Annotated in this window: 59 protein-coding genes and 3 tRNA genes (2 of these 62 only partly in view); 34 read left to right on the top strand and 28 right to left on the bottom strand. The window is 45.1% G+C overall.

All coding sequences use genetic code 11. The features are described from left to right. Window positions 1-557: the 3' portion of a DUF3834 domain-containing protein gene (locus tag IC007_RS06520; protein WP_149528520.1), read on the top strand. 139 nt of this gene lie to the left of the window's left edge; 557 of the gene's 696 nt are visible here — the last part of the coding sequence; the start codon falls outside the window, past its left edge; it ends in the stop codon at window positions 555-557. A 208-nt stretch (window positions 558-765) separates the two neighbouring features. Here IC007_RS06520 and tatC read toward each other — a convergent pair whose 3' ends face one another. The 4 genes from tatC to IC007_RS06540 all read right to left on the bottom strand — a co-directional run bounded on the left by tatC (window position 766) and on the right by IC007_RS06540 (window position 3008). Next, window positions 766-1638: a twin-arginine translocase subunit TatC gene (gene tatC / locus IC007_RS06525; protein ID WP_054845142.1), complete on the bottom strand. Its 873-nt coding sequence runs from the start codon at window positions 1636-1638 to the stop codon at window positions 766-768. Beyond that, window positions 1619-1894, bottom strand: coding sequence for a twin-arginine translocase TatA/TatE family subunit (locus IC007_RS06530; RefSeq protein ID WP_054845141.1), 276 nt, complete (start codon window positions 1892-1894; stop codon window positions 1619-1621). The genes tatC and IC007_RS06530 overlap by 20 nt, the downstream gene beginning before the upstream one ends. An 81-nt stretch (window positions 1895-1975) precedes the next feature. Further along, window positions 1976-2263, bottom strand: coding sequence for a twin-arginine translocase TatA/TatE family subunit (locus IC007_RS06535; protein ID WP_054845140.1), 288 nt, complete (start codon window positions 2261-2263; stop codon window positions 1976-1978). Window positions 2264-2375: 112 nt separating this feature from the next. Then, window positions 2376-3008, bottom strand: a complete 633-nt coding sequence (locus IC007_RS06540) for an HAD family hydrolase (RefSeq protein ID WP_162302121.1) — start codon at window positions 3006-3008, stop codon at window positions 2376-2378. A gap of 266 nt (window positions 3009-3274) precedes the next feature. Here IC007_RS06540 and IC007_RS06545 point away from each other — a divergent pair, with 266 nt between their 5' ends. The 10 genes from IC007_RS06545 to IC007_RS06590 all read left to right on the top strand — a co-directional run bounded on the left by IC007_RS06545 (window position 3275) and on the right by IC007_RS06590 (window position 14802). Further along, on the top strand, window positions 3275-4666 hold the full coding sequence (locus IC007_RS06545; protein WP_054845139.1) for an MFS transporter: 1392 nt from the start codon (window positions 3275-3277) through the stop codon (window positions 4664-4666). Beyond that, window positions 4666-6192, top strand: a complete 1527-nt coding sequence (locus tag IC007_RS06550) for a M61 family metallopeptidase (RefSeq protein WP_054845138.1) — start codon at window positions 4666-4668, stop codon at window positions 6190-6192. Before IC007_RS06545 ends, IC007_RS06550 begins: the two co-directional genes overlap by 1 nt. After that, window positions 6192-7625, top strand: coding sequence for a tRNA uridine(34) 5-carboxymethylaminomethyl modification radical SAM/GNAT enzyme Elp3 (locus tag IC007_RS06555; RefSeq protein ID WP_054845137.1), 1434 nt, complete (start codon window positions 6192-6194; stop codon window positions 7623-7625). The genes IC007_RS06550 and IC007_RS06555 overlap by 1 nt, the downstream gene beginning before the upstream one ends. Window positions 7626-7750: 125 nt before the next feature. Beyond that, window positions 7751-8062, top strand: coding sequence for a 4Fe-4S dicluster domain-containing protein (locus IC007_RS06560; protein ID WP_149528522.1), 312 nt, complete (start codon window positions 7751-7753; stop codon window positions 8060-8062). Then, window positions 8046-8615, top strand: coding sequence for a class I SAM-dependent methyltransferase (locus tag IC007_RS06565; protein WP_149528523.1), 570 nt, complete (start codon window positions 8046-8048; stop codon window positions 8613-8615). Before IC007_RS06560 ends, IC007_RS06565 begins: the two co-directional genes overlap by 17 nt. Window positions 8616-8691: 76 nt before the next feature. Beyond that, complete coding sequence (locus IC007_RS06570) at window positions 8692-9273, top strand: alpha/beta hydrolase family protein (protein WP_054845136.1); 582 nt, start codon at window positions 8692-8694, stop codon at window positions 9271-9273. Window positions 9274-9297: 24 nt separating this feature from the next. Continuing rightward, a complete protein-coding gene (locus IC007_RS06575; RefSeq protein ID WP_054845135.1) occupies window positions 9298-10635 on the top strand; it encodes a DEAD/DEAH box helicase in 1338 nt (445 codons plus the stop codon). Continuing rightward, window positions 10622-12064 (top strand): endonuclease Bax1, encoded by a 1443-nt coding sequence (gene bax1 / locus IC007_RS06580; RefSeq protein ID WP_054845134.1) that lies wholly within the window; start codon window positions 10622-10624, stop codon window positions 12062-12064. The genes IC007_RS06575 and bax1 overlap by 14 nt, the downstream gene beginning before the upstream one ends. Window positions 12065-12109: 45 nt before the next feature. Beyond that, on the top strand, window positions 12110-13201 hold the full coding sequence (locus IC007_RS06585) for a zinc-binding dehydrogenase (RefSeq protein ID WP_054845133.1): 1092 nt from the start codon (window positions 12110-12112) through the stop codon (window positions 13199-13201). Window positions 13202-13383: 182 nt separating this feature from the next. Beyond that, complete coding sequence (locus tag IC007_RS06590; RefSeq protein WP_149528524.1) at window positions 13384-14802, top strand: acyl-CoA synthetase family protein; 1419 nt, start codon at window positions 13384-13386, stop codon at window positions 14800-14802. A gap of 210 nt (window positions 14803-15012) precedes the next feature. Here IC007_RS06590 and mvk read toward each other — a convergent pair whose 3' ends face one another. From mvk to IC007_RS06605, 3 genes are read right to left on the bottom strand one after another with little or no spacing between them, the layout of a single operon-like run. Beyond that, entirely contained in the window at window positions 15013-15954 is a 942-nt protein-coding gene (gene mvk, locus IC007_RS06595) for a mevalonate kinase (protein WP_054845132.1), read from the bottom strand. Continuing rightward, window positions 15951-17129, bottom strand: a complete 1179-nt coding sequence (locus IC007_RS06600; RefSeq protein WP_149528525.1) for a threonyl-tRNA synthetase editing domain-containing protein — start codon at window positions 17127-17129, stop codon at window positions 15951-15953. Before IC007_RS06600 ends, mvk begins: the two co-directional genes overlap by 4 nt. Beyond that, window positions 17126-18394: an MBL fold metallo-hydrolase gene (locus IC007_RS06605; RefSeq protein WP_054845131.1), complete on the bottom strand. Its 1269-nt coding sequence runs from the start codon at window positions 18392-18394 to the stop codon at window positions 17126-17128. The genes IC007_RS06600 and IC007_RS06605 overlap by 4 nt, the downstream gene beginning before the upstream one ends. Before the next feature lie 57 nt (window positions 18395-18451). On the opposite strand from IC007_RS06605, the gene IC007_RS06610 reads away from it, so the two are divergent. Beyond that, window positions 18452-18811, top strand: a complete 360-nt coding sequence (locus IC007_RS06610; protein ID WP_173569895.1) for a nascent polypeptide-associated complex protein — start codon at window positions 18452-18454, stop codon at window positions 18809-18811. On the opposite strand, the gene IC007_RS06615 is transcribed toward IC007_RS06610, so the two are convergent. Further along, on the bottom strand, window positions 18774-19502 hold the full coding sequence (locus IC007_RS06615; protein WP_149528526.1) for a helix-turn-helix domain-containing protein: 729 nt from the start codon (window positions 19500-19502) through the stop codon (window positions 18774-18776). The genes IC007_RS06610 and IC007_RS06615 overlap by 38 nt on opposite strands. A gap of 45 nt (window positions 19503-19547) precedes the next feature. Here IC007_RS06615 and IC007_RS06620 point away from each other — a divergent pair. Beyond that, window positions 19548-19622 (top strand) — tRNA-Pro (locus tag IC007_RS06620). A gap of 158 nt (window positions 19623-19780) precedes the next feature. Here IC007_RS06620 and IC007_RS06625 read toward each other — a convergent pair. The 9 genes from IC007_RS06625 to IC007_RS06665 all read right to left on the bottom strand — a co-directional run bounded on the left by IC007_RS06625 (window position 19781) and on the right by IC007_RS06665 (window position 27960). After that, on the bottom strand, window positions 19781-20845 hold the full coding sequence (locus IC007_RS06625; protein ID WP_149528527.1) for a nucleotidyltransferase family protein: 1065 nt from the start codon (window positions 20843-20845) through the stop codon (window positions 19781-19783). Continuing rightward, a complete protein-coding gene (glmS, locus tag IC007_RS06630) occupies window positions 20842-22599 on the bottom strand; it encodes a glutamine--fructose-6-phosphate transaminase (isomerizing) (RefSeq protein ID WP_149528528.1) in 1758 nt (585 codons plus the stop codon). Before glmS ends, IC007_RS06625 begins: the two co-directional genes overlap by 4 nt. A 311-nt stretch (window positions 22600-22910) precedes the next feature. Further along, window positions 22911-22986: transfer RNA gene (locus IC007_RS06635), tRNA-Gly, on the bottom strand. A gap of 194 nt (window positions 22987-23180) precedes the next feature. After that, a tRNA-Ser gene (locus IC007_RS06640) sits at window positions 23181-23264 on the bottom strand. A gap of 17 nt (window positions 23265-23281) precedes the next feature. Next, window positions 23282-23839: a class I SAM-dependent methyltransferase gene (locus IC007_RS06645; protein ID WP_054845129.1), complete on the bottom strand. Its 558-nt coding sequence runs from the start codon at window positions 23837-23839 to the stop codon at window positions 23282-23284. Further along, entirely contained in the window at window positions 23814-24539 is a 726-nt protein-coding gene (locus IC007_RS06650) for an RNA-guided pseudouridylation complex pseudouridine synthase subunit Cbf5 (protein ID WP_054845128.1), read from the bottom strand. Before IC007_RS06650 ends, IC007_RS06645 begins: the two co-directional genes overlap by 26 nt. A 61-nt stretch (window positions 24540-24600) precedes the next feature. Continuing rightward, on the bottom strand, window positions 24601-24855 hold the full coding sequence (locus IC007_RS06655) for a tRNA pseudouridine synthase A (RefSeq protein ID WP_149528529.1): 255 nt from the start codon (window positions 24853-24855) through the stop codon (window positions 24601-24603). Window position 24856: 1 nt separating this feature from the next. Further along, window positions 24857-25147, bottom strand: a complete 291-nt coding sequence (locus tag IC007_RS06660) for a 50S ribosomal protein L14e (protein WP_054845209.1) — start codon at window positions 25145-25147, stop codon at window positions 24857-24859. 44 nt (window positions 25148-25191) lie between these two features. Continuing rightward, window positions 25192-27960: a DEAD/DEAH box helicase gene (locus tag IC007_RS06665; RefSeq protein ID WP_149528530.1), complete on the bottom strand. Its 2769-nt coding sequence runs from the start codon at window positions 27958-27960 to the stop codon at window positions 25192-25194. Between the two features lie 107 nt (window positions 27961-28067). Between IC007_RS06665 and IC007_RS06670 the strand changes: the two genes are divergently transcribed. The 3 genes from IC007_RS06670 to IC007_RS06680 are packed head-to-tail and all read left to right on the top strand — an operon-like array spanning window position 28068 to window position 30861. Further along, window positions 28068-29729, top strand: a complete 1662-nt coding sequence (locus IC007_RS06670) for an ATP-binding protein (protein WP_162302122.1) — start codon at window positions 28068-28070, stop codon at window positions 29727-29729. 11 nt (window positions 29730-29740) lie between these two features. Beyond that, the gene (locus tag IC007_RS06675; RefSeq protein WP_084739592.1) at window positions 29741-30112 is read left to right on the top strand and encodes an RNA polymerase subunit Rpo13; all 372 of its coding nucleotides are present in this window, start codon (window positions 29741-29743) and stop codon (window positions 30110-30112) included. Further along, window positions 30109-30861, top strand: coding sequence for a beta clamp domain-containing protein (locus IC007_RS06680; RefSeq protein WP_054845124.1), 753 nt, complete (start codon window positions 30109-30111; stop codon window positions 30859-30861). The genes IC007_RS06675 and IC007_RS06680 overlap by 4 nt, the downstream gene beginning before the upstream one ends. Here IC007_RS06680 and IC007_RS06685 read toward each other — a convergent pair. The 6 genes from IC007_RS06685 to IC007_RS06710 are packed head-to-tail and all read right to left on the bottom strand — an operon-like array spanning window position 30833 to window position 34755. Next, on the bottom strand, window positions 30833-31942 hold the full coding sequence (locus tag IC007_RS06685) for an amidohydrolase family protein (RefSeq protein ID WP_149528532.1): 1110 nt from the start codon (window positions 31940-31942) through the stop codon (window positions 30833-30835). The genes IC007_RS06680 and IC007_RS06685 overlap by 29 nt on opposite strands. Next, complete coding sequence (locus IC007_RS06690) at window positions 31912-32616, bottom strand: GTP cyclohydrolase IIa (protein ID WP_054845122.1); 705 nt, start codon at window positions 32614-32616, stop codon at window positions 31912-31914. The genes IC007_RS06685 and IC007_RS06690 overlap by 31 nt, the downstream gene beginning before the upstream one ends. Beyond that, window positions 32613-33077, bottom strand: a complete 465-nt coding sequence (gene ribH / locus IC007_RS06695) for a 6,7-dimethyl-8-ribityllumazine synthase (RefSeq protein WP_054845208.1) — start codon at window positions 33075-33077, stop codon at window positions 32613-32615. The genes IC007_RS06690 and ribH overlap by 4 nt, the downstream gene beginning before the upstream one ends. Beyond that, window positions 33058-33477, bottom strand: coding sequence for a riboflavin synthase (gene ribC / locus IC007_RS06700; RefSeq protein WP_054845207.1), 420 nt, complete (start codon window positions 33475-33477; stop codon window positions 33058-33060). Before ribC ends, ribH begins: the two co-directional genes overlap by 20 nt. 37 nt (window positions 33478-33514) lie before the next feature. Then, window positions 33515-34177, bottom strand: coding sequence for a 3,4-dihydroxy-2-butanone-4-phosphate synthase (locus IC007_RS06705; protein ID WP_054845121.1), 663 nt, complete (start codon window positions 34175-34177; stop codon window positions 33515-33517). 35 nt (window positions 34178-34212) lie between these two features. Continuing rightward, complete coding sequence (locus IC007_RS06710) at window positions 34213-34755, bottom strand: hypothetical protein (RefSeq protein ID WP_149528533.1); 543 nt, start codon at window positions 34753-34755, stop codon at window positions 34213-34215. Between the two features lie 38 nt (window positions 34756-34793). Between IC007_RS06710 and IC007_RS06715 the strand changes: the two genes are divergently transcribed. After that, window positions 34794-35567: a DUF2208 family protein gene (locus IC007_RS06715; protein WP_054845119.1), complete on the top strand. Its 774-nt coding sequence runs from the start codon at window positions 34794-34796 to the stop codon at window positions 35565-35567. On the opposite strand, the gene IC007_RS06720 is transcribed toward IC007_RS06715, so the two are convergent. Continuing rightward, on the bottom strand, window positions 35536-36831 hold the full coding sequence (locus IC007_RS06720; RefSeq protein ID WP_054845118.1) for a cobyrinic acid a,c-diamide synthase CobB: 1296 nt from the start codon (window positions 36829-36831) through the stop codon (window positions 35536-35538). The two genes, IC007_RS06715 and IC007_RS06720, sit on opposite strands and share 32 nt — an antisense overlap. Window positions 36832-36879: 48 nt before the next feature. Between IC007_RS06720 and pcn the strand changes: the two genes are divergently transcribed. The 4 genes from pcn to IC007_RS06740 are packed head-to-tail and all read left to right on the top strand — an operon-like array spanning window position 36880 to window position 40100. Continuing rightward, window positions 36880-37623, top strand: coding sequence for a proliferating cell nuclear antigen (pcna) (pcn, locus tag IC007_RS06725; RefSeq protein WP_054845117.1), 744 nt, complete (start codon window positions 36880-36882; stop codon window positions 37621-37623). Continuing rightward, window positions 37623-38591, top strand: coding sequence for a uroporphyrinogen decarboxylase/cobalamine-independent methonine synthase family protein (locus IC007_RS06730; RefSeq protein WP_149528534.1), 969 nt, complete (start codon window positions 37623-37625; stop codon window positions 38589-38591). Before pcn ends, IC007_RS06730 begins: the two co-directional genes overlap by 1 nt. After that, window positions 38587-39630: a methionine synthase gene (locus tag IC007_RS06735; RefSeq protein ID WP_149528920.1), complete on the top strand. Its 1044-nt coding sequence runs from the start codon at window positions 38587-38589 to the stop codon at window positions 39628-39630. The genes IC007_RS06730 and IC007_RS06735 overlap by 5 nt, the downstream gene beginning before the upstream one ends. A 5-nt stretch (window positions 39631-39635) precedes the next feature. Continuing rightward, complete coding sequence (locus IC007_RS06740; RefSeq protein ID WP_054845206.1) at window positions 39636-40100, top strand: 30S ribosomal protein S15; 465 nt, start codon at window positions 39636-39638, stop codon at window positions 40098-40100. Window positions 40101-40355: 255 nt separating this feature from the next. Here the strand turns inward: IC007_RS06740 and IC007_RS06745 are convergent, their stop codons facing one another. After that, a complete protein-coding gene (locus IC007_RS06745; protein ID WP_054845205.1) occupies window positions 40356-40736 on the bottom strand; it encodes a CbiX/SirB N-terminal domain-containing protein in 381 nt (126 codons plus the stop codon). A 71-nt stretch (window positions 40737-40807) separates the two neighbouring features. On the opposite strand from IC007_RS06745, the gene IC007_RS06750 reads away from it, so the two are divergent. Genes IC007_RS06750 through IC007_RS06775 form a run of 6 tightly spaced genes read left to right on the top strand, consistent with a single transcriptional unit; the run spans window position 40808 to window position 44415 of the window. Beyond that, window positions 40808-41446, top strand: a complete 639-nt coding sequence (locus IC007_RS06750) for a 30S ribosomal protein S6e (RefSeq protein WP_054845116.1) — start codon at window positions 40808-40810, stop codon at window positions 41444-41446. A gap of 4 nt (window positions 41447-41450) precedes the next feature. After that, the gene (locus IC007_RS06755; RefSeq protein WP_054845115.1) at window positions 41451-42698 is read left to right on the top strand and encodes a translation initiation factor IF-2 subunit gamma; all 1248 of its coding nucleotides are present in this window, start codon (window positions 41451-41453) and stop codon (window positions 42696-42698) included. Next, window positions 42695-43138, top strand: coding sequence for a type II toxin-antitoxin system VapC family toxin (locus IC007_RS06760; protein ID WP_054845114.1), 444 nt, complete (start codon window positions 42695-42697; stop codon window positions 43136-43138). Before IC007_RS06755 ends, IC007_RS06760 begins: the two co-directional genes overlap by 4 nt. Before the next feature lie 3 nt (window positions 43139-43141). After that, complete coding sequence (locus IC007_RS06765) at window positions 43142-43672, top strand: DNA-directed RNA polymerase (RefSeq protein ID WP_149528535.1); 531 nt, start codon at window positions 43142-43144, stop codon at window positions 43670-43672. Window positions 43673-43702: 30 nt separating this feature from the next. After that, window positions 43703-43900, top strand: coding sequence for a transcription elongation factor subunit Spt4 (gene spt4, locus IC007_RS06770; protein WP_149528536.1), 198 nt, complete (start codon window positions 43703-43705; stop codon window positions 43898-43900). Next, window positions 43873-44415 carry a GTP-dependent dephospho-CoA kinase family protein gene (locus IC007_RS06775; protein WP_054845113.1) on the top strand — a complete coding sequence of 181 codons (543 nt, stop codon included), beginning with the start codon at window positions 43873-43875 and terminating at the stop codon, window positions 44413-44415. The genes spt4 and IC007_RS06775 overlap by 28 nt, the downstream gene beginning before the upstream one ends. Window positions 44416-44485: 70 nt before the next feature. On the opposite strand, the gene IC007_RS06780 is transcribed toward IC007_RS06775, so the two are convergent. Then, complete coding sequence (locus IC007_RS06780; RefSeq protein WP_054845112.1) at window positions 44486-45730, bottom strand: 2,3-bisphosphoglycerate-independent phosphoglycerate mutase; 1245 nt, start codon at window positions 45728-45730, stop codon at window positions 44486-44488. Next, window positions 45731-47986 (bottom strand): CDC48 family AAA ATPase, encoded by a 2256-nt coding sequence (locus IC007_RS06785; RefSeq protein ID WP_054845111.1) that lies wholly within the window; start codon window positions 47984-47986, stop codon window positions 45731-45733. A gap of 452 nt (window positions 47987-48438) precedes the next feature. Between IC007_RS06785 and rgy the strand changes: the two genes are divergently transcribed. Together rgy and IC007_RS06795 are read left to right on the top strand one after the other, a co-directional pair. Next, the gene (gene rgy, locus IC007_RS06790) at window positions 48439-52161 is read left to right on the top strand and encodes a reverse gyrase (RefSeq protein WP_054845110.1); all 3723 of its coding nucleotides are present in this window, start codon (window positions 48439-48441) and stop codon (window positions 52159-52161) included. A gap of 1 nt (window position 52162) precedes the next feature. After that, on the top strand, window positions 52163-53032 hold the full coding sequence (locus tag IC007_RS06795) for a carbon-nitrogen hydrolase family protein (RefSeq protein ID WP_054845109.1): 870 nt from the start codon (window positions 52163-52165) through the stop codon (window positions 53030-53032). 49 nt (window positions 53033-53081) lie between these two features. Here the strand turns inward: IC007_RS06795 and IC007_RS06800 are convergent, their stop codons facing one another. After that, complete coding sequence (locus tag IC007_RS06800) at window positions 53082-53408, bottom strand: 30S ribosomal protein S25e (RefSeq protein WP_054845108.1); 327 nt, start codon at window positions 53406-53408, stop codon at window positions 53082-53084. Window positions 53409-53455: 47 nt separating this feature from the next. Here IC007_RS06800 and IC007_RS06805 point away from each other — a divergent pair, with 47 nt between their 5' ends. The 5 genes from IC007_RS06805 to IC007_RS06825 form a co-directional block, all read left to right on the top strand. Beyond that, window positions 53456-54178: a TrmB family transcriptional regulator gene (locus tag IC007_RS06805; RefSeq protein WP_149528537.1), complete on the top strand. Its 723-nt coding sequence runs from the start codon at window positions 53456-53458 to the stop codon at window positions 54176-54178. A 214-nt stretch (window positions 54179-54392) separates the two neighbouring features. Then, entirely contained in the window at window positions 54393-54539 is a 147-nt protein-coding gene (locus IC007_RS06810; RefSeq protein WP_054838111.1) for a ribbon-helix-helix domain-containing protein, read from the top strand. A gap of 97 nt (window positions 54540-54636) precedes the next feature. Further along, the gene (locus IC007_RS06815) at window positions 54637-55404 is read left to right on the top strand and encodes a tRNA (adenine-N1)-methyltransferase (RefSeq protein ID WP_054845204.1); all 768 of its coding nucleotides are present in this window, start codon (window positions 54637-54639) and stop codon (window positions 55402-55404) included. A 14-nt stretch (window positions 55405-55418) separates the two neighbouring features. Further along, window positions 55419-55751: a hypothetical protein gene (locus IC007_RS06820; RefSeq protein WP_054845107.1), complete on the top strand. Its 333-nt coding sequence runs from the start codon at window positions 55419-55421 to the stop codon at window positions 55749-55751. After that, window positions 55748-56347, top strand: partial view of a V-type ATPase subunit gene (locus tag IC007_RS06825; protein ID WP_149528538.1) — the 5' portion only. 369 nt of this gene lie beyond the right edge of the window; the window shows 600 of its 969 coding nt (coding positions 1-600); the start codon lies at window positions 55748-55750; the stop codon falls past the right edge of the window. Before IC007_RS06820 ends, IC007_RS06825 begins: the two co-directional genes overlap by 4 nt.

The following is a 56347-nucleotide window of genomic DNA, read 5'->3' on the forward strand; positions in this document are numbered from 1 at the left end:
CCAACATCTGGAGGATCGAAGACGAATACGAAGTGAGGTCAGGCGTATTCATAAAGATGTACTCGATGATAGGAAGGAAGGAGTCCAACGTGGTTTATACTGTGAGGAAGGGTACGTTAGCTGACTACAACGCTAGGCTTTACGCCTTACAACACGGGAAGGAAGTAGTGAACTTAACGCCTAATGAGGTAGTTAAAAAGGCTGAGGAGGGCTTCATGGGGATAGTAGGAAACGAGGTGAAAGTAGGAGAATCCCTGGAGGAAGAGTTCATGAGAGAAGGAATTTTAGCTCCGTCCTGTTTGATGGCGTTCAAGACAGACGACCCAGACGTGTTGAGGATTTACGATGACGGAATAAGGATAATAAACGAAGAACCTATTCTAGCCTCTTCGATAATATCAAGGGAGTCTGGTTATTATGACGAGGAGACAATGAGGAGGATAATCTCGCTTTATCACCATAGAAGAACCGAGGACAGGAATGAGCTGATGAAAGCTATCTCGATCTACTCCAAAGTTGAGCAGAACGTGAGCAAAATAAAGGTGGGTAACACATAAGATTTCCATAGAAATGCGGTAGAGAAAAGGTAGGAGAGGACAAAAAGAGGTAGAAATCATTTTTGCATAAATTGTGAAAATATATGTAAGAAATTTTTTATCTTGATTGATTTTATTTCACAGGTTGATAACATAAGTGAGGTATGAGTTCCCTGCCAGGAGAGCTTGACAAAAATAACTATATAACTTTTTTCCTTTCAGGGTCTTATCATTCTTCTCTTCTCTGAGTGTTCTCTAACTTTCTCATCTCTTTCTGGATCTTGTTTCTCTGCCTGCTCTCTATGAAGTAGGCTCCAGAGATTCCAACTACATATAGACTTGAAAGTATTATACCTATGATAGTCTCAACTACTCCTCCAGTAGTACCAGGAGATATTATCCACGCGATTATGAAAGAACCCAGTATTCCCCATCTCCAGTTCTTCTTCCACGTAGAAGCCTTGACTGCACCTATATAGGTCAGAACGTCCATTACTAGAGGAAACTCGAATGCTATACCTGTCACGAAAAGCATTGTCATGATTATGTTCACGAATGCTCTAAGTCCTAACGTAGGGGCTACCGCACCTCCGAACTGATTAACGTAAAGGATTATGAACTTCAGCATGAACGGAATTATAACTAAATACGCGAATGAAGCTCCTGCGCCGAAGAGCAGGAATGCAGGCAAGAGGAACCATTTTATCACTTTCTTCTCTCTTTCGTATAGACCAGGGGAAACGAAAGCCCAGATTTCCCTCACTATTATGGGCATTGCAAAGAATGTGGCCAAGAAAAGGGATATGTAAATCGACGAAAATATGGGATCGAAGGGATTTATTACAAGTAACTTTATGCTTTTAGGAAGTTCGTCGTAAATGAAGAGCCTCGTCATCTGTACGGAGAGGCTATCGAAAATGTCAGGATAAAGGACGGGAAACGTGTATCCGTTCCAAGTTACCTCCCTTATCCCGAAGGCGAAAAATATAGAGAAAGCAACAACTAAAGAGACTGCTATTCTCCTTATGCGATACATTAATTCCCTAAGGTGGTCTAAAAGGGGAGTTTCCTTCTGCTTTTCCTCAGGCTTTGTTGTCGCCATTCTTTAACCTCTCGAGCTCGTTCTGAAGCTCTCTTATTTTCTTCTCCAGCTCCTCAACGCTGGAGGGCTGGGGGTCATCTTGCAAGGACTCATCTATTTCCCTCTTTAACTCATCCGAGAATTGCCTCTGCACGTTCTTCATCTCGTTTATGGTCTTCCCGACGTCTTTAGCTACCTTATGGGGGTTCTTTAACCCTCCTAACAGAAGTATCCCTACTATTACCACTACCAACATATCATCTAGGTTTCCTAGCAAACATCTCACCCCAATTTTTATTTCAAGAAAATATAAAATTTGCTTTTAAATCATATTATTTGTATTCATTTTCTGCGATTCTCACTGTTTCTGGTTCTTCTTCAGCTGATCTAACTGGTCTTGTAATTGCTTTATTTGCTTCTCTAAATCTTCCTTAGAAGGATCAGTCTGTACGTTGTAACCGTTTTGCTTTGCTTGCTTAGCTATCTCTTCTGCTTCTATCTCGGATTCCAACTTACCCTTCTTGAATTCCCCTGCAGCTTTACCTAGAGACCTGAAGAACTCGGGGATCTTGGTAGAGCCGAACAGAACAAGAGCTGCCACTACTGCTATTATGAGAAGATTTGTTGGTGCAAATGCATCGAACATAATCACACCTTTAAATAAGGGTACTCGCGAAACTTAATAAGTTTTCACTCATTAGTTATGAAAAACTAGAGTAAATGATGTTAAAATAAAATTATCAACTAATAAAGTTTATTTAAATACCTTTCGAAACATGAAGTAATTGACAAAGTGAGGATATTTCAGTGAACTTGAGCCCTTTTAAGGATGAAGGGTCTACGGGGACTTCTCCTTTTAAGAGGTAGGAAGTGGAAAGCCCTGCAGCGTTGTAAGCTAAAATATCATAGCTAGTGTCGCCTACTCCTATGCTTAGATCAGGGCTCACACCTAGACTCTTCAGGGCCTTGATAACTGGTTCTGGATGAGGCTTCCCTTTCTCCACATCGTCATTAGTGACCAAGAAGTGTGGGGAAATACTTATGATGTCAAGTACTTTCTCTGCCGATACTCTCTTGGAAGAAGTCACCACTGAAACCTTTGTGCCTGAACGCTTAAAGCCCTCCACGACTTCTCTTGCGCACTCCGTCGGTTTAGCTTCTTCCTTAACCAAGGTGTTATATACATCTGTCTTAATGGAAGCGAGGGTCTCCGCTTTATCTTCTCCTACTAGTATCTTAGCTATATCAAGAGTTTTCCTTCCCAGTAAAACAGTTATGTCAAAAGAAGGTTTTTCACCCATTTCCTTCAATGCGATCTCCCATGCTTTCTTGTGAAGCATCGCTGTGTTGGCTAATGTTCCATCTAAGTCGAAGATCACTGCTTCGATCATTCTAGGTGATATAAAACTCCTATATTTAAAAATGCGTAGGTCCAGCAGGACGTAATAGAAACGTATTGCGTAAAATTGCATCTCGATTTCCCCATGAAGTTTTCCACGAAGATCCACTCATAGATTAGACGACCAAGGCGAAGTATTTTGTAATTCACTCGAAAATCAAGGAAACTAAGTCTCTCTGCTTATCTTGATATCATCCCGCCTGATGAAATAGTAAGTTAAAACTCAATTTTATAAAATGTAAGTATATACTAAACACCATGTTCGATGACTTCGACAGCAGGGGAATTGGAAGGTTTCAAGTGAAGAGCGTCTTAGTTAGCGGAGCTGGAGTTCTAGCTGACGGATATAACCTCTATTCAGTGTCGATAACCGCTTTCCTTATTCAGAGGTACCTCGACCTTTCCTCTGTGGAGCTGGGCGCGGTCATAGCGGGGACCTACTATGGTGCAGTAGTGGGAGCTTTACTACTAGGCTTCCTCTCCGACAAAATAGGGAGGAAAGCATTGTATGGAATAGACGTCACCATAATGACCGTGGGTGAAATCCTGCAGTTCTTCGTAGGCAACTTTCAAGAGCTATTCCTGACCAGACTTCTCATAGGGCTCGGTGTGGGAGCGGACTACGTGTTATCTCCGATAATAGTGTCGGAGAACTCCAACTCCAAGGACAGGGGGAAGCTGATGGTAATTACCTTCGCCTTCATGTGGGGAATAGGAGCTGTCCTATCAGCTTTCTCTTATCAAGTACTTTCAGACGTGGGGTTGACTAGTTCCCTTGTGTGGAGATTAGTTCTGTCCTTAGGAGCGATACCCACAGCTGCGGTCATCCTCTCTAGGAGGAAAATTACGGAGACGCTCAGGTTTGCATCTAGAGTGAAGCCTGACGAGAAAGAGTTAAACAAGATCATGAAGGAAACGAAGGTGAAGGTTGAGCCCATCCCGGACGAGAGGAGCTCTTCGTTCTGGTTCAAGAAGAGCTTCCTACTGATATTCCTTTCCTCCATGCTTTGGCTCCTCTACGATATGTATTCCTCAACTTTCAGCTTATACGGGCCGATAACTATAGCGTCCAACCTCGGCTTGTCTCCAATAGATTTCGTCTATGCTGCGCAGTTCCTTGCAGGCATACCGGGACAGATCCTTTGCATATTTTTAATAGATAAGATAGGCAGGACTAGAATGATAACTATAGGATACGCCGGAGTAGCATTGTGGCTGGGAATGTATTCTTTGCTGTTGTCCCGTCCCTCAATTTTCGGGTTAGGCGCCGTGGGGAAGAGCTTAACGGGAGAAGCTGCACTCCTGGGCTTCTCGTTCTACCTTTTGAACTATCTGTTCTCAGCTATGGGACCTGCATCAATAATAGGATCTGCGATGCTGACTCCGGAACTCGTCCCCACGAAAATAAGAGGGAGGGCCCAATCTATCTCGGTCTCTGTGGACAGACTAGCGTCTGCCCTGAGCATAACCAGCTTTCCCTTGTTGCTCTCAAGCTTCGGGTTGGGAGCGCTTGTTGGGGTATACTCTCTTATAGCCTTAGGGTCTTCCCTTGTGGCACTGAAGTTGATACCCGAAGCTAAGGGAAGGTCGTTAGAGGAGGTCAGTGGAGAGGACGAAACTATTAAGAGCAGAGAGAAGCATCTCTCATAATGTATTTCAAAGTAACCCCTGCTCACAGATACGTCAAGGTCGAAGCTAACGGAAGGGAGGGAGAGGTCACTTTTCCCACTTGGCTACCCGGTTCTTACGTAATCAGGGAAATGGAGAGAAACATTGTCTTCATAGATGGTATAAGAATTTCAAAAAATAAGTTTTGGGTTAGAGAAAATTTCAGTTATAAAGTTTACACCATGAGCTGGGACCAAAGGGAAGCAATCTCGACTGGAAATTACATGTTCTTGAATGGACCTGCTGTGTTTCCTTTCCAGAGCTTTGACGAGAGATATTGTATTGAACTTAACTTGCCCGAGGGATGGAAGGCCAACACTACCTTGAGGAAAGAAGGGGAGAGGACTCTCTGTGCTCGGGATTATCATGAGTTGGCCGACTCCAGCATCCAAGCTTCTCCTGACTTGAAGGAATACAAGATAGACGAATTACATAAGATATCTACGGTTGACGTCTTAGACGAGGAGTTCCTGAACAAGTTGAGGCTGGTTGTGAGCAAGGAAGACGAAGTATTCAGTGCCGTGGACCCATTACTCTCTTCAAGGGAATATATATTCTACTTTAGGTTCTCCAGCAACCCTAGAGGTGGAATAGAGCATTCAAATTCATCCGCGATAACCTCTTCATGGAACAGCGAGCTAACGTCTTTGGTGGAGGTCTTCGCACACGAGTACTTCCACAGGTTGAACGTGAAGTACTTGAAGCCCAAGGATTTGAAGCTCAACTATGAGATGGAGACTTATACCGAACTTCTCTGGTTCGCTGAGGGAGTGACGGACTACATGGCTTATAAGTTGTCTTGGAAGTCGGGAGGGATAAAGTTACAGGACTTCCTCAAGAGGATCGCTGAGTCCCTCCAGAAGCTTACTTTCCGTGGAGGAATGATGAGTCTGGCCGAGTCCTCAATGACAGCATGGATAAAGTACTACAGGAGGGACGAAAACTACCTCAACTCCGCCGTGTCTTATTACGACGGAGGGCTGATCCTCGGCTTGATATTGGACCTCTCCTTGTTCAGGAAAGGGTTAAGAATAGAGGACCAATTCAGAAAGATACCTAGAGAGTACACACTATACGACCTGCAAGAGGCCTTCTCTGAGGCTGAAGTAGACTTGGAAGTCAGCAGACTCCCCTCCAGAGAGATGCTGAAGTTAGTGAGGAATTTCATTGATGTGGATACCCCTGACAGGGACAGACCTTATCTTGGGATCTCATTGGACGGAGACGTAGTGTCCTTCGTGGAGGACGACTCTCCAGCAGACCAAGCCGGGGTCTGCCCCAGGGACAAAGTGTTGAGTGTTAACGGCAGACCTGCCGAAGCTATCTTGAAGGAGATAGAGAAAGGAAAGCAAGTTCACCTTCTCTTATCAAGGGACGGCAGGCTACAGGAAATTGGGGTTGTGGTTGGCAAAAGCCCAGGACACGGGATAAGGATTTCGGGCAAGGACGTGTCCACAAAGTGGGCGGGAGAAGAGTTCAAGTTCGAGGTTCCCTCAAGGGTGATCTAATGAAAGTTTCTGACAACCATAGAATAAGGAAGCTATCCAGATTGATGTCAGGAGTCACTATAGTCTCCATAATGACACAACCACACAGATGCCCCCACGGTAAATGCGTTTTCTGTCCGGGAGGAGTTGACGTGGGATCGCCCCAGAGCTATTACGGGAGAGAACCGACGCTTATGAGGGCAATTGAGAACGATTATCACCCCTTCCTTCAGGTCAGCTCTAGACTATCGCAGTACGTTTATTTAGGTCACGTCCCGAGCAAGATAGAGCTAGTGATCATGGGAGGGACTTTCCTCTCCACCGACATAGACTACCAGGAGTGGTTCGTGTCTCAGGCACTCGAAGCCATGAACAGATTTCCCTCCAAGGATAAGCCGGGGTTCGTTTACTTGGAGGAAGCCCAGGAGAGAAACGAGACGTCCCAGGTCAGATGCGTGGGGATCACGGTGGAGACCAAGCCTGACTGGGGGAAAGAACCTCAGGCTGACATGGCACTCCGTTTGGGAGCTACAAAGGTAGAGCTAGGAGTTCAAACTATTTACGACGATTTACTGAAGAGAAGCAACAGGGGGCACACAGTCAAGGACTCAATAGAGTCCACCAAAATACTCAAGGACTCTGGGTTTAAGGTGGTGTATCACGTGATGTTGGGTCTTCCAGGATCTGACCCTGACAGGGACCTAGAGTCTTTCAAGACCATGATGGAAGATGAGGACTTCATGCCTGACATGCTGAAGATATACCCTACCCTAGTTGTGGAGAGTGCGCCTCTAGTTGAAACGTGGAAAAAGGGAAATTACAAGCCTTATGACACAGAAACCCTCATCGACTTGATCTCGGAAATGTATAGATATATACCTCCTTGGGTCAGAGTAATGAGAGTACAGAGGGACATACCAGCTAACATAATACTGGACGGCAACAGGAAGGGAAACCTGAGGGAGCTGGTGGAGAGTGAAGCTGAGAGAAAAGGCATAAAGATATCTGAAATAAGATATAGGGAAGCCGGAATCTCCTGGATACACGGAAGAGGATATCCGGAAGAGCCTAAGCTCGTTACTAGAAGGTATCAAGCTAGCGGAGGAACTGATGTATTCATTTCAATGGAAGACCAGAGGGGAATTCTGATAGGATACCTCAGGTTGAGGATACCTCACTCTTCGCACAGGAGGGAGATAGACGATCACACGTCAATAGTCAGGGAATTACACGTTTACGGAGCTGAGGTTCCAATCAACGGAGGACCCCTCGTGGGGGAAGTCTCCTTTCAACATAAGGGATTCGGGTCCCTCCTCCTGAAAGAGGCTGAGAAAACCTCCCTCGAGTACGACAGGACAAAGGTAGCTGTCCTTTCCGGTATAGGCGCTAGGGAGTACTACAGGAAACAAGGATATTCCCGTGAAGGACCTTACATGGTGAGGAGAATATCCTGATCACGAGAACTAGTGGTCTCAATGACGAAAACGAAATTCCTTTATATAAAATTCAGAATCTCAGAAGAGTTATTTCACATTAATCTTAAATATAGAACTCACAAAAGAGATTTGGGTTATCCTAAATGGGAATAGATCCGAACTACAGGACTCTTCCTGTGGCTAAGGAGGAGCAGGGTGTCAAGATCTATGGGACCTATGAGCCTCCGACTAAACTCGGCATATGGGGAACAATAGTAGGCGTTGACTTCGATCTTTGCATTGCAGACGGCTCATGTATAAATGCCTGCCCAGTTAACGTGTTCCAGTGGTTAGACACACCCGGCCATCCAGCATCAGAGAAGAAGGCGTTCCCTGTAAACGAACAAGCCTGCATATTCTGTATGGCATGTGTAAACGTATGTCCAGTGGCGGCAATTGATGTTAAGCCCCCATGATAGCTGGGAGATCAAGAGAAAGCTAATGCTGGCCTACGACAAGATAAAATATAGAAGAAAACCTTTTTATAGGATTCTAGATTTTTCGCCTTCTCCCCCGCTTCTAGACGTGGGCTGTGGAGGGGGACAGAACTGCTCAATTCTCACTGGTTACAAGGTATGCCTCGACATTTCATTGAACCAACTTAAGGAGGCCAAGAACAAGGGCTGTGAGGAGTTAGTAAACGCGGACATGGAGTTCCTACCTTTCAGAGACAGTTATTTCATGACGTTACTTTTCATAGCTTCATTACATCATCTGGAGGATCCGTCCCTGGCTTTAGCTGAGGCTAAAAGGGTCCTATGTAAGGAAGGAAAAGTGATAGCTACAGTGTGGGGGTCGACCTTGAATACTAACTTCGTAAAGTCGTCCTCTGCAGGGGACAGATACTTCAGGCTTTATGGCCGTGGGGAATTGAGAAAAGAGATGGAGAATGCAGGCTTCCTCACGGTTCATGATGAGGACTTCTTCAGGCTCTCAGACATGAACGAACTCTATGTGGGAAAAGCATAGAGGAGACTTTTGAAAGATAAGCTATCAGAACTATAAGCCGTTTTTAATTTAAGAAGGAGAGACTCTAAGTTACTTAATGAGATGTTTAGTTCTTCACGGTAAAAATTCTTCTCCCGAGAAGATCAAATGGCTCACTGACCCAATATCTAAGTTTGCTGAGGTAGAATCCCCTTTCGTGGACATGGAGGTAAGCGAAATAGTTGAAAAGTTCAGGCATGAAAATTACGAATGTTTTGCGGGACATTCAAGAGGCGGAACTGCAGCTCTCATTTTAGGGTCTATAAGGCCATCCGTGGTCATAGCTGTCTCTTCGCCTACTGACAGGAAACTGCAGTTAGATCACTTATCTAAGTTCCCAGACGATACACCTCAGTCTTCCCTATACAAGGACCTTTCTAAGGTTAGAGACCTAGACTCTTCCTCTCCCATCAATTACGTTGAAGGGCTAAAGAACAGCAGTATCCTCCTCATATACGGGGACTCAGATCAAATAGTCCCCAGGAGACACGGAGAAGTCTTGTGCGAGAAGCTAGCTAACTGCAGGTTAGAGATAGTGAAGGGGATGAAACACTCCCCCATGGGACAACAGATAGGCCAAATAAACAGAATCATATCGGAGTTCCTTAAGTATTACGTAAATTCCCGCAGAATCACTTAATTTGGGCAAAACAGATTAAATCCAGTGGCTAATTTAAGGTATTCTAAAGGTTTGCTGATATCGGATACTTATGCACCCAACCTGAAGTGGAATGAGAGGGGAAAGATCTACATAGGTTACGGAAAGGACTACTTCGACGTGATGAGGTACTTCAACGACTCCGAAATAGAAGTAAAGGACACGGTCCTAGACCTGCTTCCTTTCCCTCAGGTGAAAGAAATAGATAACTTGAGGGATTATCAGAGGGATGCGGTGGAGAAGTGGTACGCATCTAAAAGGGGCGTAGTAGTTCTCCCCACTGGTGCAGGGAAAACTTTGATAGGCCTCAAGGCAATAGAGAAGTGTAGGGTCGCTTCCATAGTTGTTGTACCTACAGTGGACTTGCTTTATCAGTGGGCTAAGAGCGTAGAGGAGAAAATGGGTGTTAAGCCCGGGATAGTGGGAAACGGAGAGAATCAAGTGAGGGGAATAACTGTAATAACTTATGATTCCTTGTACACGAAAGCCGAGGAGTTAGGAAATAAATTCGGACTCATGGTCTTCGACGAGGTCCATCACTTACCCTCAGAGGGATATTCCCAAGCAGCTATGCTCTTTGCCTCACCTTACCGTTTGGGACTTACAGCGACGCCTGAGAGGGAGGATGGAAGGCATAGACTCCTCCCATCCCTGGTAGGTCCTGTGGTGTTCAGGCTCACAGTGGACAAGCTAAAGGGAAAGTACGTCTCCGACTTCGAAGTGAAGAGGATCTACGTTGAGCTAAAGGAAGACGAGGAGGAGAGATATGCGGAACTCAGGGGGAAGATGAGCTTGTACCTCAAGAGAAAGAAGTTGAGGTTGTCAAGCCTCAAGGAATTCAAGAGACTCGTCTTCCTGGCTTCCAGAGAGAAGGAAGGAAGGGAAGCTCTCCTAGCGTGGCAGGAAGCCCTGAGAATAGCGGTGAACTCTAGGAGCAAGATTGATAAATTGAGGGAAATATTGGGGCAGACTGAAGACGGGGACAAGGTCATAGTCTTCACTAGAGACACTTTCATGGCTTACGACATCTCCAAGGAGTTCCTGATACCAGCAGTGACATATAAGACTCCTAAGGAAGAAAGGGAGGAGATATTGAGGAAGTTCAAGGACGGAGAGTACAAGGTAATAGTGACCAGCAGCGTCCTGGACGAGGGTGTAGACGTACCAGACGCAAACGTAGCCGTCCTGATGGCAGGTTACGGGACGAGGAGACAGTTCCTTCAAAGGCTGGGCAGGGTATTGAGAAAGAAGGAAGGAAAGAACGCAGTCCTTATAGAGCTAGTAACGAAGAACACGTCAGATCACGGTCTCAGTTCAAGGAGGAGGAAGAATGTTCCAGTCTGAACTGGCAAGGTTCAAGGTGAAGGGAAACCAAGTAATTCCCTCTTTCGCACAGCCTGAAGACGACGTAGTACCTTTAGTAATTGACCTTTTCAAGGAAGGGAGGAAGTTATCCGAGATAAACGAGGACGTTAAGACTCTCTCCAAGGTATACGATTACAAATTAGTCAAGGGATTGTCCACGGTCATGAGTAGGCTGTGTGAATTCACCGGAGGGAACGGATACCCACTGGAGCTGAGGAGGTTCCTCTTCTCGAAGGGGCCGGTTCTGGATCGCGATAGAAAGGAGGAGATTCTCAGGGAAGCTTCACGGAAGTTCAAGGTTGAAGACCCACTAGAGTATCTTTACTCCGACATGAAGGACGAGATGAAAGTTTCGCATGCCCCTAGAGTCTCGCCAGAAGAGATCGTCAGTATGTATAACCTGAGCCTGCTCCAGACTATTCTCTTCAAAGCCTTCAGGATGAAGGTGTACATGTCCTCAAGGTGGAAGGAGGTCATAAGGCTTTCCAAGTCCCTGGGGTTAATGTACTACGCCTACGTTGAGCCCCCCAGCGTGGAGTTCATAGGTCCTATGACACTCCTGAAGCTGACCGAGAGATATGGAAGGAACCTAGCTCTCCTGATCCCCGAAATAGTGAAGGCAGGAGACTGGAAAATTGAGGCTGAAGTAGTCCTAGGCAAGAAGAGGAGGATTTTCAACCTGAAGGTGGAGAGCTCCCCCTTGATAAAGTATGTGAAGGAGGGCGTGAGAGATGAAGGGAAAAAAGAGACATTCGACAGCACGGTGGAAGAGTCCTTCTACAGGGAGTTCAGAGCTGTAGCGAAGGACTGGGAGATAGTAAGGGAACCCGGTTTCCTGGTCGTGGACGACGGTAGCGGAAGGGTCATGATACCTGACTTCCTGGCGAAGAAGGGTAACTTCTCGGTATACATAGAGGTAGTAGGGTTCTGGACCAAGGAATACCTAGAGGAGAAGATCTACAAGCTTAGGAACGTGAAGGAGAAGGTCCTAGTCCTCATCGACGAAGACCTCTCAACTGAGAGAATAGACTCGGACGACGTGATTAAGTTCAGGAAGAAGATAGACGTCACAAAAGTGTACCAATGGCTTAACAGGAAGATGCCGAAGCCCAGCCTCACAGAGCTGAAGTTAGACGGCGACTACATAAGGTTAATGGACATGGCGAGGAAATCTGGAGTGCAAATCAAGGACGTCAGGAGCGTAGTCGAGAAGATGGAAGATTACGTAGTGTTGAAGACCTTCGCAGTCAAAAAGAGAATCCTAGAGGGCATGTCAAATGAGGACTTCAGCGGAAAGGACGTAAGTTACGTGAAGGCTAAATACGGGGATTTCGCTGAGGAAGCGCTGGAGTTCCTGGGCTACAAGATCAGGTATAAAGACCTGTTTAATGCTGTGATATCGAGATGACGTCAAAAGTCAGAGATTTAAACTAGTTTAAACTTCTTGTATTGCATGAAGGCAGCTGTTCTCTTCAAATACAAGGAGCCGCTAAAGGTTGTGGATAACGTTGAATTAGATCCTCCAAAAGAGGGTGAAGTGAGGATAAAGGTTGAAGCTACGGGAATGTGCCACTCAGACGTTAACGTTTTCGTCGGTGCGACCCCTGTACCACCACCTGTAATAGCTGGACATGAGATAGCGGGTGTGGTCGAAGAAGTCGGACCTGGAGTAACCAGGGTTAAGCCTGGAGATAGAGTAGTATCGGCTTTCGTACATCCGTGCGGGAAATGCAGGAACTGTATAAGCGGGCACGAGAACGTGTGTGAGGTCTTCTCAGCTACTAGACTGAAAGGGCTCATGATGGACGGTACTTCAAGGCTTCACTTTAAGGACGGGTCTCCTCTGAGGTTCTTTCTGGGTGGAGGTTTCGCGGAGTACGCTGAGGTAAGCGAGAACGCTCTTACTGTTGTTCCTCAGGAAATAGACTTGAAGAAGGCCGCTGTTCTCGGCTGTGCGGGGCTCACAGGTTACGGGGCAGTGAACTCCCTGAAGCTAGAACCAGGGGAAAGCGTGGCGGTGATAGGAGCTGGAGGTGTAGGTCTTTCCGTGATACAGTTGCTGAAGGCTTCTGGCGCGGGAAGGATAATAGCGGTAGGGACGAAGAAGTGGAAGCTTGACAAAGCCATGGAGATGGGTGCTACCGACGTTGTTAACTCCAAAGAGACCGATGCAGTGAGGGCGTTAAAAGAGATGACCAACGGCGGTCCTGACGCTGTAGTTGAAGTGGCCGGAGTTCCAGACACGATAAAGATGGCTATGGACTCCGTGAGGCTGGGAGGTAGGATAGTACTGGTAGGACTGCCTCCGGCAACTGCTGAAATACCTCTCAGGGTAGCAACGATTGTAAGGAACGGAATACAGATCATAGGAAACTACGGAGGAAGGCCTAGAATAGATATGCCTAGGCTCATGGATTTGGTGAAAATGGGGAAATATGACCCTAACAAGTTAGTGACGGGGACGTACCATCTGGAGGAAATAAATGAGGCAGTTCACTCTCTAGAACAAGGCGAAGCGTTGAGGAGCATTATACTCCCCTCCTGATCTGCTTTAAGTAATATTCCAATTTCTTCAGATATTAAGTCTCCATCGTGCTAAACTCTAAATTAAATGTTTAGCTAAAAGAGAGTTGTACATGTAACATGGTATAAATTTGAAAAATTACTACAACGTCCTCCTGACCCCAATATTTAAATTTTTTAAACATATATCATATCGATCAAGAAATGAGCTCGCCTCTTCAGGAGTACGAGAGAATACACAAGGAACTTCAAGATGAGGGCTTCATAAGACATGATTATCCCATAGATCCGACAACCGTGTTATGGAACCAGAAAGTAATGACAATGAAGAGACAAGACCTTGATAAAATAAAGACGTTTAGGCTAAAGAGAATAGTGAAATGGGCATGGGAGAACTCTGAGTTTTACAGGAACTTCTGGAAGACAAAGGGTTTCGATCCAGAGCAGGTCAAGGATTGGAAGGATATAGTCAAAATACCCATATTGAGAAAAGATGACCTCAGAAACGACCTATCCAAGAACCCTCCCTTCGGGTCCATCATGGTCCCAGAGTTAGCTAGAAGGATAAGGTTTGTCGGTGCTACGTCTGGATCAACTGGAATGCCTACGTTTCAGGGATGGGGAGGACTTGAACTGGATTACTTCGAGGAAGCTCAGGCCAGATATCTTTGGACTTTCGCCAGCGTCAAACCCACGACGGTTTACGCGAATTACCTCAACATGTCCGGGTTCTACAGCTGGGGCCCTCCGTTAGTCGAGACTGCCATGTGGAGGTGCGGAGCCACAGCTATAGCAGGAGGAGGAGAGACTTATTTCAGCTGGAAGTCCAGACACAACCTAATCTTCAAGTTGTGGAAAGTAGACGTAATGGCAACAACTCCTTGGTTACAAAGGCTAATAGGTGAGGAAGCTAGACTGGAAGGCTGGGAAACTCCTTTCAAGGTACTTCTATTGCATGGCGGTGCAGCAGCTGAGAACACCAAGAAGAAGCTATTTCAAGTTCACCCCAACGCTAAACTAGCTGTAAGCGTTTGGGGTACTACAGATGGACATATGGCCGTTGAAGTTCCAGGCTCTGAAGGCCAGTTAGTAGTATGGGAAGACATGGAGATGTTCGATATTGTTGACCCCAAGACTGATGAACCTGCCGCTGAAGGGGAAAGAGGGGAATTAATATCAACGCTCCTCAATCACTTCACCATGCCGCTTATAAGGTACAGTCTAGGAGATTACGTTAAGAACGAGTTCATTACAGACCCAGACCCTAAGTTCGGCATAACGCACATGAGGTTCGTAGAGCCCATCCCGGGCAGAGTAGAGTGGATGTTCAAAGTACAAGGGAAGTTACTCCTTCCAATATATGTGGAAGACGCTGTAAACGAAATACCAGACACGACGGGTATGTTCAACATATTCATTTATGATAACAACATGGACAAGTTGAAGATAAGGATAGAGAGCAGGAAAACTGTGACGGACGACTACGATAGGGAAGCTAGGAAGGTACTAGGGGAAAGGATAGGGATAGACCCGGAGAACGTGGAGATAGAGTGGGTCAAGCCGGGCGAGACTATCTGGACAGGGTACAAACTACAAGTGTTTGTAGACAAGAGAAAGAAGTAGTCATAACCTTACTAGGACAAGATAAGAAGAGCGTCTAAATTGACTTAAGGAAAGCGAAGAAGATTATTTTTACGTCTTCTTTATCTGTCACATTTTCATTTTTTATAACTAGATATTTGACACGCTCAGTGTATTTCTTGCTTTCCCTTCCCTTTCTTTTTTGTAAAAAAGTCCTCTATCTCTTTTTCCCCGTCCTTTTCTCTACTCGTTTCATTCAGTCCTCTTGGAAACTGTAACTCCTCCTTCATGAAACCTCGAGTTGATGAGGTACGCTCCAAAAGACCTAAGGAGCATTCCTGACGCCGGATCCGAAGTCATAATCACTGAACCGCCTGCACCTCCCCCGCTTATTTTCGCACCTTTTATACCAAGATATCTGGCCCTAGAAACTGCTTCGTCTATTTCCGGTACTGTGACTCCGAGCGAAAACAAGAGCCCGTGGTTGACGTACATGAGTCTACCAACCTCAGTTTCCTTGTTCTCTTCCATGTACTCCTTGGCCTCCATCACAATGGAACCTATGGAATCTATTATCTTCGAGAAGACTTCGACGCTTTGGTCTTTGAACTCCTTCACTTTCTTCAACATCTCTGCGGTAGTCATAGACCTCCTAAAGTAACCTGAAACGAAAGAGATATCACTGTGAATCCTTTCTTCCTTGTTCCCGTTGAAGAGAATTATTCCTCCCAAACTTTCAACGTAAGTGTCCATCCTGCTCCCTATCCCCTGGACTCTCAGTTCCACCTCGTGGCTCTTCCTCGCTATCTCCATGGGCGTGAGGTCTTGCCCGAGGAAAGAGGAGTAAGCGGAAATAGTGCCGACTATTACGGCTGCGCTGGTCCCTAGCCCCACCGACGGCTCCACGGGAGATTCTATCTCTATTTTCACGGGAACGTCACCTACAGCACTTAAGGACTCACTTACGTAGTTCAGGAGCCTCGACACCTGCTCGTTCTCGACCCTCATATCGTCCAAGTTGACCTTGACGCCCTTCAGGTTCAAAGAAGGGGAGACCACCACGAACTTCTCCGAGGGCGACACCCTGACCTTGAGGAACTCCGATATTGTAGCTGCTATTGCAGGTTTACCGTATACTACAGCATGTTCTCCAAACAACGTTAGCTTGAGGGGGACTCTGGCTTCAACTATCACAAGTAATCAAGCTTCGGTCTACGTGATAAAAGTATTGGCATATTTCTTTTCAATTTCACAGGGTCTGACGTTAAGACCATGGAAGCTATTTCCTCAACTGTGAGGCTCTTCTGCTCCGTCTCTTCCCTTATTTTCACTGTGAGGGAAAGAGTCTTGGCTTCCCTCTCTCCTAAAACACCTACCAGTGGAATCCACTCCTTTCCTGCCCTCCTTATCTTGTTTCCCAATCCATCGTTTAGGTCATCTATGTCGACCCTGATATCGCGGGACTCCAATTCTTCGGCTATTTTGATCGCATCCTCCAGGAATTCCCTCCCCACCGGCAATATTCTAACTTGTATTGGGCTCATCCACATCGGGAGAGTAGGATATACCTTTCCCTTGAAGCTCTGTGTCAGAAAATAATACGTTAGATAATTCACATTTACTCTTGTCACTCCCCCTCCCCTGGACACTAAGGGAAGGGTGTTTGAAGAGTCCTTGAAAGATTGGGGAATTTCAACGTTGAACTCACCGCCGTAGTTCACCGTGATGGTCGGAGATTCGTTCAGGCACGGGATTAACTTACCTCTTTGCTGGGAGTAAGTGACGGAGAATTCCCCTTGTACGGGGGAGCCGTTTCCTTCAGTTTCTACCGTCATTTCCCTGGCGTTGTTCTTTAACCAACTTATCACTGCGCGACGCATGAAAGTAGCGTGAGGCGAGGTGGGGAAGCCGAACTTCTCGCAGTATTTGACTTCCTCCGATTTCCTGATTTCCTCGAGGTCCTCGCTCCTGATCCTCCTGGAGAGTTCGCTTAAAGGGTGACCATAACACGAGACCGTGAATGATTTGTACCACCCGAAGGGGGCTCTAATTACCTTCATTTCCTTGGTGATCATGTTCTCCATTTCCTTTAACATGGACACGGCTACCCCTGGTTTCGCAAGTCTGTCAGACAAGTGAGCGTAGGGATAGAGAACTATCAAGTCTGGGTGTACTTTCCTTGCGTCTTCAACTATCTGAGTTACGGCTTTTCCAACTACTTTCTCGTCGTCCCCTTCTTCTACTGCTGTGAACACTACAAGGACGTTCTCACCTTTAAAGTCGTGTAGAGGGTTTTCCTCGGCTGACTCTATAGCTTTTTCCCTGGTCGAGAAAGAAAAAAAGGAGGAGTGTATCATCAATATTATCATAGCTTTATCTCCTGTCCGTTCTCCGGCGTGACCACGTCTACGCCTACCTCCTCCTTTACAGTAGCTGCGAATTGTTCCGCGCTGTCACTAGAGGCGTGAACGATGACCAACTTCTGCAGGTGGCTTGCGCTCTTCACCAGCTTCATCAGGTCTCCTTTACCGGAGTGACTTGAAAAGTCGAATAGCTCAAACCTTGCCTTCAACATGGGAGAGAACTCGTCGAACTTACCTATCTCCAAGAGTTTCCTGCCTGGGGTACTTGGGGCTTGATAGCTCACCAGGAACACTGCGTTCTTAGGATCTTCTGCAAGTTTCTTGTAGTAATACACTGCGGGCCCTCCTTTGAGCATTCCAGCGCTTGCAACTATGACCCCCTTGTCCTTCCACACCTTCTTCCTCTCGTTAAATCCATTAACGTAGTGGAAGCTGTCGTAAGCCTTCTTCAATAGATCGGGCTTATGGAGGTATTCCTTGTGGTTTAACATGACCTCGGTGATTTCCCTTGACATACCGTCGTAGTACACGGGATAGGGAAAATTGGACGAAGCGAAAAGCGAGAGTAGCTCCTGGCTCCTGTTCAGACTGAAAGCTGGGACTAGGACAGTTCCCCCTCCCTCTATGACCTCCTTTACTTTGTCCAGAAATTCCTTCTCCACAACTTCCCTGCTAGGATGATTGAACCTACCATACGTAGCCTCCATTATGAGCACGTCTGTGTCCTTGAGGTCCTCAGGATTAGCCGGGTTCATGAGCTTGGTCTCAGCGGTGTTTATGTCGCCAGTATAAGTTATCTTAAACTTTTCGCTCAATATGTGGATTTGAGCGCTCCCCGGTATGTGACCCGCGTTGGTGAATTTCACCTTGTACCCTTCTATCTCCTCTTCCTTGTCGAACTCCACAGTGTTGAAGTTCTCTACTGCCTTCTTTACCTCAACCCACTCGAAAGGTATCTTAGGACCTGATAGCTTAACGAAGTCCCTGAGTATGAGCTCGCTTATGGCCTTCGTCATGGGAGTACCGTATATCCGCTTCTTTAACGTAGAGATTTGATATATCGGTAGAGCTCCCACGTGGTCCAGATGGCCGTGCGAAACCAAAAAACCCTTAACTTTCCCGGGCAGCTCCTGTAACGGAAAGTTGGGGTTATCATTGTTATCGAAGTTAACCCCGTAATCCATCACAAGGCTGCCGTCGTTGTTGCCGATCTCGATGGCAGATCTTCCGACTTCTCTGCCTCCTCCGAGTATCTTTAGATAGTAGTCCATTTGTTTAATACCTCAGCACCGCAAACTATTAAGTTTGCCATAAGTGAATGTAAATTGATGAAGATTAGAAATAACGACCTAAAAAAGCTCGAGAAGATGGGCATAAAACCCAACATGGTGAACGCTACCCGCGTCATAATTGAAACAGCTGAAGGCGAAAGGATAGTGATAGAAGGATGTCAGGTAACCAAGATGGTAGCTCAAGGGAACTCGTTCTACACTATTATAGGAGGAGAGGAAAGGAAAGAGGAAATTAAAGAGGGAGAGAACAAAGGAGAAGTGTCAATAAGTGAAGACGACGTCAAATTCCTCATGGAACAAACCGGTAAAGGCGAGAACGAGGTCAGGGACGCCCTCGTCAAGAGCGGAGGAGATATAGCTAAGGCTCTGGCTTCCTTGACAGGAGAGACCTCATAGAGCTTATGATCTCATCCTCGTTTTTCTTCATCGAAATTATCACGTTTATTCCCTCCTGTTCGCTCAAGTAAAGCGCCAGAGGATCTATCCTAACGGGTCTATGGAAAACAACTACCTTCGGCTTCACAGGGGCTACCTTAAGCGCGATCATAGGAGACCTGCCACCTGCGACCTTGGTGAAGATGAGGACTCTGTTGAGAGATAGCGAAAGGAATTGATAGAAATCGGCACCGCTCAGCATGGATATAGCCTTTATGCTGTTGGCTACCATGTATCCGTAAACGCTTGTCTGGTTCACGAAGGAGTTCATCATCACGCCGTCCACTGCCATTACTATCTCGTCAATTGGTAGGGGAGAAACGAAGTCAGCCATGTCCATGATGTAAGGGTAATTGAGGTTGAACATCTTCACAAGCTCGCTCACTATCTTGAAGCCGTTCTTGGCGTCGTTCCTGATCAGGGCATCTACGTATCTCTTTATGAACCCGCTTCCAGGCTGTCTCCTGCCCCTCTCGTAGTCTGCTATCACGGTCTGTTTCACCCCCAGCTCCTTGGCTAGTTCCTGCTGAGATAACTTGAACGTCTCCCTCCACTTCCTCAACGACACGAAAACGTCGTTGCTCCAGACTATGTCCCCTGCTATTCTCTTTCCTACCATGTCTAGGATGTACTTGTCGTAAATGTTCTCCATCTTCTCCGATGAAGTTTTATAAAACCGGCTAAAAATTAAAGATAGGGGCCCGTGGTCCAGCTTGGCTAGGATGCGACGTTCGGGTCGTCGAGGTCCCGGGTTCAAGTCCCGGCGGGCCCATTGATCGTTTCAATCCCGCTTCTAGATAAAATTATAACACCAGGCTTACAGTCAGAGGAGGAAAAGAGGAAGGTAAAGGAAAAGAAAGGTATTTTTTAGTACACGTGCTAATACATGCAAAAATATAGGTACATAACACTGTGTGTCGTATTACAGATTCATGAGGAGTAAAACGGCTTAAGTATTGTCCCATGTGCAACTGTTTCAGCAGGAGGTACTATAGAACCGAACTTGTTAGACCTTCCTCTGATCATCTTTCCGGTGAATGTGCTCTCGGTTATGGCTCCTGCACCTACCTTAGCTTTAGAACCTACAACAGAGTAAGTGAGGTAAGACTTGGACCCTATCTCAGCATATGGCTCAACTAGTGTATGAGATATCTCGCTATACGCACCTATAACCGCATTTCTCTCTATAGAGGAATACGCTCTAACGAGAGAGAAGTTTCCTACATAAGCTCCTTTACCTATATATGCAGGGCCCTTTATCACCGCATATTCCTCCACCGTAGCACCTTCCTCTACTACCACGTTCTTTCCTATTACGGCAGAGGTAGAAATGTTAGCCTCGTCTGAGATGAATGACCCCTTTCTTTCATCTAACACATTTTGCACTGCTGCCAGCAGATCCTCGGGGAAGCCTATGTCAACCCAGGAACCGGACCAGACGAAATAGGATGAATCTAACGACGATAAGTAGTTCTCGAAGCTCTCTACCGGCTCCGTTGGCAAGACGTAAGCCCCAGCTAAGGCTAAGGTAGATCCCGATTTGACCACTTTCAGCTTCCCCTCTCTCAACTCGACTAAACCGTAGGTGTTCAGACCCTCGCTCACAGGGGTCAGAGATATGGAAGGCTTACCATTGGTGTAAAACAGAGAGATCAAGGAAGAGTAAAGTTGTTTTGACGTGACTATGTCACCGAAAGCCAGCACGTAGTAGTTATCGGATACTCTACTTACACCCGTCCTGATTGCTCCCTCTATTCCTGCCTCTTTCTGATACACGACCTCATAACCAGCGTTCAGATCACCTATCTCTTTATCCAGATCCTTACCCTTGTCGCTCGTAACTATCACGAAGTCGGTTACCCCGGCGTCCATTAAGCCGTCTAAAACGTACCTGATCACCGGCTTTCCCGCTATCGAGATGAGCTCCTTCTGTTGCTCCTTCGTGAGAGGGAGAAGGCCTTCTCCTTTCCCTCCGGCTAAAACTACCGCTTTCATTCTACCGTCACCGTCTTAGCTAGGTTTCTGGGTCTGTCCGGGTCGAGCCCTTTACCGACCGAAACGTAATAGGCCAAGAGCTGAATCGGAGGTGCTAACGCAAATGGCTCCAACCCCTTCTCTAACCTCACCTCAACCTCATCTTTAGATATCCCTTTAGACGTCCCGACATAAAATATTCTAGCTCCCCTAGATTTCATCTCCTCAATGTTGACCTTAAGCTCATCTATCCCCGGGTCAAGGAAAACCACGGGGAAACCTTCGGACACTAACGCTATAGGTCCGTGTTTGCTCTCTCCTGCGGGGTATGACTCGGCGTGAACATATGCTACCTCCTTTATCTTCAAGGCACCTTCTAGAGCCATCGGAAGGCCGACACCCTTGGAGAGGTAATACATGGAGGGGGCAGAGATCAAAGTGGAGCTCCACTTCTTCATCTGCCCTTCAGTCCCTTCTAACGAGGCTTCCAGAACTTCGTGCGCGTGAGACAAGTAGTCTAACTTTTCCCCCAGGATCTTTGACTTGAGCAAAAGGAGCGAAGCTACCTGTGACACGAAAGTTTTGGTTGCTGCTACCCCCAGCTCCGGTCCTGCTCTCATGTACAGCTTCACGTCGCTCTCCCTCGAGATAGTGCTCTCTATCACGTTAGTGATCGAAATAATGGTAGAGCCTTCATTCTTGAACTCCTTTATGGCCATCTTCACGTCCAAGGTTTCACCGCTCTGACTTAGGGCGAGGATCACGTCGCCCGCCCTCGTCCTGTATGAGGGGTACTCCGACGCTATCATTGGTATCACGGTGAACCCTGACATGTTCAACTCCCTACCGAATATGAGGCCGGCGTGGTAACTCGTACCGGCAGCTACCACGAATATCCTGTTAGCTTGCGACATGACCTTTACCGCTTTATCAACAGAGTCGTCAGCCATCATGGTGGAGAGTGTCTCTTTCACTGCTAGAGGGGAGTCGTGGATCTCCTTCAACATGAAGTGAGAGTATCCTCCTTTCGAGGCGGAGGCCAAGGTGAAGTTGAGCTTGTGAACTCTCTCGTTCACGTCTACTATCTTCCCGTCCTTTTCTATGTAAACCGAGGAAGGAGTGATGAACCCGATCTCCCCGTCCTGAATCGTAACTACTGTATTAGTAAGGGGTAAGAAGGGGGCATACTCGCTCGCTATGAAGTTCTTGTCCTCTCCGAGTCCTATCACTAAAGGGTTGTCAAGACGTGCGAAGAATATCCTCTTCTCCCCTTCCATTATCATCAGGATCGCATAGCTTCCCCTCAGGGAAGACACTGCAGCTTTGAAGGCTTCGAAGCTTTCCATGTCCCTCTTCATGAACTCCTCAACTAAGTGGGGTATTACTTCTGTGTCTGTGTCGCTTCTGAACTTGTGGCCTAAAGATTCTAGTTCCTCTCTCAGTTCCTTGTAGTTGTTAAGGGTTCCGTTGTGGACTACAGCTATTCTCCCAGAGCAGTCCACGTGAGGGTGAGCGTTTTGATCGTTCGGGGCACCATGTGTCGCCCATCTAGTGTGCCCCAGGAAAATGTAACCAGACATTTCATTTATCTTCTTTGTCTTTACAACCTCTACGACCTTCCCCTTGGCTTTCCTAACGTCTATCCCTTCATCGTCTAAGGAAGCTACGCCGACGCTGTCGTACCCTCTGTATTCAAGCCTGCTCAACGACGATACCAGTACATCCGTCAAAGACTTGTCCTTTTTGTTAGAAGCAATTCCTATAATCCCGCACATTAGAAAAACGTGTAATTTCTTTAGTATTTGACCTTTTTCATCACTGATGTGTTGTAGAGTAGGGCTATTCAGGGATCCATTGCGAATTTAGTTCATTTATTGAAATAGAATAAATTTAATTGGGCGCTATTGCATGGACTGGGTAAGGATTTACACTAAACATTTTTCTTTTTTGATTTGTTCTTGCTATAATTACAATATACGATGTAGACCTGAATCGCCCAAATTTACGTTACCCCTTTAACCCATATTGGCTATACGAAGTAAAAATTGAAAGAAAATAACAGCAAGGTAACAAGGATACCTACAAGTGCGGCCACCGGGATTCGAACCCGGGATCTCTGGCTTGGGAGGCCAGCGTCCTAATCCAGGCTGGACTATGACCGCATGTTACCATTTCAAAATGAGGTAATAACTTTTTTGCTCTGAAGGTCAGCATTTCCAGCGCATTTCACCGATCAATCGACCCTCTTCTCATCAGCTTAGAAATAGTAAGAAGTGTTCATCTTATATCTTCCGTTCAGACGGGAATAATCATCTTCACTTATCTGCCTACATCGAGGTCATCATAAGGAGCCGGACGCCGGGAACGGGATTCGAACCCGTGCAGGGGTTTCCCCTAATGGCTCTCAAGGCCACCCCCTTAACCACTCGGGCATCCCGGCTTGCCCACTATCTTTTCTCAAGTCTTTTTTATTAAGATTATCGAGTAACCTTTAACTCGTTTTACCACAGTTATATTACCGAAGAACTGGGAAAACTCCTTTTTTACGTTCTCCTCTCCTCTATATACTACCAACTGCACGTGACCTTCGTCCTTCAGCTTCTCGTGGGCACACTTGGCGAACTTCCTTAAGAAATCCACCCCTTTCGAGAGAGGGGGGTTTGAAAATATTGCATCGAACTTCAGGTCAGTGGCTGACAGTACGTCGCTCTTTATCACCTCCACCCTATCGTTAACCCCGTTTATCTCCACGTTCTTCTTGGCTAACTTCACTGCGTTAGGATCAACATCCATCATCACTACCCTCAAGGACGGGTTAGAGAGCGCTACATATATGCCTATGGGGCCGTAACCACACCCGACGTCAGCCACAAGGCCCTCTTTGGGTATGACCAAGTTCTCGAGGAGAGACCTGGTACCCGTGTCCACCTTACGCTTTGAGAAGACCCCAGCGCTGGAATGGAAAGAAAGAGGTATACCGTTGATCACGTCAAGCACTACTTCTATTGCCTTCACCCCACTTTCTAGGATAAACGTCTCTATCGATGAAAACCCTATCAGTGGTTGCCACTTCTCCCTTGTCGACTTTGGCGAGCCTCCTGTAGTCTACTAATGCCTTTCCGACCGATACCAGTTCTCCCTTAGTGGTTATTACACATACCAGGTCGTCTTTCTTGAACTCCTGAAAACCCACAACTCCTGGAGCTGTCAACTTAGCGCCGTAAGCTATTGCGTTAACTGCGTTGTCGTCAACCATTATTTTGGGGATCCCGCAAGTAGCTATCTCCATTGGCATGACCATTCCCCTAAGGTAGGTCTCGTCCTTGCAGTTCTTCCACATATACACTGCCTCGGACACTTCGTGCATGGTGACCAAGTTCCTCTCGTCGAATATCCCCGTCCTGGTCCTTCTCAACTCCCTCATGTGGGCTCCGTAACCGCTCATTAACCCCACATCGTGACATATCTTCCTCATGTAAGTCCCGTGTTCTGACACTATCCTCATGAGCACCATCTTCCCTTCGATCTCCTGGACTTCTATTTCAAATATCTTCCTTGTCCTTAACCTTCTGCTCACCGAAGACCTCACTGGGGGCCTCTGGTATATCTTCCCTTTGAACTTCGAAATCACCGACTTGAGTTTCTCCTGATCGAAGTCTGAGTGTACCTGCATGACGCACTCGTACTCCTTCGTTGATTCAGACACGTAGTGCATTATCTTGGTAGCGTTCTCTAAACCTACGGGTAGAACGCCGGTGACTTTGGGATAACCCCGCTCATCGCTCTAGGGTCCCTCCGTGGCCTACCCTATCAAGAGAAAGCATCCCCTTGAGCCAAAAAGCCACCTCGTGGCTTGTAGGGCCGGGTGGCTTATCCACGTTGATTATCCCGTTCCTTATAAGTAGGTTCATTTCCCTCTTGTCTGGGTATGAACCGTGACTTTCATCTATCTGAGGCTCAACCTTGAACGTCCAAGGGTTATTATAAGAACAAAAAGAGTCAATTGACTGGATGAAGTTATAAGGCTTCATCCTAAATCACAGTCATCTTCGGCTTTATTGTCTCCTTCATGAAGTCAAGTAAAGAAGCCTGCTGAAGCGCGTTCTTGACCTCGTCGTCACTGGCTCCCTTCTTTATTTCTACTTTCTTATCTGTTGCGTCTATGTGAAGTATGTTGCTCCTCTTCCTCTTCACTCCGTTCACGTCCTTAGGCCCGGTAATCAGGACGAAGTTCTCGTCTATGATGTCGACTATGACAACCTTTTTCCCTGCATCTCTTCCCCTGGTTTTAACGCAGATTCTACCTACTTCTATCACTGCCATGATTTGATCTACCCATCTCATCTGATTTCTGGGTAATTTTAAGCTTACTGCCAGAACTTCCTGTTCTTGAGGAACTTCCTCTCCTCGTCTATCAGGGAGAGGAAGAAACTTTCCTCGCCGTCCGAGATCCTGCTGAGTACCCTGCCCATGTTAGACGGACCTACTCCTGGAGTGGCGAGGGCTATGAATGCGTTCTTCCCGTAGGTGGAGAAGAGGGAAGCCACTCTCCTGACGTTATCCAGTGACTTCTCCTCGGGTTTGGACAACTTTTGCCCCTTGATAGCCTTTCTGACTGCTTTCAGGGAGTCCTCATCTGACACTTCGCTCGCGCCCAGGAAGACGGAACCACACTTCGGACACTTATCGGGTGCATGTTTCACTTTTCTCACCTCGCTCCACCCGCATACTATACACATGATCCTGAACTCCTTGTTCATGAGCCTCTCCTTCATGACCTCCATCATGAACGGGGAGCTCTCGTCCCAAGCTTGGAAGGCTAAAAGTCTGTTCAGGAACTGCGAAGCCAGGGGTGACGGTGAGGGGACTTCCAAGACCGTCCACTTCATGGACTTGAGCAGGGGGATCACGGACTCGTCGTAGTTCTTCACCTTCAGTTCCCTCAAAGCTTCCCTTCCTACTATGGTATCAGTATAAGCCTTGAGGATGGTACTGGAGACGTCGACCTCAGACTTAGGGTCTACAACTCCGAACCTCTTAACCTCCACGAGGAGTTTCCACTTGAACTGAGGACTTTCCTTGATCCCGGCGTCCAAGACTCGGAGGAGTTCCTCCTCTGAGAGACTCAGGATCTCCTCCTTGACTTTCTCGATGTCATGATACCCTATTGGCACCATGGAGGACAGAGCAACGTGATACGAGTCCGCCCTGAAAGATGACTTGGCCATCTTTATCCCGTTAAGTAAAGTGGAGAAAATTGCGCCTAAGGTGTTGTTTCCCCTGCTCCCCAAGGGGGAGTGTATCACGATCACGTCGTGGTTAATTATCTCGACCACAAAGGTGTCCTTGTCGACTCTGGGATATCCCCTCTCAGAGTGCTGAGAGATGACGTCTAGCAAGCTGGGGGTCAAAACCAAAGGTTCCTCTGAACTACCTGGTAACTTACCTGTTTCTCGCTCTGCTTCGAAGAGTCTGTTTATCTCGTCGAAGACCCACATCGCAGTCTCCCTCTCGACCGGGATGGATTCCCCGAACCAGCTCGGAAGGACTCCTTTCTTCAGCTGTCCCCTCTCTACCAACAATTTGTCCTGCTCTATGCTGACTACCTTCCAAAGCCTTCCCCCTAAGACGAAGATGCTCTCGTCCTCCAAGGTAGACACGAAGTCCTCGTTCAGGGTTCCCAATCTCATTCCAGTGAGGGAGTCCACCACGGGGAAGCTCCTTATCGAGTCGGGTATCATGTTAGTGCCGTAGTAATACCTCCATATTCTCCATGACACTCCGAGCTTGCCTTCCTTCCTTTTAACTACCCTTGCGCTTTCGAGTAGGTCTACTACTTCCTCCAAGTCTTCCCTCTTCATGTCCTTAAAGTAAAAGGACCCCCTCAGTATCCCCTCGATTTCGTCCAGGTCGTTGTAACCCTCTAGTACCATTCCCGCCACTTGATGTGCCATGACGTCAAAGGGATATCTCTCTATCAAGGGCTTCTCCACGTACCCGCTCTTCGCCAGCCTCACTATCGCGTTGCACTCTATGACGTCATATATATCGTTCCCGGGCATCACGACCCCCCTGGACGTCCCCGTCAGGTTGTGGTTACTCCTCCCTATCCTCTGGATGAGCCTGAGGCTCTCCCTGGGGGACATGTACTGGACTACCATCTTCACAGAACCTATGTCTATTCCGAGCTCCAGACTGGAGGTAGCTATTACAGCGTCTAAGTTGGAGTTCCTGAAGTCCCTCTCCACTGAGACCCTGAGCTCCCTGGAGAGCGACCCGTGGTGGGCGACTACCTTCATCTTGTAAACGTTAGACAGAGAGTTAGAAAGGAACTCGGTCATCTCCCTCGTGTTGGTGAAAACTAGGAGGGGTCGGTTCTCGTCAGCTAGCTCCTTTATTCTCCTGAGCCGAGAGGCTACCTCAGGGGACAGTGAGTGCCTCTTAGCCACTTCGACGTCCTCTTCCTTTACCTCAGGGATCTCTATCCTGACGTCAATGGTTTTAGTGAAATCGACCTTGGCGACCTCCACGTTACCGTCATGGTCTAGATACCTCTTAGCCACTTCCATGTCCCCTACAGTAGCAGATATTCCAATTAATTGTATTTTATTCCTTGAAACTTTCTTGAACCTCTGTAACGTGACTGAGAGATCTATTCCTCTCTTCTCATCTAACATTTCCTGTAACTCGTCTATTATTACCCACCTGACCTTGTTCACCATTTCCCTTATCTTCTTGTTCAAGAGAAAATACTGCATGGATTCGGGTGTCGTTATCAATATGTCTGGAGGGTCGTTCACCAGGTCCTTCCTTTGCTTGTCGGTGGTGTCACCGTGCTTCACCCCGACCTTCACTCCCAGAGTAGAGCCTATTTTCTTCAGCCTCTCCTCAACGTCTCTGTTCAGCGACCTTAACGGAGTGACGTAAATACATGATATCTTTTGAGGTCTGTTGACGAAGATCGAGTAAAATACTGGGAGTACTGCTGCTTCAGTTTTCCCGGACCCGGTAGGTGCTGTTATTACCACGTTCTTTCCTTTCTCGATGAGGGGGATGGCGACCTTCTGGATCGGAGTCAGCTCGCTATACCCTAAGGTCTTCAGCCTCGATGCGAAGTCCTGAGCTTCCCTGAGCATAGATTAAAACACAATTAACTGGAATATTAACTTCTGGAAAACGACAACACGTCAAAGTTAATTTGATGACAAGGTTTTTATTAGCGTCTTTCTATAAAATCACAAAAATGTTCGAGGATAGGAACGTAGTATTCGTTGTATTGCTGACCTTGGAGGCATTAATCCTCAGCGAGGTAACTTCCTACTACAAGGGAGTTGAAGGCATAGCGATTTACCTCTTCTTCTTTTATTTCGTGCTTTTCGCAGACGCGTTCTCGTCGGTAATCGTTTTCTACTCTCCTTTAACTTCCTTGATATATCTCTTGGGAGTTTCGACCTTGTTCTCAGTCTTCGGCATAGACGTGTTGAGTCCCTTTAACATTACAACATACGTCTTCGGTCTATCATCTGCGTCGTTCATACTCTTCTTAATAAGAAGGTCGTTCTCAGACATGTTGATATCTTCCATAAGTAAGGCTGGAAAGCCCAGGATTTCAAAGAAATCTCTTTTCTTAGTACCTTTTCTAGTTATAGGAGTCACGATATCCTTTACGGGCACGAGGGACATACTACTCTTATCTGGATTCGTTGCGGACTTCATGATTTTAACACTAAGTCAGGACACTAGGCAATACCCCTTACTCTTGATGAGCTGGCTTTCGTTCCCCCTCATTCTCTTTTCCGTGAGGGAGACATCAAGCGACGGGATCGTGTTAGGTAAAGTGAACAAGATATTAGTACGTTCTTCCTCAGGTATCAGGTTTAGAGGTAATACTTACAGCTGGGTCAAAGCAGGGAACCTAGAGTTCAGGGTCGACGTGAAGGAGAAGAAGAACTTCAACCTCGTGATAGCCGGAGCCAGCGGTTCGGGTAAGTCGTTCCTCGTCAAACACGTGATAAGACAACTGGGAGTTTCCTTCACCGTGTTTGACCTTCACGGGGAATACCCTTCAGATGGTGTTAAAAAGATCGACATGTCGAAGACAGCAGTGAATCCGTTGTCCCTCAATAACACGTCCCCCAGAAAGAGGTCCCTTGAAGTCGCTTACATGATAAGGTCTATCTTTAACTTGGGAAACCTGCAGACAATAGACATGTTCAACCTGATTTCCGAGACCTACATGGAGAACGGAATAGATGAGGAGGATCCCCGAACTTGGTCTCAGAAACCCCCAACGTTCAGGGACGTGTTGATCTACTTGGAAAGGAAGAAGAGGCTTTCCATGTCTTCTCAAGACATAAATAGGCTCTCCTCCCTGGAGCCTTACCTAGTCTTCCTCTCGACTGAGATATTCTCCCGCGATGCGATCGACATTGAGGAGGTCTTCGATAACAACGTGATTTTGGACTTCTCGCTAGTTTCAGCTAATGAAATAAAATACATCATGATAGAGACATTACTCAGAAACCTCAGAGATTACATGTTAAGGAAAGGACAGTCCCCTCTCTGGAAGATGTTCGTACTGGACGAAGCACCCTTCGTCCTCTCCAAGGAGACGGGTAAGGAGACCGTGGAGAGGATCTTCGCTGAAGGAAGGAAGTTCGGCATAGGAATGATAGTGGTCTCACAGTCCATAGAGTACGTGAAGAAACTCATGAACAACTCAGCTTCGTTCTTCATTTTCCAGCTCTCTGAGCCTAACGAGGTGGACTATATAGTAAGGTTTTTAGCCGGTGACTCGGATGCATATTCATTGATACATGACACAGCTTTATCGTTGCAGAAAGGAGAGTTTATAACGAGAAGCGACAGAGGAGATATTTTTTTAGTCAGGAGTATAGTTCAGTAATTTAGATTGTTATGTCAGAGGGAGAAGTTGACGAGAGGAGGGACGTTCACGAGGACTCTGAACCGGAAGAGCGAGAGCATGAAGACGATGACCTTCCTTTTCTCTCGATTCAAGATATCGAGATATTAATGAGAAACACTGACATCTGGGATAAACTCCTTCAAGGGAAAATAGACATAGAAGAAGCGAAGAGGGAGTTTGAAGTCAACGGAAGAGTTTTCGATGGAATAGAAGATAGAAAGAAGGCTAAAAAGCAGGCTTCCAGGAAAGCTAAATCAAAGAAGAAGGAAAAGAAGAAGAGCGAGGATGAGGAAGAGAAAGTGGAGGAGGTAGAGGAAGTGGAAGAAAAGGAGGAGAGCGAGGATGAGGTCGGAGAGGAATGACATTCTCTTTCACTTACCCTAGTGCAAAGGACTTCAATGACCTAATAGTAGCTCTCTCTAAAGCAACAGACTCCATCACGATTAACGTGACTGATGAGGGAATCAACGGGAGATATGTGGAGCCTGACACTAAGTCGATGATGGTCATTCTCAACGTGCCTAAGACGTTCTTCTCGTCTTATGAAATAGAAAAGCCACTTTCCCTGGAGCTGAACTTAGCGTCGTTGAGGAAAGTGCTGAGCAAAGCGAAGAGCAGGACCGCGTCGGTTGAGGTCTCGGAGACAGACTCCGGGATGAGGATAACAGTAAAGGACAACAAGCTAGGGACTAAAAGCAACATTTACGTTTCCTCCAAGAAAGGTGAAGTAAACGATGGAGGAGAGCCAAAGGTGTCGCCCACAGTCAAGATGTCTTTAGATTCTAGAGTCCTTGAGCTAGTCGTAGGTGATTCGTCAATAATAGGAGATGAGGTTCTAATCAAAGGGGAGGGAGAAGAGGTCACCTTCTCCACTTCAGAAAGGGGTAAAGAATACACCGCAACCATGAGGAAGGACAAACCCCTGAAGTACATAGAGGTCGCGGACAGCGCTGAGTCCAAGTTCAGGGCTGAACTACTGAAGGAAGCAGTGAGCATAACTTCAAACTTCTCTAACGTAGATGTGGAGTTAGGGACTAACATACCCCTGAAGATGAGAGGAGAGGCAGACGCCGGAGGACAAGTCACTGTTTGGATAGCTCCGGTGATTTGAGGATATAATCCCCACCTCTTTTTATAATTGCCATATATTTATTTTTTGATATTTTTATTCCAGAGTTCTCGTCATCTACCACGTTCAGCATGTTGAGTGGAGTACCTTCTTCCACTCTGTTCTTGATCCCCAGGAAACTTGAAGGTAAGGTCGTAGAACCTTTGAGTATTTGCTTGGAGTAGTCCGACCCGGGCTTTCTGGTCCTTGATATAAGCAGGGCTAACTCCATGTCCTTCCAGAGGTTAGGGCTGATCCACGCTCCGTTGTCTGTCCCAAAGAAGACCTTTACTTGAGAGTCCATAGCCAAGTCAACTTTAGGTATCCCGACTGAAAACCACATGTTACTCCTCGGACACATCACTAAGGGAACATCACGATCGGCCAATACCCTCATTTCTTCTTCATCCAGCCAAACGCCGTGAACAAGGAAAGAAGGAGAGAAGTCCTCAATGAAGCTTTCAAGGTCGTACTTCAACCACTGAGATAGTGTCTCTGCGAAGTGTGAGGCCCTGAGCTTTACTGAATCTTTGATGACCCTGAAGTCGTATTTCGCCGACGGACTTGGAAGACCATAGCCATCAGCGTATTTCATAAGTTCTCTTAACGCTTCCCTTGAGAACTCTTCCTCCTCTAGTCTACCTAGGATGAAGTAGTTCACCCACTGGCCTTTCAACGTTTTAGCTAGCTTACTTCCTTGAATTCCCTGTTCTCTGAAGTCTACAACCGTCTTCACACCTAGCCTTAAAGATTCCCTGAGAAACAATCTAATTGATGCTGAGACATCGTATCCTTCACGTGAGAAGGCCTTGTACTTGAAGCTTAACGGATCACCCACAGCTTCCTTTACGGTGAGCTGATACCCTTCTTCCATGACCATGTAGTCTCCGCTATGTACGTGAAAGTTCACCAAAGAGGGCATCAAGAGACCTTTAATTTCGTAAGCGTTTCCAACGAGACCGTTACCCACATGTGTTATTATTCCGTCCTCTACCTCCAAGTTGAAGTTCTCTTTCCAATCTAGTGAATCTCCCATTATCCCCGAGCTTACATTTATGACCTTACGTTCTCTATTACCTTCCATTTGGAGTCCCTTGTTTCCCTTATTCTAGTCAGGGCCTCCGTAGCCTTTGATACAGCACATCTGGGATTCTCACAGATTCCAACCCCGAACTTGACCTCGTTCAGTGGTGCTTCCAGAATTCCCCTGAACTCGTCTAGAGAGGAAAAGATCATGAAATTGTCACCGCCTAAGTATTGAACCAGGCTTCCGTGGCCCTCAGCTATGCGTTGTAGCTCTACCATTACCTCCATGCTCCTTCTAAAGGATGAATAAATGGAGCTCCTCTCCGTGAGCTCCGTGAATGAGTCCACGTCTGCGTGAATCGCAACTACCTTGGAGTCGGGATGGTCTAGAACTTCCAACTCTCCGGGTCTCAACTCATTCAGACACTTAGAAGCCACCTGCTCAGCCTCTAAGAAGTTCCTCCCGTAACCCATACATCCCCTCAACTCGACCGGAGAGTATTCTTTTAATTTTGAAAACAAATTTTTAAAATGTGAATTTCTTATTCCATCTGCTATTATAAGGAACTTGTCCATCCTTGTCATGAGCGGAAATGCGTCAATTCTCAAGGAGAACTTATTCACGAAAAAAGATAGTTTAGATTGGGCTAGTTGTATTTTCCATTCCCTGTCATAACCTAGGGTCTCAGTCCACTCCCTGTAATGATGTAGCTCCACAGCGAAGACTTTCACTCTATGTACACCGTTTCCTTAATGTCTCCTAAGGACTCAAGCTTCTTGTACCTTAAAGCCAGCTTCACAGCCGACTCCACTGCTCTATTTGCGTATTCCTCTATCCTCTCTACTGCTTGTTCGTGAGTAGCACCAGGACCTATTATACCTAGGGTAACTGGCTTTCCGTGCTGAATTGAAAGATCTGCTATCAGCCTAGCTGTCTGAGAGCCTATGATCTCGTCATGCTTGGTCTCTCCCCTTATCACCGCACCTAGAGTTACAACAGCGTCCACATCGACTTTCTCCAGGATTTTCTTAACCGCCAGGGGGATGTCGTAACTCCCCGGGACCTTGAAGACTATCTTTACGTTAGCTCTCAGAAACTTGGCGTGAGATATGGCCTTCTGTAGCATCAAGTATGTTATATCGTAGTTGAAATCCGCTACTACTATTCCTAGGTTAATCGAGCTCTCCTGCATTTTCATACCCCTGCCTCAAACCTTTTCCCGCGTATTCCCTTAATGATTTTCCTCCATCTCTCACAAGTCTGACTAGGTTTCTGGCGTGCTTCGTGGCCCTATCCTCGGCTATCCTCACAAGGTCGTCCGGGTGCTCTGCCTCCTCTTCGTGTACAGTCACGTCCATCACGTGTTTCGATGTCAAAATCTGAACCATGATGAGTCCTATGCTTGATGATATGTAGCTATATTTGTCGAGCTGAGTCCTTCCTACCCATCCCAAAGTTATTACTCCGTCGCATCCTGAGTCTATTAACTTCTTAGCAGCTACTGGCAGGTCCTTTATTCCGGGCACTGTGTACCTCACAATTTCGCAATCATTGTCGTCTTTCCTTATTGTCCTCTCCGCGATATCTCCCATGTTTACCCTCGAGAAAGTGGTGTCAGCTACACCGTATTTACGCAACTCTAACTACCTCTAGGATCTCTTTCCCAGTTATGAAAGGTATACCGTTGCTCTTGGCGAAGTTTTCGGCTTTCTCTCTCTTCATGCTGTACCTTTCATCTAACATCTCAGCTATCACAACACTCCTCTCAAGGCCTAGGTATTCCATCAAAGAGGACGTCAACTCCGTATGTCCCCTGCGTTTCTCTAGACCCCTGGAGAGCAACACAGGCACGTGACCCGGAGCCATGAACTCATTGAAGAACTTCTCTTTAGCTGACGTTTCGTCCTTTCGTAATAACTCCACCGTCTTATGTAACTCTAATATGGTCTTAGCTCTGTCCTCATCTGATATCCCTGTCCTAGTGCTCATGTGATTTACCCACATCGCAAAAGCAGGCTCGTCCCCGTAAACCGGCCTCTTAACTAACCTAGAATACTTTTGATAGCTTCTCAGCTCGTCCGTGATTAGACCTAGCCCGAGCTTCGCTCCTTCCTCCTTTCCAGTCACATAACATATGAGACCACCAGCCTCCTTCCTGAGCATGTAGACGCTCTTCCATGACACCGAACCTGCGTAAAAAACCATATCTACCTCCTCCTCCCTTCCATCGAAGTCGTACACCATTACTGGAAGACCTGACAGAAGGCTGTTCCTTAAGTTCTCTCTGTTCATCAAAGGAGTGTACGTGTAAAAATATAAAAGCGTATTTACTTACGCTTATTAACATAAACTAATAAGATATAAACAATAAGAGGAATTATGAATAGAAGAACCAAATAGTGGGAGTTTAAGTCAGTTTGCTTTTCAGATTGGTCGGGAAGAGAAGATGAATGACCCGTATTGTTCTCCAAGAAGGATGTTATGTTAACGTCTGGTTCTATAACTTTCACCGTTAGGGTGCCGTTTACCTCCTTAGACATCATTTTTATCTTAAGCGGAGTCGAATTTGAAGGAAGGATGTAGTAAGGTATTAGCACGCTCCTGTTTTGTATTGATACTGTTGAAGGAGAAACTTTCGCGTTTATCAAACTACAATTAAATGTAACGACTATTGCATCGAGGGATGAAGACAGATTGAAGGTGACTGGGAAAACGGATTGTCCTTCAAAAGTGAAGTTCAACACGTAACTGGATATACTCGTCTGCCTAGACTCGGAATACGTCATTGCTTGTGGTAGACTCCCTGAGAAAGCCATCATTGAGCTAAGCAGCAAGAAGAAGATAAGGGAAATAATTAAGATTGCCTTCACAAAGTATATTTAATAGGTACGGGTTATAGTTTATACTGATGTCACTAGGATATGGCAGCAACCCGTATAGTAATTGGAGGTTCATAGCACTTTCTCAGTTCTCAGTTATTTTCATTTCAGCCCTAATTAGCTTCTTTCCTCAATACTACATATTGGGCTACGTCATTTATCTAGCTATATCTCTATCCCTCACATCCCTCCTCACATTCAGGAGCAACCCGATGCTTAGGGAAAGGAAATATATGGGAGAGATAATGAGGTCCAAGACGATTTACGAGGAGAAGAACGCTAAGGAGGTCATGAATAAGGACGAGGAGTACATGAAGATATACAAACAGATGCTGAAGAGGAATGGATATTCCATGCTTTACCTTGTAGGTTACCTTGTAGTTGTTCTAGTAATCTACGATGTAGTATTCGACAGATATAGGACAATGTTTGGATCGAACCACCTTGATCTTTTCCTAGCTTTCTTCCTATCGTTGGACGCTGTGGTCTTAGCTAATATATTCATTTCTAGGAAGGTAATGAAAGGAGCTACCTCACAGATCATGGCACCGCAGACGTATAGAATAACGGAGAAAGGAGTTATAGCTAGCGATGCCACGGGAGTGTTCCTTCACTCCAGGCACCTACCTTCCTCGGATATTAACGTGAACAGAGAAAAGAGGTACGTTGAAATAAAGTCAAACACGATCAAATTACCTTACGACATCAGACTTTACACTAGAGACATAGACAAACTCCTGGACGTGCTGGAGAGAGTCAAGAGGCTAGAGCTCAGAAGACAACAGTCCTCGTCCCAGAATTAGAGAAGTGGAAATGAGAGTAAGTACCTAGAGTGTTCTTAACCACGACGCCGTCCTTTTTCTGAAATATCCCTTTTCCTATCTCGTTCTCGAAAGCGAAATCCTTTTCTTCAACTGACAAGGGTGAAGATACGTGGAATTCGTGCCCTTGAAGGATGGATCCTTGGGTCACTCGGCCTATGTCCTTGGTAGCTTTTAGCCTAGTATATCCTATGGTAAGCTTGTCCTTGACCTTTATCTCCATGTCGAAAACTCCGGTCATCGCATATTTCCTCTCTCCGACTAAAGAGGAAGAAAGGTACATCATACCCCCGCATTCAGCTAAGATAGGAACATCGTTCAAAGAAGACTCCTTTATCCACTTCTTGGTGAGAGAATTACGTTCAAGATAGTCCATATGAAGCTCCGGATATCCTCCACCTAAGTAGATTGCATCTGCGTTTTGCACCTCCTCGTTTTCAAGGGGACTGAAGAAGACTAAGTTATACTTCCTCTTGAGTAAGTCCAAGTTCTCCTTGTAGTAGAAAGAGAAAGCTTCGTCGTATGCAATCGCTAGAGTTTTCCTCGTTTCCACGTTAAAAGCATCCTCTGAATCTGGGAGGGAATCGGACTCCGACAAATCCAGAAGTAATTCTAAATCCAAGTTCTCTTCGACAATACTGGAAGCCCTCTCGATGATCTTTTCCACCTCTCCGTTGTCCTCAACGGTAACTAAGCCGAGGTGTCTGCTGTTAACCTCCAAATCCTTCGAGAAGGGGATTCTTCCGAGCACTTTCACGCCTTCGGGGACTGAGTTCTTACAGTAATTGTAGTGAGTCTCAGATCCTACCTTATTGAATATAACTCCCCTCACGTCTACATTACCGTAACTCTTCAAACCTTCAATTATTGCACCCACGGTAGAGCTTACGTTACTACAGTTTATTACGAGAATCACTGGAGTCTTAGTCACCTTAGATAAGGTAGCTGTGCTGTAATCCGTGTTTATGCCATCGTATAGCCCCATGACTCCCTCAATGATCGAAACGTCGTAACCCCTGGAGTATCTTGATAAAGAATTTACCACGCCTTGGTTTCCCATCATCCAGAGGTCCAAGTTCACTGTAGCCTCCCTAGAAGCCTTAGTAAGGTAGCCAGGATCTATGAAGTCCGGTCCAGCTTTGAAAGCCCTTACCCTCATTCTCTTAGATATTGCCCTCACTATACCGGCTGTCACGGTCGTCTTTCCCGAACCGCTACGGTCTGAGGCTATGATGAACCTTTTCATGTGTCTTTCAACCTTAAAACTTTCCTGAAGATTTTAATATAGGTTATCATGTTCAAAGTTCTTTACGGTAAAGCCTCAAACTTCAAGACCATCTTGGACGTTTTAAGCCATATGATAGACGAAGGATCTTTCAAATTCGATCAGAACGGAATGAGCCTAGTCGCAATAGATAAAGCCCACATCTCCCTCGCCACGATAGAGATACTTACCAACGCATTCAAGGACTATGAAGTCGACGAGGAATTCAACTTCGGATTTAACACGCTATACCTTCTGAAGATTTTCAAGGGGATATCAAGTAAGGACGAGCTGGAGATCTCGTCATCATCTCCAGACGTGGTGAAAATAGTCATATACGGAGATAACTCGAGAGAGTACAACGTCAGGAACCTATCCGTAGAACAACCTAGCTTGCCCAAAGTAAACATGGACTTCCCAGCTAAGGCTGTTATCCCTTCTAAAGGTTTTAAATCGGCTATAGATCAAGTTTCCACTGTTTCCGACACGGTAGTAATATCCGCAAATGATGACTCTCTAGTGATCAGGACACCTGAGGACAACAAGGACGCAAAAGTTGAGGTAGTATTCGATAAGTCAGACGAGGTTCAGATTAACGTGAATTCAAAAGTCGAAAGCGCTTATTCAGCCGATTACTTAAGCTACATACTAGGGCTTACCAAGATTTCTGGAACAACGTCCATTGGGTTTGATGAGAAGAAGCCGATTCAGATAAACTTCGAGAGCCAAGAAGGGGGGAAAGTTACTTATTTGCTAGCCCCTAAAGTAAGCTGATGCAAATCTCAAAGTCCATCGCTGGAAGCTACCCAAAGAACCCCAAGCTAGCAAAAGCTCAAGCTTGGTACAGTGCAGGCAAAATAGGGAAAGAGAAGTACGAGAAATACCTCAAAACATACACTATGAAAGTTTTTTCTCTAGCTAAAGAGATAAATGCCTCTTACACCACTGACGGACTTCTAAGATGGGACGATATAGTAGATGTCACTTTCAGCTTCGTGAAGGGTGCCACAAAGGGACCTCTAATAAGGTTCTATGATAACAACTTCTATTACAGGAGACCGATAATTACGTCTAAGCTAACCAAGGACGACAATAGCCTGATCGAAGCTATGGGGTTCTCGAGGGATGTAATGAAAGAGGCTGGCGTCTCATCTAAACTTAAAGGCGTTTTCTTAGGCCCTCTTTCCTACTACAGACTAAGCGAGGTAAAACATTACAAGAACCCTGAAGAGCTGATGATGGATTACTCCCAGGTGCTCTCTGAAACGATCGATGATCTGAAAGGTACTCTAGATACCATTGAAATACATGAACCTTCCATGTTCGAGAAGAGAATCAAAAATGAACTGATTACCAAGTTACCTGAAATATATTCTCCTATTTCGTCGACTAAAATTGAGAAACACGTAATCACATATTTCGAAATGAGCCACCTTGAAAGGTTGGAGAACTTCTTCTCAATAAAGGCTGACTTCCACGGGATTGATCTCTCGGAGAACCTCACGAAGGTAGCCAAGATCTATCCTCGCCTCAAGGGAGTCAGGCTGATAGCAGGGGTTTTGAACACTAGGACGACCAAGCTGGAGAAAGTAAGCTCTATTAACAAGGTTCTATCTAACATCAGTGAACACGGTGCAAAGGAGGTGGTTCTGAGCAACTCTTCTTTAATGGACTTCATACCTGAAATGATAGCAGTGAAGAAAATTAAGCTTCTAAACAAGGTGGGGGGTGATAAAAATTAACAGCAACAAGAAAACTTATCCAGAGGTTCCTATTTTACCTACTACAGTTATAGGAAGTTACCCTAGACCCAAGTGGCTCAAGGAGTCAATAAGGCTGTCATCTGCAGGGAAAATCTCCAAGGATGACATGGAGGAAGCGTTCAACGACTCAGTGATAGCTGTAATGAGAGACCATGAGGTCGCTGGGATAGACATACCTACAGACGGAGAAATGAGGAGAGATGAAATGGTAGAGTTCTTCGCTGAACACTTGAAGGGATTCAAGTTCTACGGCTATGTGAGGGTCTGGGGAGACGCGTATTACAGGAAACCTTCTGTCGTGAGTAGGGTGGAGTACAAGAAGCCTATGCTAGAAAGCGAAGTCAAGTTCGCACAGTCGGTGTCATACACCAAAAACCTGAAAGTCACAATCACGGGTCCTTACACCATAGCCGATTGGTCATTCAACGAGTACTACAAGACTAAGGAAGACCTTGTCTTCGATTTAGCCAAGATAATAAACCAAGAGATAAAGAATCTGGTGAAAATGGGTATTCCGTTCATACAAGTAGACGAGCCTGCATTACCTACTCATGAGGAAGAAATACCATGGGGAGTCCAGGCTATAAACGAAGCTGTGAAAGGAGTTGACGTCAAAGTAGGGCTTCACATATGTTACGGAGATTACTCTAAGGTAATGCCATTCGCTGATGAACTGAAGGTAGACCAACTAGCTCTGGAGTTCAAGAACAGGGACTTTAAGGACTTGGAGTTGATAAAGAGGTTCGGATACTCAAAGGAGATCGGTCTGGGAGTGGTAGACGTTCATTCGAAGAAAGTAGAAACTCCAGAGGAAGTTGCAAAGGGAATAAAGAAGGCTATGCAGGTACTTGAACCTGAAAAGATATTCGTGAACCCTGACTGCGGACTTAAGAGGCTATCCAGGAAGATCGCATACCAGAAGTTGGTTTCAGTGGTGGAAGGGACAAAAATGGTGAGGGAAGAACTTAAAAAGAAGGGATTGTCTACTATCCAGTTGAAACCCGTTGTCAACAGGTGAATACGATGAACAAAAGGAGAGCTAGGGGAAAATCTCATTCAATGAGACCCGTGAGAGCAGGGTCTCCGAAATGGGTCAAGTTCACCCGTGAGGAAGTAGAGGTATTAGTAGAGGAACTATCAAAGAAAGGTTATCCGCCATCAATGATAGGTCTAGTGCTCAGAGACCAATACGGAGTACCTCTGGTAAAGCAGGTAACTAGAAAGAGCGTATCTCAGATACTTGAAGAGAGAGGTTTAGCCCCAAAGATTCCTGAAGATCTTTTCAACTTGATAAAGAAGGCCGTTAACGTGAGGAGACATCTGAGCGAGTATCCTAAGGACAAGAAGGCTAAAAGAGGTCTTGAAGAGGTAGAGTCGAAGATAAGGAGATTAAGTAGGTACTACGTAGAGGTTGAGAAGCTTCCGAGGGATTGGCGCTACGATCCAGCCAAGGCTGAACTACTTATAGCTTCAGCCGAAGCATCCTAACTTTGACCCACTGTTCTTCTCTTTATTTCTTAAATTGATTTAAGGAAACTGAATGTTTTTATCTTAATGATTGGGAGCGGTAGAAGATTCCATTCATGAGGGTAATTCACTTAGCTCAAGCTTCAGAGGGATTGGTGCTACGATTCCATAATAATATGATGATAATAAAAATATATAGATAAAAAAGAGAAAGATATGTTCAGGGCGTGTATGTATATATTATGCCAACTGAATTCCACGTGGTCTTTAACTGCTCTATGTTCGTATCCTAATTGTTTCCTCTACTCTTTCTTTCAAAACTTCAGCTATACGGGAATCTAAGCCTAATGGAGGGGCAATTCTTATCAACACCTTCTTACCGTGAATATCGGCTTCATTTCCTTCAATCCCCAAAAGTCTCGGGATGTCCTTCAGGAAGTGGGTTCCCGTAGCGAAAAGCAGAGGAACTACAACTACCTCTTCTGCTCCCTTCTCGACCAAGTTCTCCAGAGCAGTCCTGAGATCTGGCTGATCGAACTCAAGAAAACCGTACTCTACTAGCTCAAAGTCTCTACTTAACATTTTAGCGTAACCTATAGCCATTTCCTTCCACTGAGGTACTTTGCTCCCATGTAATACAAGCAGGATTCCTATCAAGCTTCTCATTTAACCATTTCGAGTACGATTTTATATACTTGAATTAAGATAAGCTCTTGAAGGTGGAATGATTGCCTGACTTTAAGCTCGTCATTTCTGATCCAAGTTCGACATCTCTGAAGATAGAGAATGTTAAAGTGAAAGTTTCAGATAAAATACAAGCACAGAACGGAGAAAAGGAAGGAAAGACTCTCCCAATAGCTAAGCTAAACGAGAAGACGAAGCAGAACCTTAACGTTGACTTATTCATTACTTTAGAAATTACAAAACAGGAAGGAGACAAAGTCTCCAAAGTTAAATCCCACTTCAAGGTAGAGACTGACTCTTCAGTCCCCGACAATGAGGTTTGGATAGGACAGGAAGCATCGGAGAAGTTCGGATCTCAGGAATTCGAGGCGAAAGCGTATAGGACTAGAGCGTTCCAGCTAACCGTTGATCAGAACAAGTCTTCCTTGATAGGAAGAAAGATAGGGGAAGTCGTTGACTTCGGTGCTCTAGGAATTCCGCTCAAGCTCAAGATAACCGGAGGATCTGATAACTCTGGCTTTGCCATGAGACCAGACGTAGGAGGAGGAGTTAAGAAGAGGCTGCTAATAAGTGGACCCCCTGGATACCACCCAGAAGAGGACGGAGAGAGAAGGAGAAAGACCGTAAGAGGCAACTTGGTAGTCCAGGACGTAGTGCAAGTTAATACTGTAATTTTAAGGTGATGCTTTGTCCTGGCCAAACGTACAACCAGAAGTTAACATAGGAGTAGTAGGCCATGTAGATCATGGGAAAACAACTTTAGTACAAGCTATAACTGGAGTTTGGACCTCTAAGCATTCAGAGGAATTAAAAAGAGGAATGACAATAAAGCTTGGATACGCTGAGGCAAGCGTCGGGCTATGCGAGACCTGCAGAAAGCCTGAAGGATACGTTACAGAACCTTCATGTAACTCCTGCGGATCAGATGAGAAACCTAAGTTTCTAAGAAGGATTTCCCTGATAGACGCTCCTGGACATGAAGTTCTGATGGCTACCATGCTCTCTGGAGCTGCACTCATGGACGGAGCAATTCTAGTAGTCGCAGCCAACGAACCGTTTCCACAACCACAGACGAGGGAGCATTTCACTGCGCTCGGTATAATAGGAATAAAGAATATGGTGATAGTCCAAAACAAAGTAGACGTGGTCTCCAAAGACGAAGCCCTAGCTCAATATAGATCAATCAAAGAGTTCATCAAGGGAACTTGGGCTGAGGGATCGCCGATAGTCCCGGTCAGTGCTCTTCACAAGATAAACATTGACGCCCTAATAGAGAACATGGAGAACCACATAAAGACACCTGAGAGGGATCCAAACAAGAGCCCAGTCCTCTTGGTAATACGAAGTTTCGATATAAACAAACCTGGTACCTCTTACTCTGACCTAAAGGGAGGTGTTGTAGGGGGAACGATAATCCAAGGGAGCTTTAAAGTAGGGCAAGAGATAAAGATACTCCCAGGCATAAGGATGGAGAAACAGGGGAAAGTGTTCTTCCAACCGTTGTATACCAAAGTTTCCTCACTAAGGTTCGGTGATAACGAATTTGATGAGGCTAGACCCGGAGGTCTAGTCGCTATGGGGACTTACTTAGACCCCTCCCTCACCAAGGCAGATGGTCTCCTAGGTAACATAGTAGTCCCGGCAGACGCTAAGGTAGATGTACTAGACAAGTTATCGATTGAGTATCAGCTCCTAGAAAGGGTAGTGGGAGCTAAGGATCTCAACAAGGTCGACACAATAAGAGCAAGGGAGACCCTTATGCTATCCATAGGATCAGCAACTACCATAGGAGTAGTGAAGACGTCGAAATCAAATGTAATAGAAGTAGACCTGAAGAGGCCTGTAGCAATATGGGACAAGAACGTACGAGCAGTGATAAGCAAACAGATAGGAGGCAGATGGAGACTTGTAGGTTGGGGAATAGTGAAAGTATGACGGAGAGAGGGAGTCTGAGAGAAAAAGAAAGAGAAAAGGAAGGAGTACTTTTAGACACTAACATCCTTCTTTATATATACGAAGGTTTCGATCCATTTCTTTCCATATTGGAGCGATTTGATTACAAGCCCGATTTTTTCATCCATAGCGCTGTTGTAAACGAGCTCACAACACTGAAGGGAAGGGAGAAGGGTTTCTCCATGAACGCTAGAATTAATGTTGCCATGGCATATCTAGATAAGTTTTCTAACATGTGGAAAAAGCTTGACCTTCCCTGTTCGGGGAAAGTGGACAATTGTCTAATTGAGACCGCATCCAAGATGAACTTCGTCTTGATGACTAACGATAGAGAGATGAAACAAAGAGCACTTGAGAAAGGGGTTAGGGTCCTCTATGTACAAGGGAAAGGTAAAATTATAAAATCCTTGACCCCATTGTAAGCTATGTATAAACTTATAAAGGCAAAGGGTATCGTCCGAATACCGCCTGAATCTTTCGGCAAACCTTTGGAAGGGGTAGCCCTGGAGAACCTGAAGCAGGACTATCAGGAGAAACTCTCTAGCGAATTCGGATTGGTTCTGGCAATTCTCAGTGCTAAGGTAAGCGAGGAGGGACAAATAGTATACGGAGACGGAGCTACGTATCACGAAGTTGAGTTCGAGGTTCTTTCCTATGTACCAATGATACAGGAGGTAGCTGAAGGGGAAGTACAACAAGTAGATAATTACGGAGTTTACGTTAATTTGGGACCTATGGATGGATTGCTCCACATTTCTCAAATAACTGACGAGAATATGAAATATGATAAGAATAGAGGAATAATGTACACAGAGAAAACTAAGAAGACTTTACAGAAAGACGACCTAATAAGAGTTAGAATATTCACAATATCTACTTCGGCAGGAAGGTTACCCAAGATAGCCCTCACGTCTAGACAACCCGCTCTGGGGAAGGCAGAGTGGATTAAAAAATAATGTGAGAAAAAGGAACATGAGGTATGCAACATGGGACAGAAGGTATTTAAAGCGTGTAAAAACTGCAGGGCTTTAACTAACTCCGACGATGCCAAGTGCCCTGTTTGTGGTGGGCAATCTTTCTCTGATGACTGGGAGGGAATGATCATAATAGTTGACGAGGAATCTGAGATAGCGAAACTTATGGGTGTGCAGAAACCTTGGAAATACGCAATAAACCTGAAATAGACGTTTGTTTTTTTCCTACACGAGAAGCCAGAATTGAACTTTCTAGACCTTACGGTAAGTTAGTAGTCGGGAAGGAATCCCTCCCAGCGGAGGTAGCTGGGAGAAAAGTGATAACTGTAGGAGACTTCGTCACTAAAGTCCTAAATGACGCAGAAGTAAATCCTTACCTTAGTATTATTGATGGAAAAACAATGAGAAACTTATATTTTGGAACCAAGGCTGAAGGCGATGTCGTAGTGAATGAGGCTGGAGTACTAAGGCTTTCATCTATGTTGAAAGTAAAAGAAAGAATTGAAACAGGAGGAGGAAGAATTTTTGTAAATGGAGAAGAGGACATGCTAGCTATACCGGCAATACTTTTCAGTGAAGATGGAGATGTTGTTGTTTACGGCCAACCGAAAGCAGGATCTGTAGTGGTTAAAGTAAACAGGATGATCAAATGGAGAGTAAACGACATTTTCTCAAAATTCCTGAGAAGGGATTGTCAGCCCTGCGCGGGGTCTTCACACTTCTGACCTTTTGAGCCTCATCATCTAAAAATGCTTGGTAGAAGATTCTTCTGCACAATTTTATTTTTATACTTTGCTAGGCTCCATATTTTTCAGCTCTCTGCGAGTAGTTCAGGAGCAGGTTCATCACGTCCATCCCTCTCACCCTAAGCGAGCCCTTTTTCGCATCTACCTCATTAAAGTCCTCAACCTGATCGAAAGGAACGTGATATGGGACATGGATGAAAATCGGTACTGGGTCTCCGGCGTGCTCCTTCTTTTCTACTGGAGTAGCATGGTCCCCAGTTAGTGCTATGACCATGTCGTCTCCTACGCTATCCATAATCTTCCCTATAACGTAGTCTATTCTCTCTATTGCTTTGACTTTCTCCTCTACCTTACCGTCATGAGAGGCTGCATCTGTAGCTTTTATGTGAAGAAACACGAAATCGTAATTGTCTGACTTCAAGAACTCTATCGCTGCCCTAGCCTTGGAGTCGTAGTCAGTATCTATTCCACCAGTAGCTCCAGGGGGAGTGACTACCTCCATTCCGAGCTCTTTACATATGCCTTTAATCAACGCAGTTGCAGCTACAGTGACTCCTCTCATCCCTGTGTAGTGTTGAAGTTTAGGTAGTTTCACGTAACTTGCGGCTCCCCTGACTAGAACGATGTTAGCAGGTAACTCTCCTTTCTTTACCCTTTCTGCATTTGCCTTAGACTCGCTCAGCACTTTGTTCATCATAAAGGTAAGTTTATTTAAGACATCTGAGGTTTTCCTTGCCTCGGGTGTTTCCTCCAATGGCTTACTTTCCAAAACTTTCTTCCCAACCTCGTGTGGGTCAGTATCGCTAACCTTATCGCTTAACCCAGTCCCAGACAGAACAACAGCTACCCTGTGCTCCGTACCTTTGTAAAACGATACCTTAACACCGTCGACCGAGCCTATCTTTGAGTTCAGTTCATCAACTAGTTCCTGTCCTTCATCAAGTTTCCTTCCTGCCCTACGATCCTTCACTATCATGTTATCTACTGTGGCAAAGTTACCTCTGAAAGCTACATCACCGTGTTTAAGCTCTGCGCCCGCTCCTAAAGCTTCGAAGGCCCCTCTTCCTCTGTAATACTTGTAAGGGTCTAATCCGAAAATTGAAAGATGGGAGGTATCACTCCCCGGTATTATACCGGGAGAAATAGGATCCATTAGGCCTACAAGAGACGTTTTCAGGAGGTTGTCAATGTTCGGTTTCTTAGCGTACTGAAGTGGAGTAAGGCCTCCTAAGGAGGCGACCGGTCTGTCCCCTAATCCGTCTCCTATCACGAGCAGAACTTTATATTTCCTCATTTAGATCACGCTCTGTTTAAGCTGTTTAGCCATGGTCTCATACCTCTGCATGTCAGCTTGTGTTAAGCTTGGAGATACTACCTTCATACCTTCTTCAAGGTCTTGAGTAGTTACTTTCACGTCTACGTTATTCATGCATTCAGTGAGAACCTTGTTCTTGCACTCCTCATTTTCACCACACTCCTTGTTTGATCTCTCTACGCACGAGGAGTAAACGTTCCTCAGCTTCAGCATCACGGTTTCTCTGACTAAAGCCTCTATGTCTGCTCCAGTATAGCCCTCAAGTTTCTTTGCAACTTCTTCCAAGTTCAGGTTTGGGTCTACTGGGACTGACTTGAGGTGAACCTTGAGTATGTCTACTCTAGCTTTCAGGTCAGGTGGAGGAACGTAAATTATCCTGTCGAATCTTCCGGGTCTAAGCAATGCAGGATCTAGAAGGGTAGCTCTGTTAGTGGCTCCTATCACTATGACTCTGTTCAACGCTTCTATTCCGTCCATCTCTGAAAGCAGTTGATTCACTATTCTATCAGTTACTCCTGAGTCACCATGCATTCTCTCCCTTGAGGGTGCTATAGCGTCTATCTCATCGAAGAATACTACACAAGGTGCAGTTTGTCTAGCCCTCTTGAAAACTTCTCTTATTGCTTTCTCGCTCTCACCTACCCACTTAGAGAGTATCTCCGGTCCCCTTATAGCAATGAAATTGGCGTTACTCTCCGTTGCCACAGCCTTAGCTAACATGGTCTTGCCTGTTCCAGGAGGGCCGAACAGGAGAACTCCTTTAGGAGGCCTTATCCCTGTTCTATCAAAGAGTTGCGGGAACTTCATGGGCCACTCTACGGCTTCTCTGAGCTGTTGTTTAACGTTCTCTAGTCCTCCTATATCTGACCAATGGACAGTTGGAACTTCTACGTAAACTTCCCTTAACAAAGTTGGCTGGATCATTTTCATTGCCTCCATGAAGTCGTTCATCGTGACCTTAAGTTCCTTGAGAACGTCTGCAGGTATCTGCGGAGTGTCGAAGTTTATCTTCTTCTCTTGGGTGAACCTCCTCAGAGCGGCTATTGCAGCCTCTTTAGTCAGGGCAGCTAGGTCGGCTCCAGTGTAACCATTAGTAAGTTCAGCTATCTTGTCCAGATCTACCTTGTCAGGACCTTCATCTACTAGAGGCATGTTCCTAGTGTGGACTTGAAGGATGTCTTTTCTTCCCTTTGTGTCTGGAGGTCTGATCTCGATTTCCCTATCAAACCTGCCAGGCCTTCTCAGAGCTTGGTCTACTGCTTCCGGTCTGTTGGTAGCGCCTATGATCACCATTTTCCCTCTTCCTTTTATCCCGTCCATTAGTGTAAGCAACTGTGCTACTACCCTTTTTTCAACCTCTCCAGTAGATTCCTCTCTCTTAGGAGCTATAGCGTCAATTTCGTCTATGAATACTATGGAAGGAGCGTTTTTCTCGGCTTCCTCAAATATCTCCCTCAGTCTCTGTTCGCTTTCTCCGTAGAACTTGCTCATTATTTCAGGCCCGTTTATTGAAGTGAAGTAGGCTCCAATTTCGTTAGCTAATGCCCTGGCTAGAAGCGTCTTTCCTACTCCAGGAGGACCATAAAGTAGAACTCCCTTAGGTGGCTCTATTCCGAGATGCTGGAATATCTCTGGATGTTTCATAGGCAACTCAACTATTTCCCTTATCTTCGATTTAACGTCCTCTAGGTCGCCTATATCTTCCCAAGTTACCTTAGGGAACGTTCCCTGCTCTTTAACTGGCTCTTCCTTTATTTCTATAGCAGTGTTCCCAGTCACGTAAACGTTATTGGAAGGCATGGTGTTTACTACAACTAGATCCAAGGAACCAGTGTAGATAGGTATAGGAATAGTCTCCCCTTTGCTCAGAGGTTTGTCCATTAGCAATTCCCTTACGTAATTCACAAATGACTGATCGAAACGGATGGGTTGCGTTGGCGCGAGTATGACCTTGTTGGCAGGAGTTACACTAGCTTTCTTTACTGAGACTTCATCACCTATTGATACGCCTATTGCCTTTCGCACGTAACCATCTATCTTGATCTCCGAATCAGAAACATCGTAAGTAGGCATTGCCTGAACAATAGAAGAACCTCCTGGTCCAGTGACTTCTATGTAGTCACCCGAGTCTGCACCCAGCCTGTTCATTACATTAAAAGTCAGTCTGCCTATCTTCTTTCCTACGTCCCTCTGCCTAGCTTCGGAAACTCTTAACTTGATACCAGTTGACGACATGATTACAAATATTCCGCTGTTTAAATAAAGTCTTTTTCCGTTAGAGATAAAGATTTCGCAGGGACTTTCTATTTATGGTTATATCTGAGATTTATACATTATAAAGGAACTATAACTAAAGGAGTCTGTATTTATTAATCTTATTCTATTATAAAGCTATATTATTTTTAAGTAGTATTATTAAGATTAATAATACTTTCAATAACAAGTTAGTTCATGATACAGATACCTCTGATTTAACATGGTCGAGAGGACCTTCTAAGGTTACATCAAAATCTACCATTATATTACAATGCCATAGAGTTACGATCTAGAGAGTTTTCGAATGAATCTCTTCTACTGAATACATGAGATTATTATGTTATCAACTTTTTTCTCTCTCCAATTAATAACACAGTTACAGATAGCCGAGCCGTTTAAATAAGCCTTTTTCACTAAAACATACGAGATACTTGTCCAATGTTCCTTACTCCATTTACATAAGCTCATGTCCCAACTGTGGAGGGGACATCGAAGCTGATAGACTAGCTAAAGGTCTTGTATGTAGGTCGTGCATGCCAAAGGAAATAGATGTGAATGGTTTGGAATCCCTCTTGAGATATCTAGAGAGAAGAGGGAACCTCAAATCTATGAAGGAGACGCTCAGCGTTTACAAGGAAGCTCAGTTCATCTCGGAGTTCTTTAAGCTGGCTTTGAAGACAGGTCCCATAGGTCCACAGCGTTCTTGGATAATGAGATTAGCTAAAGGAGAGAGCTTTTCGATCATAGCTCCGCCCGGTCTTGGAAAGACTACTTTTGGCGTAATTTCCTCGGTTTACCTTGCCTCCAAAAGGAAGAAGAAGAGCCTACTGATGTTTCCTACAAAGACCCTTGTAAACCAGGTTAAGCAGAAGGTACAACAGGTTGCATCTAACACTTCCTCAGACGTAAGACTTCTGGTTTACGATTCTGGAATGAAACAAGCTCAACGCGCGGAGTTCATGAAGAGCCTCGGAGAAGAGGACTTCGACATAGCTATACTGAGTTCAAGGTTCGCCATGATGAACTTAGAGAACCTGAGTGTTTTAGATTTCGATTTCCTGTTCGTTGACGATGTCGATTCGGCTTTGAAGTCGAACAAGAGTGCTAGGACAGTCACTCTACTGGCTGGTTACACGGACGAAGACATTGAAAGGGTGAAAGAACTGCTTAAACAATCATATAACGACCCGTCAGCGTTCTCCAAAATCGCGAGCCTCAGGAAAAGAGATAAGGTAGTAGTCTTCTCGTCTGCCACTGTAAATAGGAGTAACCCAGTCCTCTCTTCTCTGATGGGGTTCAAGCCGGGTAGCTCTAACATCTACCTTAGAAAAGTTGTAGACTCTTTCATTGAAATGCCTAAAGACGAAAACTCAGTCATAGAGATGGTCGACAGTCTGATCAAGAAACTGGGAAGCGGAGGATTGATCTTCGTTCCAGTGGACAAGGGAAATAAATACTCGGAACAAGTGGCCCGCGAGCTCGATGGGGACTTAAGGGTAATCTCACTTTCGTCATCCTCGGTAAGGAAAATCGATGAGTTCAAGAACGGAGACGTAGACGTGATGGTAGGCGTAGCTACACATTACGGAGTTCTGGTAAGAGGAATAGACATCCCATGTAGAATAAAATATGCTATCTTCTTAGGCATACCTAAGTTCAGGTTCACCATGGGTGAGGCTATCCATCCACTCACAGCCTTGAAGTTGCTTACACTGATAGCTCAAGTTAGGAAGGACAACTCCATAACTTCTATACTTTACAGAGCTAAGAGGAGGCTAAGGAGAGCCAGCGTGGCTTCGCTTTCAATGATAGCAAGGGACATTAAAGACGGGAAGGACCTCGACCCAGCCTTGAAGGACATGTACGCGGTGCTCTATGAGAACTTAAAAGATGTTGACGTGCTCGAAAAAATTTCCGAGATCGGAGACGTCGTAATTGAAGGCAATTCGATAATGATGCCTGATTACATAACTTACGTCCAAGCTAGCGGTAGGACTTCGAGGCTCTTCGGTCCGGAGTTAACTACAGGGTTGTCCATAGTCTTTGTGGAGAACCAGAACTTGTTCAGAATGCTACAGAAGAAGCTCTCGTTCGTCTTAGACGAGAACAACTGGTCTAAATTGGACCTTGTAGAAGGGAAAGTAGAGGATATACCTTTATCTCAACTGATGTCAAAGATAACCAGAGAGAGGAAGGAAATAGCTCTAGCAAGAAGTTCAGGATCCATGGAGAGCTCACTCTCCAAGATCAAGACTACCCTCATGATAGTGGAGTCGCCCCATAAAGCCAAGACGATATCGAACTTCTTCTCTAGACCTACGGTGAGGGAAACGGAAGGTGTTAGAGTATTCGAGACCGTAATAGGTGACAAAGTGCTCATGGTTACGGCTAGCATAGGCCACGTTTACGACCTTACCACGGAGGAGAAAGGCCTCTTCGGGGTAGAAGTAGATAAGAAAGACGGTGAACAGAAGTTCATACCTTATTACTCTACGATAAAAAGGTGCGAAAACGGGCATCAATTCACTACAGATAAGGACGGTAAATGTCCTAGATGTGGAGGGAAGGTGGTCAGCGACAAAAAGGCCGTGATAGATGGATTGAGGAAACTCGTAATGGAGGCTGACTCCGTGTTGATTGGCACAGATCCGGATACAGAGGGAGAGAAAATAGCGTGGGACTTATACGTCTCATTGAGGCCTTTCAACAACAACATAAAAAGAGCTGAATTTCATGAGATAACTAGAAGAGCAATCCTCGAGGCAATAAATAACCCTAGGGAATTCATCGTACCTCTTGTGAAGTCCCAAATCGTGAGGAGGGTAGAGGACAGATGGATAGGGTTCAAGCTTTCAATGTACCTAAGAGATTTCTTCTGGAAGGATTACTGCATCAAGCTTACCGAGAAGAAAACCACGTCTTACCTTAAGGAGGTCTGCAACAAGAATGAAACTTATTACAACTTGAGCGCTGGAAGGGTCCAAACTCCAGTCCTGAATTGGGTAGTCAATAGGTACGTCAATGAATACAAGAAGACTGCAAGGAAAATATTAGTTATTAGTGCAGGTAGCATAAACTTCACCGTATTGAAGGAGAAGGGGATGAAGAAGGACTCAGAAGTTAACGTCATAGTGAAGGGGTACTCTACCTTTGAAGAGAAGTTCGGTCCTCTTCCGCCTTACACCACAGATACCCTTCTTTCAGACGCGTCTCAGTTATTGGGGATATCCGCACAGGAAACTATGAGCATAGCTCAGGACCTCTTCGAAAGCGGACTCATAACTTACCACAGGACTGACAGTACCAGAGTATCTAACGTCGGCATATCAGTAGCTGAGAACTACTTGAAACAGCTTCTAGGTTACGTCCCCCCAGCCTTTAAGGGAAGAACTTGGGGTGAAGGGGGAGCGCATGAGGCAATCAGGCCTACCAAGTCCATGGATTCAGACCAGCTTTATACTGCAATAGAATCAGGTGATATAGAACCTTCAAAACCGTTCAGAAGACAGCACTTCAGGGTTTACGAAATAATCTTCAAGAGGTTTCTATCAAGCCAGCTCGACCCAATAATCATAGAAAGAGTGAAAGTGGATCTAGAGGCTGAAATGAAAGATGGAAAGAAATTAACGTTAGAGTCTCCAGTTGAACTTCCAGTGTCTTTCAGGATTAGCGACGAAAAGGAGGTAGACCGTAAGCTCAAGGACAAAATATATGTACCTTTCCGTATCTATAAAGATGTGCCAGAATACCTGAAGAGTTTACAAAACAATGCCGTGGTCAAGGGAAAAGTAATTAGAGAGTTTCTGAAGTCAGATAAGCCTCTTTATTCTGAAGGAGACTTAGTTTCGGAGATGAAAACAAAGGGAATAGGACGGCCGAGCACTTACGCTACAATAGTGGGAACTCTGTTGAGGAGGAGGTACGTGATAGAGAGTAAAAAACTTAAAAGGCTAATTCCTTCAAACCTAGGAATAGCTGTGAATGATTATTTGATCACTCATTATGGAAAATTCGTTGGCGAAGAGAGAACCCGCCAGCTGCTAACTAAAATGGATAAAGTAGAAAAGGGGGAGATAAATTACACTGATTTATTGAATGAGCTGTACAAGGAGATAGAGCAGATTGATAAATTAAAAGAAACACAAGGTGAATGACATGTTAATAGCACTTCTGCATTTAAAATTGAAGGAGCTGTCAAGGAAACACAACGTTGAGAAAGCTAAGAAGTTAATGAAGATGGCTAGGGACAGAAACGTGAAACTTGTTGTTCTACCTTCTCTGTTCCCGGTTGGAAACACGTTCGAGATTTACAGCAATGAGAAAAAGCTGAGAAGTATGGTGAAGAACTTAGCTGAGAAGATCCCTGGTAACAATACAGACATCCTGATAAACTTAGCTATGGAAGGGGAAATGCACGTCATAGCAGGACCGTTACTAGAACAAGCAGGTCCAAAGATATTTCTCACCAGCTTGGTTCTTTCGCCTCAGGGAGAGATCATAGGTAAGTACAGGAAGGTGATAATCTCGGACAAGGACATAAAGCTCGGGATATCGGGGGGGAAAGAGCCCGTCTACACTCTCCTGGACAAGAAATACGGGATAATATCGGAGGACGACCTTTACTCTCCAGAGATAAGCAGGATATTATCACTTTTCGGAACTCAGGCCGTGATAGGAACAATGAAGGCTTTGTCAAACAACCAGGAAGTTCTGAAGCATTTAGCCATAGTGAGAACCGTGGAGAACAATATTCCTTATTTAATCGCGGGGGAGGTCATAGAGGACGAGGAAGGTGAAATAAAAGGGTCTTCTCCTACTTTCATAACAACTCCAGACAACATGATATATAAAGAAGCTGAGGACTCTGACACTATCCTTACCGTAGAGTCTGAGGTTTTGATGAACGGAAAAGGAAAGAGAGTTAACATGGCGATGCTCGACTCAGTCATAGGAGGACTTTGTAAGAACTACAAGAAATTGAGGATGGAAAACAATAAGAAAAGCAATAGCGAGGAAGAAGAATAGATAAAATATATGCATATATAAAATATTACTCAAATATAAAAATAACTTTTTAGGATGCCACGTAAAGGGCTACTCTTCTATTCTTAGATACTAACTTAACTATTCCTTGTCTCTCCATTTCCTCTAACATTTTCTTGGCTACGCTTATGGTCATCTCAGTCTTTGAAGCTAGAGAGTATGGAGTGACTATTTTTTCTCTCTTCAACTCGTCTGTAACTTTCCTCTTGGTTTCGTTATCTAAAACTATAGTCTTGCTCATTACCTCTTTTCCTGTCTTACTGCTCTTTTTCTCCACCTTCTTTTCTTCCTTTGCCGCAGCCTCCTTCTTCATCTTCTTTTCTACGTTACTCAATGGCTTCTTTGAAACTCCACCCATACCTTAAACACACCATACTTTAATTCTCGAAGTGACATAAATAATTAATGAGCAACCAACTCCTCGACGAAATGATAAGCAGAATATCGAAATTTGCCTCAATTTTCGGGATTTCCAGGTCTGAATTGAAAGTTTATGCTTTCCTTCTCTTGAATGGAAAATCCACAGCCAGAGACACCTCAGAGAAGCTTAACATGTCTTACACTAAGGTTTACTCAATTCTCTCTAGGTTAGAAGGAAGAGGATGGATAGTGAAAATAGCGAAGAGGCCTACCCTTTACGAAGCTGTTCCAGTGAAGGAGGTATGGCTTAACATAAAAGGCATAATTGCAGCGAAGCTAGAACAACTAGAGAAGGACTTCATAGAACCTCTTTCAGCGTTCACTTTCTCATCCCCTTATACTGTCATCATAATACCATCTAAAGATATTATAAGTGCAATGAAAGAATACCTGGTTGAGAAAAGCCAAAAGTACTTCATTGCGATCTCCTACCAAGAGCTCTTAACAGATCCTGTTTTAGAGTTAATAAAAGCCGATTCTACCAAAGGAGAGACGAGGGTAATACTATCGAAAGGTGTGAAATTCCCCGATATCCCTTCGATTCAGATGAAGACAATCGACTCTATGTTTGGAAGCGGGATAATAACCTCGTCCTCTATGCTTCTGATCGTGAAATCCGGAGAGTCTCTGATAGGGCTTTCTTCGAGCCATAGATACTTTGTAGAAATAGCGACTGTCTACTTCAATTACCTGTGGGACCTCCATTGACCACGACGATAAATTAAACTTTGCCTTGTTGAAAATATTTTTAGAAGAAATAAATGAAACATCTTTACATTGATGCGGAAAAAACACTCAACTCAAAAACATATAGACCCATGTTAGAAGGTAAAGTTAGACTTCTTCGACGGGATTTGGAAAAGGGCTAGGAAACCTAATTGCTTAAAAACTTTTCCATGATAATGTGTGAAAACGATCCAAGATGAAAATAATAACCGTAAAGTTACCCGAACAGTTCCTCGAGTCTATAGATGAGTTAGTTAATACCGGAAGATATACTAATAGGAGTGAAGTTATAAGGGCGGCATTGGGAGATTTCATACGAAAGGAGCTTTGGATCTCCGAATGATGAAAGCTGGTATTTTTGAAATGTGATATGTGACATCAGGACTGAAGAGATCGTTTTTGAGACCAATTATTTAAGTTCATTTTTCAATCTTTCGAGGATGATAAAGGAAGGAGATCTGATTGTGATTTGGATCGATGGGAGGAGAATCTACCTGACCAAGGTTGACCCAAAGAAGAGGTTTAGCTCCGACAAGGGATATATAGACATGGAAAACGTGGTCGGAAAGGATTTCGGCGAAAAGGTTCAGCTTTCGACGGGTAGGGAAGCATACATCCTGAAACCTACTCCAATGGACATATACAAGGGTTTGAAGAGACCTACCCAAGTTCTATATCCTAAAGACGTTGCTTACATCCTTTACCTTCTAGGCGTATCCCCTGGAGCTACCGTAATTGAGGCTGGAACTGGATCGGGTTTCATGACAATTTCGATGGCATACTTCCTCGGAAAAGAATCAAAGATAATCTCTTATGACGTAAGGCAGGACACACAGAACTCGGCAAGGAAGAACGCTGAGATTTTAGGCTTGGGCGATAGGATCACGTTCAAGATAGGAGACATAAGAGAGAGAATAGATGAGACAAATGTAGACGCTATCTTCCTTGATATGCCAGACCCTTGGAACGCTATAGAAACTTCGTATGCCTCTCTTTCGCCTTCAGGCTCGCTTGTGATCTTTGTTCCTACCGTGGTGCAGGTCGAGAAAACATATCTCTCTATGAAGGATAAGTTCATTGACGTCCACGCTGAAGAGTTGATGTCTAGAGAATATCAGTTGAAGGAGAACGCCGTGAGGCCTAAAAGTATAGGAGTATGGCACACCGGGTACTTGATTTACGGAAGGAAATTGTTAAAAGGAGATTAACATTATAATACTCTGTGTCAGAAAACAATCCTGGTATAAATGTTAAATTAGTTATTAAATTTGAGGATGAGACTAAATCTCTAAAGGCTGAGATAGCTGAGGACTCAAAGAAGATACTTAATATGGCTACAACGTCCTACTCGGAATTAAAAGAAGAGGCTGAGAAGAGACTTGCCGAGATCTATAACACGATAGATAACGATAAGAGAAATACTTTGGACTCAATGAGGAAGGAATATTCTTTGTCTAGGGAAAAGAAGATATCCGAAGTTAAGGTTGCAGGAGAGAAAAACCTTGATAAAGCTGTAGAACAACTCTTAGACTCTCTCCTCGGTGCTTTCAAATGAGCGCTGTAAATGCCTACCTACATTCAGTAAGCAGAACAATAAAGACCAAGATCCTTACTCGAGGTGATGTCGGAGAGCTCTTAGCTGAGGATGACTGGAAACAAGTTTTCAATACCCTAAAGGAAAGGGAATACATTGATGAAATCCCCTCTTCCCTTGAAGAAGGAGAAAGGTTAATTCTGGACAGACAGATACATATGCTGGAGAAACTTCTAGGTTATTCTTATAATTCTAAGATATCTAAGGATATAGTAAGTTTATATATGTATAATCTTTTGCTTGATGAATTCAAGAGTATTGTGGCTTCAACGATAAACAAGAGACCATTAGCTATGAAATTTCACAGGGAATTGGAGAGGTTTAAAGACGGTGTTCCAGGGTCTGAGGAGGAGCTTCGTTCTGCAATAAATGGAACAATATTTGGAGAAGCTTACTCTTTCGCCTCCAGTTATGGTTACAAGAACGTAACCCAGTTACTTTCCTTGCTGGATCTTTATTTCATAGACAAGCTCTCCATGATCGTGGAGACCCTTAAAGGGGACTGGAAGATGCCCGCTAGGTCAATAATATGCGGTTATCAAGATTATTACGCTTTG

Origin of the sequence: Sulfuracidifex tepidarius, assembly GCF_008326425.1 — an archaeon.
GTDB classification, from domain to species: Archaea; Thermoproteota; Thermoprotei_A; order Sulfolobales; family Sulfolobaceae; genus Sulfuracidifex; species Sulfuracidifex tepidarius.

Bases quoted from the DNA above. Each gene is read 5' to 3' on its own strand.
- tatC (WP_054845142.1), bottom strand. From the start codon at position 1,638: ATGGCGACAACAAAGCCTGAGGAAAAGCAGAAGGAAACTCCCCTTTTA.
- IC007_RS06535 (WP_054845140.1), bottom strand. From the start codon at position 2,263: ATGTTCGATGCATTTGCACCAACAAATCTTCTCATAATAGCAGTAGTG.
- IC007_RS06540 (WP_162302121.1), bottom strand. From the start codon at position 3,008: ATGATCGAAGCAGTGATCTTCGACTTAGATGGAACATTAGCCAACACA.
- IC007_RS06545 (WP_054845139.1), top strand. From the start codon at position 3,275: ATGTTCGATGACTTCGACAGCAGGGGAATTGGAAGGTTTCAAGTGAAG.
- IC007_RS06550 (WP_054845138.1), top strand. From the start codon at position 4,666: ATGTATTTCAAAGTAACCCCTGCTCACAGATACGTCAAGGTCGAAGCT.
- IC007_RS06555 (WP_054845137.1), top strand. From the start codon at position 6,192: ATGAAAGTTTCTGACAACCATAGAATAAGGAAGCTATCCAGATTGATG.
- IC007_RS06560 (WP_149528522.1), top strand. From the start codon at position 7,751: ATGGGAATAGATCCGAACTACAGGACTCTTCCTGTGGCTAAGGAGGAG.
- IC007_RS06565 (WP_149528523.1), top strand. From the start codon at position 8,046: ATGTTAAGCCCCCATGATAGCTGGGAGATCAAGAGAAAGCTAATGCTG.
- IC007_RS06570 (WP_054845136.1), top strand. From the start codon at position 8,692: ATGAGATGTTTAGTTCTTCACGGTAAAAATTCTTCTCCCGAGAAGATC.
- bax1 (WP_054845134.1), top strand. From the start codon at position 10,622: ATGTTCCAGTCTGAACTGGCAAGGTTCAAGGTGAAGGGAAACCAAGTA.
- IC007_RS06585 (WP_054845133.1), top strand. From the start codon at position 12,110: ATGAAGGCAGCTGTTCTCTTCAAATACAAGGAGCCGCTAAAGGTTGTG.
- IC007_RS06590 (WP_149528524.1), top strand. From the start codon at position 13,384: ATGAGCTCGCCTCTTCAGGAGTACGAGAGAATACACAAGGAACTTCAA.
- IC007_RS06600 (WP_149528525.1), bottom strand. From the start codon at position 17,129: ATGATAATATTGATGATACACTCCTCCTTTTTTTCTTTCTCGACCAGG.
- IC007_RS06605 (WP_054845131.1), bottom strand. From the start codon at position 18,394: ATGGACTACTATCTAAAGATACTCGGAGGAGGCAGAGAAGTCGGAAGA.
- IC007_RS06610 (WP_173569895.1), top strand. From the start codon at position 18,452: ATGAAGATTAGAAATAACGACCTAAAAAAGCTCGAGAAGATGGGCATA.
- IC007_RS06615 (WP_149528526.1), bottom strand. From the start codon at position 19,502: ATGGAGAACATTTACGACAAGTACATCCTAGACATGGTAGGAAAGAGA.
- IC007_RS06625 (WP_149528527.1), bottom strand. From the start codon at position 20,845: ATGAAAGCGGTAGTTTTAGCCGGAGGGAAAGGAGAAGGCCTTCTCCCT.
- glmS (WP_149528528.1), bottom strand. From the start codon at position 22,599: ATGTGCGGGATTATAGGAATTGCTTCTAACAAAAAGGACAAGTCTTTG.
- IC007_RS06650 (WP_054845128.1), bottom strand. From the start codon at position 24,539: ATGCACTACGTGTCTGAATCAACGAAGGAGTACGAGTGCGTCATGCAG.
- IC007_RS06655 (WP_149528529.1), bottom strand. From the start codon at position 24,855: ATGAAGCCTTATAACTTCATCCAGTCAATTGACTCTTTTTGTTCTTAT.
- IC007_RS06660 (WP_054845209.1), bottom strand. From the start codon at position 25,147: ATGGCAGTGATAGAAGTAGGTAGAATCTGCGTTAAAACCAGGGGAAGA.
- IC007_RS06665 (WP_149528530.1), bottom strand. From the start codon at position 27,960: ATGCTCAGGGAAGCTCAGGACTTCGCATCGAGGCTGAAGACCTTAGGG.
- IC007_RS06670 (WP_162302122.1), top strand. From the start codon at position 28,068: ATGTTCGAGGATAGGAACGTAGTATTCGTTGTATTGCTGACCTTGGAG.
- IC007_RS06675 (WP_084739592.1), top strand. From the start codon at position 29,741: ATGTCAGAGGGAGAAGTTGACGAGAGGAGGGACGTTCACGAGGACTCT.
- IC007_RS06680 (WP_054845124.1), top strand. From the start codon at position 30,109: ATGACATTCTCTTTCACTTACCCTAGTGCAAAGGACTTCAATGACCTA.
- IC007_RS06685 (WP_149528532.1), bottom strand. From the start codon at position 31,942: ATGGAAGGTAATAGAGAACGTAAGGTCATAAATGTAAGCTCGGGGATA.
- ribH (WP_054845208.1), bottom strand. From the start codon at position 33,077: ATGCAGGAGAGCTCGATTAACCTAGGAATAGTAGTAGCGGATTTCAAC.
- ribC (WP_054845207.1), bottom strand. From the start codon at position 33,477: ATGGGAGATATCGCGGAGAGGACAATAAGGAAAGACGACAATGATTGC.
- IC007_RS06705 (WP_054845121.1), bottom strand. From the start codon at position 34,177: ATGAACAGAGAGAACTTAAGGAACAGCCTTCTGTCAGGTCTTCCAGTA.
- IC007_RS06715 (WP_054845119.1), top strand. From the start codon at position 34,794: ATGTCACTAGGATATGGCAGCAACCCGTATAGTAATTGGAGGTTCATA.
- IC007_RS06720 (WP_054845118.1), bottom strand. From the start codon at position 36,831: ATGAAAAGGTTCATCATAGCCTCAGACCGTAGCGGTTCGGGAAAGACG.
- pcn (WP_054845117.1), top strand. From the start codon at position 36,880: ATGTTCAAAGTTCTTTACGGTAAAGCCTCAAACTTCAAGACCATCTTG.
- IC007_RS06730 (WP_149528534.1), top strand. From the start codon at position 37,623: ATGCAAATCTCAAAGTCCATCGCTGGAAGCTACCCAAAGAACCCCAAG.
- IC007_RS06740 (WP_054845206.1), top strand. From the start codon at position 39,636: ATGAACAAAAGGAGAGCTAGGGGAAAATCTCATTCAATGAGACCCGTG.
- IC007_RS06760 (WP_054845114.1), top strand. From the start codon at position 42,695: ATGACGGAGAGAGGGAGTCTGAGAGAAAAAGAAAGAGAAAAGGAAGGA.
- IC007_RS06765 (WP_149528535.1), top strand. From the start codon at position 43,142: ATGTATAAACTTATAAAGGCAAAGGGTATCGTCCGAATACCGCCTGAA.
- spt4 (WP_149528536.1), top strand. From the start codon at position 43,703: ATGGGACAGAAGGTATTTAAAGCGTGTAAAAACTGCAGGGCTTTAACT.
- IC007_RS06780 (WP_054845112.1), bottom strand. From the start codon at position 45,730: ATGAGGAAATATAAAGTTCTGCTCGTGATAGGAGACGGATTAGGGGAC.
- IC007_RS06785 (WP_054845111.1), bottom strand. From the start codon at position 47,986: ATGTCGTCAACTGGTATCAAGTTAAGAGTTTCCGAAGCTAGGCAGAGG.
- IC007_RS06795 (WP_054845109.1), top strand. From the start codon at position 52,163: ATGTTAATAGCACTTCTGCATTTAAAATTGAAGGAGCTGTCAAGGAAA.
- IC007_RS06800 (WP_054845108.1), bottom strand. From the start codon at position 53,408: ATGGGTGGAGTTTCAAAGAAGCCATTGAGTAACGTAGAAAAGAAGATG.
- IC007_RS06805 (WP_149528537.1), top strand. From the start codon at position 53,456: ATGAGCAACCAACTCCTCGACGAAATGATAAGCAGAATATCGAAATTT.
- IC007_RS06810 (WP_054838111.1), top strand. From the start codon at position 54,393: ATGAAAATAATAACCGTAAAGTTACCCGAACAGTTCCTCGAGTCTATA.
- IC007_RS06815 (WP_054845204.1), top strand. From the start codon at position 54,637: ATGATAAAGGAAGGAGATCTGATTGTGATTTGGATCGATGGGAGGAGA.